The sequence below is a fragment of the Acinetobacter sp. YH12086 genome, from assembly GCF_013419345.1.
In the GTDB taxonomy this organism is placed as follows: Bacteria; Pseudomonadota; Gammaproteobacteria; order Pseudomonadales; family Moraxellaceae; genus Acinetobacter; species Acinetobacter amyesii.
This window is the reverse complement of record NZ_VPAF01000002.1, coordinates 1-57,671: the sequence shown is the minus strand read 5'-3', so window position 1 is coordinate 57,671 and position 57,671 is coordinate 1. Positions and strand designations below refer to the sequence as shown.

Below are 57,671 nucleotides of genomic sequence, written 5' to 3'. Positions count from 1 at the left end.
TTAGGTCAACAAGCCTGCGCACCCGAATCACCTGAAGAAGCAAATGAAGTATTTACAGGCATTCGAAATGGCATTGTTTTTTCGACATCAGAACCTAAGTTTATGAAAATGACGCCTCAACAAAATTCACAATAAAAAACGGCGCTTTAAGCGCCGTTTTCACTGCTAAAGGATTAACCTTTACGTTTTAATTCATCACGAATTTCACGAAGTAATTCGATATCTTCTGGAGTCGCCTCTGGAGCTGGCTCTTCAACTTTTTGACGGCGCAATTTGTTCATCAATTTCACTAACCAGAATACGACCCATGCCAAAAGCAAGAAGTTGATTAAGATGGTTAGGAAGTTACCGTAAGCCAAAACATTAAGGCCTGCATCCTGTGCTGCTTTTAGCGTGGTTAAATTGTTTGGGTTATCGCCCAATACTAAGAACCAATTTGAATAATCAACGTCACCACCAAGGATCCAAGAAATAAAAGGCATGATAATGTCTTTTACCATGGAATCGATGATTTTACCGAAAGCACCACCAATGATGACACCTACAGCCAAGTCCATCACGTTGCCTTTTACGGCAAATTCTCTAAATTCTTGAATAATACTCATGTGATCTCCAGAAATTTTTTTCAGCTTTAATTTTGTGACGAAGTATACATTATATCTATATAACTATTTCCACCTAATTTACTTGGTTTATATTAGATTCTAAATACCATGTATAAAAATTCACACAAAACATTTTTGATTTTGGTAATACATTCTATTAAAAAGGATTTATCAAAATTATGCATGTCGAATTAAATGAATAAAGTCATTCAATTTTTGCATTTTTATTCAAAACACCCATGCATAAAAAAACCGCTAACCTAAGTCAGCGGTTTTTTTGAAACTGTAAAATTAAACGTTACGGTTACGTTTACGTTCGTTTTCAGTCAACCAGCGTTTACGGATACGGATTGACTTAGGCGTTACTTCAACTAATTCGTCGTCTTCAATAAATTCAAGCGCTTGTTCAAGCGTAAATTCAATGTGCGGAACGAGAGTCAACGCATCATCAGTACCAGAAGCACGTACGTTAGTTAACTGTTTCGCTTTAGTTGGGTTAACAGTCATGTCGTCTGAACGTGAGTTAATACCAACGATCATACCTTCATAAACTTCTAACTGAGGTTTAGCAAATAGACGGCCACGGTCTTGTAAGCTGAACAATGCATAGCCCAAGCAAGTACCTTGAACCATAGAAATCAACACACCGTTTTGACGTTTCGCAACAGTACCTTGTTTCATTGGACCGTAGTGCGAGAAGCTTGAAGTCATGATACCTGTACCTGAAGTCATTGTTAAGAATTCAGAACGGAAACCAATCAAACCACGTGAAGGAACAGTTGCTTCAATACGGATACGACCTTTACCGTCAACTTCCATATTGGTCATTTCACCTTTACGGTGACCCATTTGTTCCATTACAGCGCCTTGGTGCTGCTCTTCAACGTCAAACGTTACGTTTTCGTATGGCTCTTGTTTTTCACCATCAATTTCTTTAATGATTACTTGTGGACGTGATACGCCCATTTCGAAGCCTTCACGACGCATGTTTTCAATAAGAACTGAAAGGTGAAGCTCACCACGACCAGATACTTTGAAACGGTCAGGACTGTCAGTATCTTCAACACGTAATGCTACGTTGTGAATCAATTCGCGATCTAGACGTTCACGGATATTACGTGAAGTTACGAATTTACCTTCTTTACCAGCAAACGGTGAGTTGTTTACTTGGAAAGTCATCGATACTGTAGGTTCGTCTACAGAAAGTGCAGGTAAAGCTTCAACTGCTTTTGGATCACAGATTGTGTCAGAGATATGAAGTTCATCAATACCCGTTACACAAACGATGTCACCAGCAGAAGCTGATTCAACATCGATACGCTCTAAACCATGGTAACCCATGATTTTTAAGATACGACCGTTACGTGTTTTACCGTCTTTGTCGATTACAGTTACAGGAGTGTTTAATTTCACTGAACCACGTTGAATACGACCAACACCGATAACACCTACGAAGCTGTTATAGTCAAGTGAAGACACTTGCATTTGGAATGGACCGTCAACGTCAACCGCTGGTGGTTCAACGATGTCTACAATTGTTTCGAACAATGGAGTCATGTCTTCAGCAAGTTCTTCTGGAGATGGACCAGCCACACCACGAAGGCCTGAAGCATATACAACTGGGAAGTCTAACTGTTCGTCAGAACCACCAAGGTTGTCGAACAAATCGAATACTTGGTCAATTACCCAGTCTGGACGAGCGTTTGGCTTGTCGACTTTGTTAATAATTACGATTGGTTTCAAACCACGTGCGAACGCTTTTTGCGTTACGAAACGAGTTTGTGGCATTGGGCCTTCTTGAGAGTCAACAAGAAGAAGTACGCAGTCAACCATTGACATTACACGTTCTACTTCACCACCGAAGTCGGCGTGTCCCGGGGTATCCACGATATTGATACGGTATTCAGTGTTAGTACGCTTGTCTAACCATTTGATTGCAGTGTTTTTTGCAAGAATGGTAATACCACGTTCACTTTCAATAGCGCCAGAATCCATTACACGTTCGATCTCGCCTGCGCGATCGCCAAGAGCACCTGATTGCTGTAAAAGTTTGTCTACAAGAGTAGTTTTACCATGGTCGACGTGCGCGATGATGGCAATGTTACGGAGAGTTTTAATATCTGACATGTGAATTCGATACGCCTAAAGTTTGAGGGCAAATTATACAGAAAAAATATAGATTTTAGTAGTGACAGTTTATTGACAATCGCATTTTTTTTGACGACTGGTACGCTTTTGGTTTTGTAAAGCTGTGTAAACAGATTAGAATAGCGCCACCTAGCCTTAATTTTCAGTGCCGCATGTCTGATTTAAACCAATCTCCCGAAGCAAAAGATCAACTCGATTTAGTCTATGGATTGAATGATCGACCAAAACCTTTTATTGCTTTTCTCGCTGCGTTCCAACATTTATTGGCCATTATTGTCCCAATTGTGACGCCGGGTCTGCTGATCTGTTTGGCACTTGGTGTGTCAAAAGAAGACACCAATATGATTCTGTCGATGTCATTGGTGATCTCTGGTATCGCAACCTTTTTACAATGTAAAAAAGTCGGTCCATTTGGTGCAGGTCTCCTGATTGTACAAGGAACCAGCTTTAACTTTATTGGTCCTATTATCGGTATTGGTTCTGCAATGGTTGCGGCAGGTACACCTGTAGAAGCAGTTATGGCATCTATCTTTGGTGTGGTGATCGCGGGTTCATTCATTGAAATGGGTGTGTCACGAATCTTACCTTGGGTGAAAAAACTGATTACCCCATTGGTAACAGGTATTGTGGTGCTATTGATTGGTCTGACTTTAATTAAAGAAGGCCTGATCAGCATGGGTGGTGGTTATCAAGCCATGGGCGATAAAACATTTGCCAATGCAGACAACCTCATCATGTCATGTACCGTTTTGGCACTGATCATTTTATTGAACCGTGTGCGTATTACATGGGTAAAAAGTTCTGCCATCCTAATTGCCTTAGTCGTGGGTTACATCCTTGCAGGCTTTATGGGTCATTTAAACTTTGATGGTTTAAAAGATGCGCCACTGGTTCAAATTCCAACACCGATGCACTTTGGCTTAAGCTTCTCTTGGAGCTTGTTTATTCCAATGGCATTTATCTACCTTGTGACATCTTTGGAAGCGATTGGCGATATTACCGCGACTTCTAAGCTTTCAAATCAAGCTGTAGATGGCCCTGAATGGATGAAGCGTATTAAAGGTGGTGTATTGGTGAATGGTGCAAACTCATTCCTTGCCGGTATCTTTAACACGTTCCCAAGTTCTGTATTTGCGCAAAACAACGGTGTTATTCAGTTAACAGGTGTTGCAAGCCGCTATGTAGGCATTTGGATTGCTGCCTTATTGGTTATTTTAGGCTTACTTCCTGCTGTTGCAGGTGTCATTCAGGCGGTTCCACAAGCCGTGCTTGGTGGTGCTGTGATGGTGATGTTCGGTGCTGTGGCTGCCTCGGGTATTAATATCTTGTCAGGCATTCATTTAGACCGCCGCGCACTATTAATTATTGCGATTTCATTGGCATTGGGTCTAGGTGTTGCACAAGTACCACAAATCCTTGAACATCTTCCTGAATTGTTCCGTAATATCTTCAGTTCAGGCGTTGCCACTGGTGGTATCGCTGCCCTTATTTTGAATATTGTTCTTCCTGAAGTGAAGAAGTAAGTTCATTTGTCAAAGAACACTGCCTAGGTTCCGCCCTAGGCAGTGTTTTTTATGATGGAGAAATCTATGGATCTCACAAGTGAAGTCGTTATACGACAGATCGATTTATTACAAGATCGCGTGCTTTTCGTAAATGCACCGACAGATGACTTACTCAGTCAATTGAATGACAATATTAAGCCATCAATTTGGTGCTGGAATTTTAATGATTTTCAGTACTTTCAAAATCAACAGTCAAACGTCCATTTTGGTGTCGATTTTCCTGAAGGTCAGTTTGATCAAGCAGTTATTTTTGTTCCAAAATCAAAAGAACTGCTAAATTATTTATTACACAATGTCGCAAGTCATCTTGCTCAAGGTGCTTCTATTTTCCTCGTGGGTGAGAAAAAAGGCGGTGTTGAACGCGCTGCAAAACAATTACAGCCCTTTGGTAAAACCCTAAAAATTGATAGTGCGCGTCACTGTCAAATGTGGCAAACCCTATTGGAAAAAACTGTCACACTGAAGACACTGCAAGATTGGGTGCAAAAATATCCAGTAGAGACCCCAAATGGTGAGCTTACGATTTGCGCACTGCCGGGTGTATTTAGCCAGAACCGTTTAGATGTGGGTACGGCTACCTTATTGCCTTATTTATCACAAGTCACTTCGGGCAAAATTGCAGATTTTGGCTGTGGTGCGGGTGTTATCAGTGCTTATTTAGCCAAACTGAATCCTAAAAATCGTATCTTTGCCATGGATGTAGATGCCTTTGCACTAGCGTCTACACAAATGACATTTGAACAAAATTTGCTTGAACCTGAACAACTTGAGATTAAAGCGGTCACAGGAATCGAGGATGCTCCCTTATTTTTACATGCCATAGTCAGCAATCCACCCTTCCATCAAGGGATTCAAACCGACTACAATGCCAGTGAAAATCTATGCAAAACTTCGCGCAGACATTTGAAGTCTGGGGGTGAGCTTTGGATTGTTGCCAACCGATTCCTCAATTATCCGACTTTAATTGAGCAACATTATGGTCAATGTACAATCAAAGCCGACCAACAAGGATTTAAAGTCTTGTTTGCGAGCACGCAAAAAAATCTTAAGGAACAATGATGAGCGAAACTCAAAAACCAGCTCAGCTTCAGCGTAAGTTGGGTGCTCGCCATCTCAACATGATTGCAATTGGTGGTTCAATTGGTACAGGTTTATTCCTTGCCTCAGGTGCAACCATTGCCAATGCAGGCCCGGGTGGCGCCCTGCTTGCATACTGCTTAATTGGTATCATGATTTACTTCTTGATGACCAGCTTAGGTGAGCTTGCAACACATAACCCAACTTCGGGTGCATTCTTTACCTACGGCACCAAATATGTCGAGGGTGGTTTCGGCTTCGCTTTGGGTTGGAACTATTGGTATAACTGGGCGATTACCGTGGCATTTGAATTGGTTGCAGTCCAATTCATTATGAAATTCTGGTTTCCAGATATTCCGGGCTTTTACTGGAGTGCGATTTTCCTCGCAATCGTCTTTGCCATTAATGCGCTGACCGTAAAAGGCTTCGGTGAATCCGAATTCTTCTTCTCGCTTGTTAAAGTGCTCGCAATTGTTGCCTTTATCATTATCGGCCTGTTTATGATTGGCAAAATCATGCTGACACCGGGCGTAGAAACATTTGCCAACTGGACCAAGGGTGAAGCCCCATTTGTTGGCGGTTTATCTGCCTTGATTGGTGTGGCCATGATTGCCGGTTTCTCTTTCCAAGGGACTGAAATGGTTGGTGTGGCTGCAGGTGAATCGAAAGATCCTGAAAAGACCATTCCTATTGCCATCAAGCAAATTTTCTGGCGTATCTTGTTGTTTTATATCGTGTGTATTTTCATTATCGGCACTCTCATTGCCTATGATGACCCACGTTTATTACAAGCAGCATCTACTGAAAATATTGCACTATCACCATTTACCTTACTGTATGAAAAAGCAGGTTTTGCCTTTGCTGCATCAGTAATGAATGCGGTGATCTTGACTGCGATTTTATCAGCGGGTAACTCTGGTATGTACTCCTCTACTCGTATGCTCTTTGATATGGCACGTAAAGGCAGTGCGCCGAAAGTCTTTGGTCGCTTAGATGCACGTGGTGTACCAATGAATGCACTTTATGCAACAACAGCGATTGCGGCACTGTGCTTCTTAACCACCTTTATCGGTGAACAAGCGGTCTTTAACTGGTTACTGAACATGTCAGGTATGTGTGGCTTTATTGTGTGGCTCGGTATTGCAGTTTCACATTATCGCTTCCGTAAAGGCTACTTGGCTCAAGGCAATAAATTAGAAGATCTTGCTTACCGTGCAAAATTCTTCCCATTTGCACCGTGGTTTGCCTTTATTTTGTGTGCCATCGTGGTCCTTGGTCAGAACTATCAAGCCGTTTTAGATGGTGAATGGTTGGCCGTTGTTTCTACCTATATTGGTATTTTCTTATTCCTTGCCATTTGGTTCGGTTATAAGTGGAAACACAAAACTAAGTTGGTTTCATATCAAGAAATGGATGTAAAACCAATGAAAGTTGATCAAGAATAATGTGATCACTGAATAAAAATAAGCAGCTTCAGGGCTGCTTTTTTATGGCTAAAATTGTATCTCAATACATTCACGCTTTAACAAAATGCTTAGTGTCTATTTAAAGTACGCTGTCTCACCTATAACCGCCAATTTATCTACTCATTCGATCATTTTTAAGCGCTCAAATAAAAACGCCCAATGCAATGCATCAGGCGTTTGTTCAAAAGTAACTACGTTTTCAGGTTTGATTTTCAATACTTAAGAAGCATTATGCTGTTGTACAAAGGCAATAAACTCGTCTTCGCTCATCACAGGTACACCCAGCTTTTCAGCCTTTTCTAATTTAGAACCTGCCTTTTCACCTGCAACTACACATTTGGTTTTACCCGAAACACTACCACTGACACGTGCGCCTAAGGCTTGAAGCATTTGCGTCGCTTCATCACGACCCATGGTACTCAATGTCCCAGTAATCACCCAACTCTCGCCATTCAGCGGCTGACGACTTGGTGCAACGGGTGCATCCCAATGAATCCCAGCTGCCAACAAACGATCAACCACTTCGAGGTTATGCGGCGCTTGGAAAAAATCGACAATCCATTCAGCGGTAATATCACCAACGTCTGGTGTTTTTTTCAAGGATTCGAGATCTGCATGACGAATCGCATCAAAGGTTTGGAAGGTATTGGCGAGCATGCGTGCCGTGGTTTCACCCACGCCTCGAATGCCGAGTGCATAAATAAATGCACCTAGTGTCGTTTTCTTACTGTTTTCAATAGAATCGATGAGGTTTTGAACCGACTTTTCACCCATTTTTTCAATGGTCAGTAATTTTTCACGATGCTCAGGCAAGCTATAAATATCAGCAACATCTTTGAGCAGATCCAGATGTAAAAGAGATTCCGCCCAACGGTCGCCTAAGCCCTCAATGTCCATAGCTTTACGCGATACAAAGTGACGAATCGCCTCAATACGCTGTGCAGCACAGTACAAACCACCTGAACAACGTGCCAAGGCTTCACCTTCGGGCATCACCACAGGTGAAGAACAGACAGGACAACATTCGGGCAATTGAACTTCAACTGTTTCTACAGGTCGAAATTCAGGCCAAACTTTTTCCACTTTGGGAATCACATCACCACTACGGTAAACACTCACGGTATCGCCTACACGGACATCTAAACGGTGAATTTCACCAATATTATGTAGAGTGACATTGGAAACCGTTACGCCACCGACTGCAACAGGATTTAAACGTGCGACTGGAGTTAAAGTCCCTGTACGCCCCACTTGCCAATCAATATTTTCAACCGTCGTGAGCGCTGCAACTGCAGGGAATTTATATGCCGTTGCCCAGCGCGGTTCACGACTTAAAAAGCCCAGTGTTTGCTGTTGCTTCAGGCTGTTTACCTTAATCACCATGCCATCAATTTCAACGCTCAGGCTTGGACGATCAATGATCATTTGCTCATATGCAGCTTGTACGTCCTGAATGCTGTCACATATAAAGTGACGTTCACCGACAGCAAAACCAAACTGTGTCAGCCACTCAAGACTTGCAGACATGGTGGTTTGCCCATGATGTGGTTCACACTGTGCAATGCCATAGGCATAAAAAGCCAAAGGACGCGAAGCCGCAATTGCAGGATCGAGTTGACGTAAGCTTCCTGCTGCTGCATTTCGTGGATTGGCAAAGGTTTTTTCACCTTTGGCTTCATTTTCAGCATTAAGCTTTTCAAAGCCTGACTTTGGCATCAGGACTTCACCACGGACTTCAAGCAGACTTGGAATTTCAGTCTGTGTAGAAGTCAGTACTTTAGGTAAATTACGAATGGTTTTTACATTTTGGGTAATGTCTTCCCCAGTTTCACCATCACCCCGTGTCACACCACGGACTAAAATGCCATTTTCATACCAGAGAGAAATGGCCAGTCCATCAAATTTTAATTCGACATCATATTCAATTTTTTGATTCGGTAAGCGCTCTTCCGCACGACGTGCAAAGGCAAATAAATCTTCTGCATTAAACACATTACCTAATGACAACATGGGTACTGCATGGGTTACAGATTCAAACTTAGACAAGGCCTTTCCACCCACTTTTGTAGTTGGTGTATCAGGTTGTACTAAATCAGGGTATTGCTCTTCTAAAGCTTTTAATTGGTGAAAAAGTTGATCATATTCACTGTCCTCAATTTCTGGCGTATCCATGACATAGTAGGCATGGTTATGCTTCGCCAAGAGTTGAATCAGTTGTCGCATCTGTGCAACGACAGTGGATTGTTGTGTCATACATTCACCATAAAAAAGGGCGGTTCATGCTCCGCCCTCAAATTTCATTATCTGTTGCTATTATAGAAACCCACTCGGTGAGTTTCAATCAAAGACGCTTAGACTTCGATAGCTTGACCTTGACGATAATCAATCGCTTGATGACGCCAATGTTCACGCATCTGTGGTGTAAATTCTTGGTTATTTTGATCATACACAGTACCGTCAATTTCACGGGCAATTAGACGTGAAATGCTATCCATGGTATCAAAGGCATTTTGTACATCGCTGTGTGGCAGCGCCAAGAAGAAAGCTAAACCTTTTACTTCTTCAGTCGATAAAGTTTCAAGATCAAAACCTTGCGCAGCGCCATCATTATTCATTTGCAATACAGAGAATAATAACTTTGTCCCTTCTTCATCATAGCGATGGAAACAGGCCATTTCGCCAAAACGCAGGCCGTATTTGAGTAACACTTTTAATGCTTTTTCACCCGACAAGGCACGGCTATCCGGGAACACATTTAAGGCGATATAAGTTTCCGCAGTCGCTAAAGCACTTTCTTCATCAACAATTTTTTGTTCATGTAAATGAGCATCCAAAATACTGCTTTCTTCATCAAAATCGCTGATTTCAGCTTTTTCAATTGCGCTATTTACACTAAACTCTGGCGCTTTTTCCGCAGGAACAGCGTCAGCCTGAACGTGTGTCGCAGCAGTCGCTGCGTCATTGGCATCGGCGGCTACAGATGCAACAGTTGTAGATTCAGTTGCTTCTGTAAACAATGTACTGTCTTCTGTTGCAGTTTGAACGTTTTCAACTGAAACAGGATCCGTCGTTGTCGTCTCAGTCTTTGCCGTAGCCTCAACGCTCTGCTCTGCTTGTTCCGTTGCCGTTGCTTCTGGCGTTACATTTGCTTGAACAGCTTCAGTCGTTTCAACCGCTGTGACTTTTTCCTCAGCCAAAGTCGGCTCTACACGTTGCGTGGTTTCAGGTGTATTTAACTGATTGCGTACATGGCGCGGAATAACAGGTTGCTGACTATCAGGATCAATATGTAATTCGGTGTCAAGTGATGGCGCTGCATCTGCAGGTTTACGAAACATCATTCGAATGCCCACAACCATGATAATTACAGCGATTACAATCCCAGCTATAGTGGTGATTTCCATGTTATGCCTCCGCAGCTAAACCGTATTCTTTGGCTTGCTCTATATTCACAGTCACTAATTTTGAAGTTCCTGGTTCTGGCATGGTCACACCAAGTAAGTCAGTTGCCATTGTCATAGCCAGTTTATTGTGTGTAATGTAGATAAATTGCACTTGTTCTGAAAGCTCTTTTACAAGATTACAAAATCTTCCTACATTTGCATCGTCTAAAGGTGCATCGACTTCGTCTAAAACGCAAAATGGTGCAGGATTTAGGCGGAAAATCGCAAAAACCAAAGCCAATGCGGTCAGTGCCTTTTCACCACCTGACAATAATGCCAAAGAGCTATTTCGTTTACCCGGTGGTCGTGCCATCAGTTTTACACCCGATTGCCAACCATCTTCAAGACTTAAACTTGCTTCACCACCATTAAATACTTTCGGAAATAACGCTTGAAGTTCTGTATTAACCTTATCAAAAGTGGTCATAAACAGCTTTCGCGTTTCCTGATCAATGCTTTTCATCGCAGCTTGCAGTTGTTCAACGGTCTTTTGCAAGTCATCAATTTGGTGGCTTAAATCATCAAAGCGTTTAGAAACTTCAGTATATTCTTCTGCCGCAGCCAAGTTGACTGCACCCAATTTATCAAACTGCTGCTGTGCTTTTTCTAGTTTTTGCTGATGGGATACCACATCAATGCTTAAACCTGTCAGCATTTCGCTGTTCATTTCTTTCAGCTGTTCAGAATAATGCTGTAAATCAGACTGCGCGGATTGCCAAGCCAGACGCTTTTCTTCCAATTGCGTACGCAATTTTTCATCTTGCTGTTGATGTGAATGGCGTTGTTCCGTCAATGTCTGTTGTTTGCTCTGTACGTTATTCAGTTCAAGCTGCCAGTCATTCCAGGTTTTTTGTAAACGTTCAGTGACTTGAGCCTGCTCTGAATACTGTGACTCAAGCGCAGGCAATTCTAACTGTACCGGATCGACAAATTTCTTTGCCTGCTCCATCTGTCCAATAATTTGCTGAGTTTGCGCTTTCAAAAAGACCGTGTCTTTTTCTAATAATTCAATCTGTTGTTTTGTCTGTACAGACTGACGACGCACAATTTCCAATTCTTGCTGACTGTGTAATGCCACTTGCTGAGCACTTTCCAGTGCTAGACTCAATTCTTCAACTTGGAATTGCAAGGTTTTATAATTGGGCAAAGCTTGCTCAAGCTTCATCGTCAGCGCATGCAAATCAATTTCCAAATCGTCTTTTTGCATGGCATCTTCTTCAAGCTGTGCTTCAAGTTGCTGTAATTGATCTTCTAACTGCTGCTTTTGTAATGCAAAAGCCTGATTGGAACTTTGTACCTTCGCAATGGCAACATCAGCATTTTGAATGTCTTTTTGCCAATTTTTTAATTGGCTATGTTGCTGTTGCAGATTTTGCTGTAAAGCTTGTACGGCATTTTGCAACTCAGGCAATTGGCCTTCTAGTTGCGTTAGCTTTGGCTGCTGCTCTGCAAGTAATTCAGTCAATTCATCTAAGCGAATACGGTGGCTCAATGCACCTTGCCCTGCTTGGCTGTCCTCATCATAATCTAGACCAATCACCCAATCTGCACCGACATGATAACCATCGAGCGTGAGTATTGACTGACCTGCGGCCAGTTTAGCCTGATGGCTCAATGCCACTGTCAATGTTTCGGCAATTGCGACTTGCTGCCAGATTGAAAGCTGTGGTGCTTCAATCCACGTCGCCAAAGCATCTAATCCAACGATTTGTGCTGCGGTGTGGTGACTGCCTTTGACCTGACGTGCAACACTGTCTTGAAAATTATCACTGTGTCCCAAGACTTGGGCACTCAGCCATTTAGACAAAAATTTCTCGACCAGTTGTGCATGCTGTTTACCTTGTGTGCTCAACTGCAACTGCTGCATTAAATGTTGACGCTGGCTTTGCTGCTTTGGACTAGCTTTAATCATTAATTGATTTAGGTTTTTCTGCTCTGACGACAGCACCTGTATTTCTGACTTTAGCTGCAGCACCATATTTTTATGCTGTGCCTGCTGTTCTTGTGCAGCTGCAAGCAGTGTTTGCGTTTCGGCAATCAGCAGCTCTTGTTGCACAATTTGCTGTTCGAGCTGTTGCTTATCTTGCTGATACTGCTCCAACTCATCTTGCTGCGCCTGATGCTGAATTTGACCTCTTTGCTGTTGTAGGGTCTCGCGCTGTTGCTCAATTCGACCAATATTTTTGGTCAATTGTTCACTCTGCGCCAACATCTGTAGCTTTTGCTGTTGCTGCTTTTCGACTTGCCCACGGCATTGTTCAAATTGTTGAACCGCTTGTTGATGCTGAGCTTTCAAATCGGCCAATTGTTGAGTCTGATCTTGACTACTGCTTTCTTGGCGCTGTAATTGCTCAACAAATCCATCTTGCTGTTCTTGCAGCGTTTCCAGTTGTAACTCCAATAACTGTAAACGTTCTTTGGTTTGAGCTTTTTGCTTTTCAAGCTCCACCAAACTTGCCGAATTTTGTGCAAATAAACCCTGCTTTTGCTCCAGCGTCATTTTCAACTCAGACAGTTTCTTTTCCGCCTGTTGCCATTCACTTTGTAAAGGAGTGGACTGTTGAATAAGCCGTTGAAATAAAGCACTGGTGGAAGATAAGTCATGTTCTAAGGTGTTCAGCTCAGAACGCACCAGTTTGAAGGTTTCCCCGAGCTCATTCATCTGAAGCGTGTATTCTTGCTGTAAACGCGTGCTTTGTTCACATTGGAAAGACAGCACTTCGATCTTAATAGTACGAATTTGGGTTTCTAATTCTTTATATTGCACCGCCGTTTCAGACTGACGCTTTAAGGTTTTCAACTGAGACTTCAGTTCTGATGCAATGTCTTCGAGACGTTCTAAATTTTGAGTGGTGTGTTCTAGATGCTGTAAAGTTTCACGACGACGAGCTTGATAGCGAGAAACCCCAGCTGCTTCTTCAATATACACACGCATTTCTTCAGGTTTGGCATCGACCAAACGGTTGATCATGCCCTGTTCAATAATCGCATACGAACGTGGACCTAAACCGGTACCTAAGAAAATATCGGTAATATCACGACGGCGGCATTTGGTGCCGTTGAGGAAATATTCGGATTTACCATCACGATTGACCTGACGACGAACTGCTAGTTCAGTATAGGCATTATAAGCGCCACCTAGCTTGCCATAGGTATTATCAAAACGCAGTTCAACACTCGCCATCCCGACTGGTTTACGCTTTGCCGTTCCGGTAAAAATAACATCTTGCATGGTGCCACCACGCAATTGACGGGCACTGGACTCCCCCATAACCCAACGAATGGCATCAATCACATTGGATTTACCACAGCCGTTCGGTCCAACAACCGCACTACGGTTGCCTTCAAATTTTAGAGTTGTGCTATCGGCAAAAGATTTGAAGCCGGAAAGTTTTAAACTGCTTAAACGCATAATGTCCTGATCAGCGGCGTGAACGTCTCGCCCACGCTAATTCGATTTGTTTCATCCGTGTTAGTGATTCCAACACAAGGTTGCGTAAGTGTCGACAAAAATCTTCCATAAATAAAGTGGCTTGATGTGATTTTCTGATTAAAACTGCATCAGTCACTAATTTAAACAAATCAAAAGATTCTTGTATTTCACGTCGTGAAATATTCAGTGTCAGGAAATAACTACGTCTGAGTGATGGCAACAATTCTTGGTAATATCGCATCAGGTAAGTATTTCCCACCATTTCATGCTGACGAGCCATGCCCTGAAAAATCAGATCATAAAACTTTTCGGTATTGCCTTGGCGAGTTTCCACGTCTAATTGTTCAAGTAATAACTGAATACGCTCAGCTTCATGGCTGCGCCACGTTTCCGCCATACGATGCACAATTTGACCCAACAATAATGCTGCAATATCAAATAATGAGCGCACTTGTAAAGCCGACATTTCAGAGACTAAGGCGCCACGTCGCGGGTAGATTTCAATGAGCTGGGTCCGTTCTAAAATCAATAAAGCTTCACGAACAGAGCCACGGCTCACATCCAATTCGGCCGCAATTCTAAGTTCCTGAATACGCTCGCCTTCGACCAACTCACCGCGAATGATTTGTTCACCGATGTGTTTGGCAATTTGTTCTGACAAACTGTCCGCTTCTTGTTGTTGCATACTGTTCCTATCTTTTTTTTATAAGATGCAATGTTCAGATTTACACTCAATCTATTTGCATTAGAAACGATAAGCAACCTAATTGAACATGACATTGTCTGACAATCTTGTGTCAACAAAGCCAATTTTGTCAGTCAAAACGGACAATCAAGCGCCAAAGGCTTGCACACCTTGATAAATAAAATAGCAACCAACTGTTGTTAATAAACATGCAAAACAACGCTTTAGCATAAATGGCGACAACATATGAGCCACTTTCGCACCCAATTTCGCAGTGATGAAGCTCATTACACTAATCCCGATAAATGCATAAATATGGATATAACCAATGGTATTGGGAACCACGATATCGGCTTGATGACCAAACCACATAAAGCCGAGTGCCCCAGCAATCGCAATCGGTAAACCACATGCAGCAGAGGTTGCGACCGCTTTTTGCATAATGACGCCGTTTTTATTCAAATACGGGACGGTTAAGCTGCCACCACCGATTCCGAAGATCGCAGAGGCAATCCCAATGCCGCCGCCTGCTGCCATTTGCATGGCTTGTGAGGGTAAATGTTTATTCGGATCGACAGGTGTCGCTGCACCGCGAAACATTTTAAAGGCCACCCAGACCGCAAAAAAGCCAATCAACAGTTGCAAACCCTGCCCTGATAAATAATCTGCAATGCCTGCACCGAGAAATGAACCGATCACCAAACCCGGTGCCAAATTCCGAAAGACATTCCACAGCACAGCACCTTTTTTATGATGCGCCGAAACCGAGCTGAGTGAAGTCACAATAATCGTGGCCAAAGAGGTGCCCACCGCCATGTGCATAATCACACTGGGGTCATACTGAAGTTGGGTAAAAACGATGAATAAAATCGGCACAATAATCAGGCCACCGCCCACACCAAATAGCCCCGCAGCAAAACCAGCGATTGCACCAATCAGTAAATATATGATTAACTCCATCAATATTATTCCACAACTCTCAGATTCAAATGGATTTAGAGACCAGACACTTACAGCAATTGCTGAGCACAGTACCTCAGCCGCCTGAAGTTTTATTACTGAAGCCCATTACCACATCGACCAATGACGATGTCCGTGAGATTGCCAAAAAAGGCATTCAACATGTTTTGGTATGCAGTGAAGAGCAAACTCAGGGGCGTGGGCAACGCGATCATCAATGGGTCTCACCCGTTGGTAATATATATTTAAGCACATTGCTGAATTTACAGACAGCTATAGATGGGCGGCTTGCACTCGAAATAGCCTTAAATATCTTGCAAATGCCAAGTTTGCAAAATCTCGCATTACAAGTGAAATGGCCCAACGACCTATATAGTCCACAAGGAAAATGGGGCGGGATTTTGATTGAACCAATTTCGCCACATCAAGCGATTGTCGGCGTGGGCATGAACTTATTTCCGATTCAATCCGCAGGAATTGAGCAACGCGCAACGTCGTTATATGAACTCGGACTTCACTCGCCAAACCGTTTACAGTTAATCGCTGAACTCTATGCAGCGATTCAACTTGCAGGTGAATGGTTCGATCATAACTGCTATAACCTCGCTGCAAGATTCAACCATTATGCTGCATTTATGCAACAGCCTGTTGAGCTTGAACACCTACAAGGCAAAAGCCAAGGTCTCTTTCTCGGTATTGAAAATGATGGTTCGATCAACATCCAAACTTCGCAGCGCTTAGAAAATCATTTCCAAGGTCGCTTACGTTTAGCAGATCAATCATAAAACAGGATTGCAAAGGCCTACTGATGAAAAAATTATGGCTCGATGTCGGTAATACTCGGCTGAAATACTGGATTACTGAACACGATCAAATCATAGAACATGCTGCGGAACTGCATTTACAGTCGCCTGCCGAACTCCTACTCGGTTTAATCCAGCACTTTAAAAGTTTGGACTTAGATCAGGTCGGGATTTCCTCGGTACTCGACAAGAAAAATAATGATCGGATTCAAAAAATTCTTAAATTTTTAGCTGTTCCTGTCACCATTGCGAAAGTTCATGCCGAATATGCGGGCTTACGCTGTGCTTATGAAGACACCAGTAAATTCGGGATCGACCGTTGGCTGCAAATGCTCGCTGTAGTTACAGACCCTACACAAAAATACTGTGTGATTAGCTGTGGAACAGCACTCACCATTGACTTAACGGATGGATTACAACATTTAGGTGGCTATATTTTGCCAAATTTATATTTGCAACGTGATTCGCTCATCCAAAACACCAAAGGCATTAAAATACCAGATGCCCTCTTTGACGAGCTGTCTCCTGGTAAAAATACCATCGACGCTGTTCATCATGGCATATTGCTCAGTTTGGTCAGCACCATTGAAAAGGTGCTTGATAAATATCCCAGTCGCTTAATTTTAACTGGTGGAGATGCTGCGCTATTTGCCAAATACCTGCAGCGCTTTACGCCTGAAGTCCATAATGATCTGCTTTTAAAAGGCCTGCAAAGCTATATTGGCCAACAACCGTAGATTAAGCCCGGATCAAATACGGCTCCACAGCATCCCAGACTTCGGGCAATTCGGTACAGCCTTCAGAGTCAATAAAATGCCCCTGATGACGCGCTTCAATCGCCTGTGCATCTAGGCTTTTTGCCTGAGCCAAGCTGAATTCGGGTTGCACTCGCTCATCGCCTTTTGAATAGATCACTACCCGATGCTCAACCTGCTGTTTTAGCAAGTCAAAATCTATTTTAGCTGCATCAATAAAAGGATTCACCTGCTCTAGACGTCCCAAGCGGCCATTAAAACCGGCCGCAAGCACAAGAGCTTTTATGTTCTGATGCTGCAGTTTTTGCGACAGATAATGCAGTGCAGCGATACACCCCAAACTATGGGCAATTAATATAGAGTTTTCATTTAATGCGTCAATCTGCGCATCCATTTGCTTCATCCACACATTTAAGACGGGTGTTTCGGATGGATCAAGCCGAAGCACCTTGAGGCTGACGCCCGCTTTTTTTGCCTTTTGCGCGATCCACGGAAACCAATTCTCTTCAGGGCTCGCGGTATAGCCATGCACCACAATTACTTGCGCCATTTCATACTCCATTCCTCTTTTTGAATTCAGTCTGAAATAAAAATTAGAGATTGAGGGTAAACAATTGTGAATTTTTGCAAAACTTGACTATTTGCTAGAACACTTTCATGAGCTGATTCAAAATATCCAGCAATTCTAGAAACATTATGAAGCCATAAAAGTCCTGTATTTTCCCTTCAGTGTTCTACCTTTGGATCACTATTGATAACTTCAGCGTGAACGGTGGCGGAACAAAAGGGTCATTGCTGGACAGCATGCGCACGGCCAATAGCAAATGCTGATGCAGCATATGACGGTTCAATTTGCATTTTAAAATAAAGCTGCCTAATTCAGAAAAAAAATTAAAGGAATACACAAATCCAGAAATAAAAATGCCCGCTTAAATCTTGCCTTACCGCTGGCTGAAATATGCTGTCAAATAATGCAGCACTGTCAGACAGCCTAAACTGTGCGCAATAACAATTTTATTTTCATCGAGCTTAGGCATTTGCAGGAAAATAAATTTCTAACAATCGTCAAAATCTGGTTGTACTGCATTTGCCATATCAATGCGCCAAGAATAATGTCCTACCCCTTGCTGCTTTTGTCTCAATAAGGAAACTAATACTCATTAGGGGAAGCCTGATGAGCATGAATCAGATAGATGTTTTGGCTCTCTGGCGTATGAGGTGTATTTATTATTTGATGCTTATTTTGGGTAAAGCTTTCAATTTGCAGTTCAGCAAACTTTCACCTCTGTTTTAGACCTGTCATCTACACGGTCTCAATGTCAATTTCGCATGTTCTTGTAATGATTTAGCTCAATTGGTATTTATCAGTTCGTATACAAATTCCTTCATCCAGTGCTTACTTATAATTCTCGTAGCAATTTTTTGAATGCGGTCTTATCAAATTACAGCCATAAAAAAAGGCGCTGAATGCGCCTTTTTTTTAAGTCCAAATTACTTCGGATCTTTGCTGCCGAACAATGGTCCCATGCCACCGCCACCAAATTGCTTTTGCATATTGCCCAATGATTTCATCATTTTTGCCATACCCGTTGGGTTGGCAAATTTCTTCATCATTTTCGCCATTTGCGCATGTTGTTTGATGAGTTTGTTCACTTCTGCAACATCCATACCACAGCCTGCTGCAATACGTTTTTTACGGCTTGGATTCATCAAGTCTGGGTTACGACGTTCTTTAATGGTCATCGATTGAATAATCGCTTCCATTTTCTTCACTTGCTTTTCAGGATTTGCTTGTGCAATTGCATCTTGAATCCCTGAGTTGCTCATGCCTGGAAGTTTATCCAAGAAGCCCATCATGCCGCCCATTTTGTTCATTTGTTCAAACTGCATCAGCATATCTTCAAAGTTGAAGCTACCACCTTTTTGCAATTTTTTCGCCATTTTTTCGGCTTTTTCTTTGTCGATTTTACGTTCAACTTCTTCGACCAAAGAAAGTACGTCACCCATACCCAAAATACGCTGTGCGATACGTTCAGGATGGAATGGCTCTAGGGCATCGAGTTTTTCACCCATACCCAAGAATTTAATTGGCTTGCCAGTAATGGCACGAACAGAAAGTGCCGCACCACCACGTGCATCGCCATCTGTTTTTGTGAGGATCACACCCGTCAAAGGCAAGGCATCATTAAAGGCTTTTGCAGTATTCGCCGCATCCTGACCAGTCATGGCATCAACCACGAACAATGTTTCAGTTGGCTTAATTGCTGCATGTAGCTCTTTAATTTCATCCATCATTTCGTCGTCTACATGTAAACGACCTGCTGTATCGACAATCAAGACATCAGCAAATTGAATTTTTGCTTGCTCAATCGCACGATTTGCGATGGTAATCGGTTTTTCGTCTGCGCTTGATTCAAAGAAAATAGCGCCAACTTCACCTGCAACTGTTTGTAGCTGTTTAATCGCTGCTGGACGATAAACGTCGGCAGACACCATTGCTACTTTTTTCTTTTGACGTTCTTGTAAGAAACGTGCAAGTTTTGCCGCAGTAGTAGTTTTACCCGCACCTTGCAAACCTGCAAGAAGCACAACAACTGGTGGTTTTGCCGCTAGGTCTAGGCTTTCATTCGCCTCACCCATCATTTTGGTCAATTCGTCATGAACGATTTTGACGAAAGCCTGCCCCGGTGATAACTGAGTCATCACTTCTTGGCCCAATGCTTCTTCCTTAACTTTCGCGATGAATTCACGAGTTACAGGTAACGCAACATCGGCTTCAAGAAGTGCCATACGTACTTCGCGTAACGTATCTTTAATATTGTCTTCGGTTAGCTGCCCTGAGCCAGTAACATTTCTTAAACTCTGCGTGAGTCGTTCTGTTAAGGTATCAAACATTGCAAAATCCGCTTAAAATAGCCATGAGCAAAAAATTGTTTCTTAAAATAGAAAATTTATGCATAGAATGCTATAGGATACTTTAGTTCTTGCAGAATTTATATAAATGAATATTCAACATCCTGAAAAAGGTTTGACATGATCAGTCTCCCCTTGGTTTACACGATCCTAGCATTAATCGCTTATACCACGTCTTTTTGGTATTTATTCAGCCATTTAATGTCTAAACGTGCGCCGAACCATTGGTTTATTGGTGTTGTACTTGGTTTAGGCATGTTATTGCATGCAGGTGTTTTATATAACGACATGTTGACGCCTATGGGTGTGAACTATGACGTGTTCAACCTGATGTCATTTACTTCAGGTCTCATGCTATTGCTCAGTGTGTTATTTAGTACCTATCGACCTGTGCTTGCGATGAACCTGCTGGGCATTCCTGTGGCAGCGACAGGATTGATTTTGGGCTTTGCATTTAGTCGACAAAATCAATTTATAGAACAACATTCACTGGGTTTAGACATCCATATTATTTTGTCACTTTCCGCATATGCCGTCCTGCTGATGGCAACAATTCAAGCGGTTATTTTGCGTTTACAAGACCGTGAACTGAAAAACAAGCAGAAAAAGCGTGTATGGGTGAGCCTGCTTCCATCCTTCCAAGCCATGGAATCTTTGCTATTTGATTTATTGATTGCTGGATTTGCACTACTGACCGTGGCGCTTGGGTTTGGTTTCTTCACCATCGATAACTTCTTTGCACAGCATTTGGCGCATAAAACTGCCTTTAGCATCATTTCATGGTTCGTCTATGGTGCCTTGCTTATTGGACACTATCGATTTGGCTGGCGTGGTCAAAAAGCTATTCGCTTTACCATTATTGGTTTTTGTCTTTTGGCAGTCGGCTTTATTGGATCTAAGTTTATTTTAGAAATGGTTTTGGGCCGCTAAGTCGACGATGAAACAATCTTAAGTTTTATTAAGAAGGGAGCTACAGCTCTCTTTTTTTATAACTTGATTATTCACATAAAAACAACAGGCATAAAAAAAGCGCTATACAGCGCTTTTTTTTCATTACGTCTAAATTATAGAGCAACGATGTTTACAGCATTCGGGCCTTTTTGACCTTGAGCGATGCTGAAAGAAACTTTTTGGCCTTCTTGCAAAGTTTTGAAGCCAGAACCAGTGATTTCGCTGAAGTGAGCAAAAACGTCAGGACCGTTGTCTTGTGCAATAAAACCGAAACCTTTAGTTTCGTTGAACCATTTAACTGTACCAGTAACTGTATTAGACATAATAATACCTATTAATTTGTTGATTTAGCCATTGGATGATGACTGACTATAACTTGGAAAATAATAAAGAATTGAACTTCATTTCTGTAAAAAACGAAGGATTATGACTAACACTGCGATACTTAAAGAAAATTTACGAAACAATACTTTTTTTCTAGTTGCAGCCATCATACATGAAATCTTAAAAGATTCAAGCACAGTATATGTTGTTGATTCCATTAAAAAACAACAGTACAAGCCATCTTCTTATTATTACTATCCATATGTATTTACTCATTTTATTGTTAAAGTTTTATGTCAGTCAATACTTTACGACTTTGGTCCTAATTTCACCAAATAGTTACATAAAATCTTGTCATTTCGTATTCCGCGTCACCATAAGCACAAAACCTAGACATCCCTTTCAAAACCACGTATAACTCCGTTTTTCAATTTTTGGCTGTGTGACCGTGAAACTTGTTCTTGCGCCGATGGAAGGCTTAACCGACCCAATTATGCGAGATGTGTTGACGCATGTGGGGAGTTTTGACTGGTGTGTAACCGAGTTTATCCGTGTCACGGACTCTGTCCTGCCCGATCATATTTATCATAGCTATTGTCCTGAACTAAACAATGAAGGCAAAACTGCAGCAGGAACACCGGTTCATGTACAGTTCTTAGGTAACAATCCCATTATGCTCGCGGCAAATGCTGTACGCGCGGTAGAACTTGGTGCCCCTGCGATTGATATGAACTTTGGTTGCCCTGCAAAAACCGTCAACCGCCACCGTGGTGGTTCAGTTCTGCTAGATGAGCCTGAAGTGGTGTATGAGTTAGTCAAAGCTGTGCGTGATGCTGTTCCGAGTCATATTCCTGTATCGGCAAAAATGCGTTTAGGTTATATGGACCGTAACTTCACCATGGAAAATGCGCATGCCATCGAAGATGCAGGAGCTGCATGGGTTACAGTCCATGCGCGGACCAAAGCCGATGGTTATACCCCGCCTGCCTTTTGGGATCAATTGCAACCCATTCGTAAAGCATTGAAAATCAATGTGATTGCTAACGGTGAAATTTGGAATAATGCCGATGCCAAACAGTGCCAACTCGAATCCGGTTGTGAAGACCTAATGATTGGTCGTGCTGCGGTGACCACTCCTGACATTACACAGTGTATCCGTCGTAATACCGATGAACCGCTGATTACATGGCATGAACTACTTGGATTACAAATTCGTTTCTTAAACGGCTCGTATAAAAAAGAAATGAATATGGTCGGTCGTTATAAACAATGGCTCGGCATGATGTCGAAGCACTATCCAGAAGCCAAAGTCCTTTGGGATGAAGTAAAACGTGTCAAACCACTTGATGAAATCGTGCAAAAACTCAAAGCCGGTATGTAAGTTTTAAAGCACATCGCCCAATATGAAAACGAAAAAGTGTGAAAACACCTATCTAAGCGTAGCCGCAGAGCCTTTGATTATACCTACAGTGTTCAAAGGCTTTGTTGTTTGGCAAACTCTAAAATTGCGTCGATCTCATCTGCCAAGAACTCTTTAGGATGTTCCGAAGTCGGGTTCATCACCAAGCTTGCGCCTTTGGTAATCGCAAATAATTTTTCAGCACTGATCATGACAAACTCTGCATCTGCACCAACATCCTGTTGAAGCATCGCAAGACTCAGAAAAAATGGAATGGCTTGCTCGCCTTGCTCCGTTTCCATCAATTGAAAATGTAAATGCTGCTCTGTATCACGCTCACCCAAACAATATACTTGGCTGGCTAAAAGTTGCTGATAAAAGTCTTGGTATTGCTCAGGATGATCTAAAGTCGATTCATAAAGATGTTGAAGCGTGTCGTTCATTGTTATTGTCCGTCTATTTTTATCAGTCAGATACTGTTCACAATCCACAGCATACAGGAAGTTTATGAATTATGCCGTTGATTTAAATCTTCAACGTGCTGTCGATTTGTTTTCCACGATTTTTCTAAAATTTCTTTTTCTAAACGCAACTGTATTCGTTTAAGTTTCATTTCAGAGACCACGGGTTGCTGAAAGGTTTGAACATAGTCCACCCAAGCTGTACCCCGAAATACATTCGACGGCATCTCTGTTTTAAACACTGCTTCAGGCATAAAAACAATCACAGAATGCATATTGTCTTTATCCACAATATCGCTCAACACCTGTTCTAACACTTTCATATGTTTATAATTTTGGTGAATTGGATTTTGAAATTTAAAACTTTTTTTATAAATCTTTTGCGTCCATTGTTTTTGTCTCTCGCTCCCAAAAATCCAGCCCTTATAGTTTTTAGTTTCAATCACAAACACACCAAATGGGCTTAACAGAAGATGATCAATTTGAGTTGTAGCTCCTTCGCCATCTGGTAAGGTCAAATCATTTAACAATATATAATGGTCTTTCAAATAAAGTTTGACATGAACGGCGACAGCAAACTCCCCCATTTTCCCCTTTAAATAAGGTTTAAATGCTTTGATTGCCCCCACAATCAGTAACAATGGAATTAGCCACCACAACGTCGAAATGAGGGGTGCAAAAATTTGAGAAATATTCATTGATTTGATTCATTATTTTAAATAAGTATATTTTCTATTTTATTGTAATTTCTCAATTTTTAACAATACTTCTTTATTTTCTAGACCACCCGCAAAACCCACTAATTTTCCATTTGCGCCCACGACACGATGACAGGGTGCAATAATTGAAATTGGATTTTTACCATTGGCTGCACCGACAGCACGTACGGCTTTGACATTGCCGATCTGCTCTGCAATTTGTTTATAGCTGCGAGTTTCTCCAAAAGGAATCGTCAATAAAGCTTGCCAAACTTGTTGCTGAAATGCGGTACCTTCAAAGTCTAGCGGCAAGTCAAATTGCTGTCTTTTACCCGCAAAATATTCATTTAATTGCTGTGCGGTTTTGAGCAAAATCGGGTGTTGCAGATCTTCAACCAAAGCCGCCAATCGCACACGATTAGGGTTTTCATTTTCCCAAAGAACAGCCACCAATGCGGTTTCATGTGCAACAAGTTTTAATTGTCCAACGGGCGAATTTAAAAACTGATAAGAAAGTTGCATGAGATACTCCAAGCTCAAAATCGCAGCACTTCATTATTCAGGAGGACGATAATTTCATCAAGACTAGTCCTGAAATAATCAGTACCGCAGCTAGCATGCGCATGGTATTTGCGGGCTCACCCAATACAACGATGCCGAGGATAAATGATCCCACTGCACCAATGCCGGTCCACACCGTATACGCTGTACCCAGCGGTAAGGATTTCATTGCATAAGACAACAAAGCGAAACTTGCGATCATGAAAACAATGGTCAAAATACTTGGTGTCAGTTTGCTAAAGCCTTCAGAGACTTTCATACAATACGCCCAAACCACCTCAAGCAATCCCGCTACAATTAATAAAACCCAAGCCATATTTTTACCCATAAAAAAAAGCACAAAAGGCTTTTACCTCTGTGCTTTAGAACATATTAACTTGAAGATAATTTCATCAAGATTAGACCCGAAATGATCAGTACTGCAGCTAACATCCGCATGCCAGTTGCAGACTCACCGAGTATAAAAATCCCCACGAGAAATGAGCCAATCGCGCCGATTCCTGTCCAAATGGTATAAGCTGTTCCCAGAGGCAACGTTTTCATGGCATAGGCCAATAAACCAAAGCTCAGGATCATAAAAAATAAAGTGACTAAACTTGGGCCAAGTTTTGTAAAGCCTTCTGAGAGCTTCATCGAATAGGCCCAAACGATTTCAAAAATACCAGCGAATACCAGAACAACCCAGGCCATGATGCCTTCCTCCATATTAGTAGAGTCAGGTCGTCCTGACGATTTTTCTTACTGGCTTTGAACAAAGATGTAAGGGAGGTCGTTCCTCCGAATATTTTCTCAGTATAGCAAATATGCTGAATTTTAGTGCAGTCTTTACATTTTTTGACCAAATTCAGGGCGTTATTCAGTTGAGTAAAACTCTAGTGCAGATGATTTGCGCCAAAACATAGCATGTCTGTTCAAAGGACAGATTCATAAATAAAAAAGGCATCACCAAAACCTGTTGATGATGCCCTCTTTATTTGGTCTATTTTTCTATTAGAACTTCAGACGAAGGCCTGCGCCATACCACCAGTGTTTTTCACTTCCAGTTTCAGCTTGCCATGCCGTATGCTGATTTCCTTTTTGGTAGCTGTAAGCAACATCGATAAATGGCATTAACTTTTTATTGATTTCATAGCGTGTTTCTAGCCCTAGCCATACAGAACTGAGTCCTGTTTTTTGTGCATAAGCAGAGTCATCACTCAGCACCACATCTAGGTTCAAATATGGTTTTAAAATCAATTTTTGCGTCAGCAGCAAATCACGTTCGGTTTCTAAAGAAAAACTGACCTGTTTATCTGCACCAAGATATAAATAAGCATCGGTTTCAAAGAAATACGGTGCCAGACCATGCAGACCCACCGCAGCATCTAACTGTTCTTTGTCCGTCACTTGGTGTTCATCGACACGATAACGTGCGCCAATTTGCGCATCCCAAAAGTCTGAGATCATACGGCTATACATCACTTGAGCCGCATAATCAGCGTCTTGAGATTCTGCTTTATCCGCATGTAATTTGATGAAGAGCTTATTTTCATCGGTCCCGATTCGACTCTCAATTTCGGTCTTTAAACGTCCTCGGCCATCGGCATTATTGAGCCATCGATTGTCTATCTTGGTCGCTTGATAAATCTGTCCACCATGTTCACGCTTATGATCAATGGGATGCTGCGCAGAAGCAGCACGTGACGCAATAGATGATGCATTTGCATGTTCTGCATGTTCTGCATGTTCTGCATGTTCTGCATGTTCTGCATGTTCTGCATGTTCTGCATGTTCTGCATGTTCTGCATGTTCTGCAGTATGCTCTATCTGGCTCGATTCAATCCCTGTTTGCATCTCTTGATGCGACGAATCATGTGAGGAATGCGACTCATGTTGAGCTGACATCGGCATGCTGTGATGTGCATCTTGCGCCATGGTCATTTGAGTGACCGATGCCAAAGCTAAACTTAGAACCGTATATGTGCATGGTTTAATGATGCGCATGAGACACCTCCTTTTGCTGTACAGATGCCGTTTTCGTATTCTCTGCGACATTTGCGACCACAAGTTTATTCATCATCCCTGCGGACATGTGATACAGCAAGTGACAATGAATCGCCCATTCACCTAATTCATTGGCCGTTAACAGAGCCGTCACTGTTTTCCCCGGCGGCACAATCACCGTATGTTTATTTGGCATTTCAGAAGACACTTGCCCATTTTCCAATTGCATGAACATGCCATGTAAATGCATCGGATGCGCCATCATGCTGTCATTGACAAATTTCAGTCGAATTCGCTCACCATATTTCACCTTTAGTGGTTCAGCTTCACTGAATTTTTTGCCATTCATGGTCCACATATAGCGTTCCATAGTTCCACCCAAATGAATGACCAAGTCTTGCGTCGGTTCACGTGTATCAGGCTGCGGGGTTAACGCTTTTAAATCACTATATTGCAGTGCCTTATCACCGACAGGTGTTGAAGCATTGGCCCAACCCATAACCGTTGCTGAATTTTCAACTGCCCGCATCTCTCCTTTAGACTGTGCATGCTCCATCGCTGCATGCGTATCATGTTTCATGGATGAGTTTATTGAGGAGTGGTTCATAGATGAATGATCCATCACACTATGATCCATATTGGCATGCGCTGAATCAGACATATTCTGTTTATGCATCTCTGGATGCTGCATAGTAGTATGCGCAGGCATTGGGGAATGGTCCATGTCATGCCCCATTGCAGCATGATCATGTGCTTGATTCGGCTGAATATTTGATGGATTGACAGTATGCGCGCTGTGCTCATGAGCATTCGCTTGCTGGCTTGCTGAAGTTTGGGTTGAACCTGTAGCCATATGTCCCATATTGCTATGGTCCATACCTGACATTGAACCATGCCCCATATCTTCCATGGTCAGCAAAGCGCGTGGCCGTGCTTTTGGTATATGAATACCTGAGTGCTGAGGCTGCGTTTCATCATGTAAAGTGCCAATCGCAAATCCAGTCCGATCAATCGACTCAGCTTCAATCTGATAATGCGCAGATTTAGGCTCTACGATCACATCATAGGTTTCTGCAGCACCAATGCGAAATTCATCCACAGCGACCGGCTTGACCGCTTGACCGTCTGCACTGACCACCGTCATTTTGAGCTGAGGAATACGCACATCAAAAAACGACATGGCCGCAGCATTTACAAAACGAAGTCTGACTTTTTCATTGGGCTTAAACATCCCTGTCCAGTTCTGCTGTGGTGTTTTGCCATTCACTAAAAACGTATAACCCGTTACATCAGACAAATCCGTTTTCAGCATACGCATCTGATTCCACATTGAACGATCTTGCCAAGTGTTTTTTAAACCTGTTCGTTGAATTTGCATCCATACATCTGAAAACGTTTCACGCTGATTTTGATAGTATTCGGCAGACTTTTTCAGATTTGCCATAATCTGAGCGCTAGATGATTCATGAAAATCCGACAGCATGACCACATAATCACGTTGTGTCTGTTCATGTGCGGCAAGTGCTTGTTTACCTTTCGGATAAATTACCAAAGCGCCATACAATCCGTCTTGTTCTTGGCCTTTGGAATGCGCGTGATACCAATAGGTTCCGCTTTGACGGACTTTAAATTTGTAAGTAAAGCTACCATCAGGCTGTATTTCATTGAAACCATTAAAGCCGGGTACACCATCCATTAAGCCGGGCAGCAATAGACCATGCCAATGCACTGAGGTATTTTGTTTTTTGAGCTGATTATGCACATGGATGACCGCATCATCGCCTTCTTCAAACTCCAGTAATGGTGCTGGAAACTGACCATTGACGCTGATTTTCTTGACCGCTTTACCAGTCAAATTGATGGTCTTTTCATCAATATTCAGATGATATTCTTTAATGGCTGCAAACGCCCACGTTGGAGACAGCAGACACACCCCGAGCACGAGGCATGATTTAGATAAATTAGACATGACTTAACCTTTATAAAATAACGAAAAAACGTATTTAATACTCAGGTTAAGCTTGCGGAGGTCTTAGAATTTCTTGCCAAAAGCCTTTTAAATGCTGTCCAGCAAAAATGAAACGAGGGGGTTCTGCATAGTGATGCACATGGAAGGTCTGCAATGCGACCAAGGCGCTATCGACATAAGAGATACTGATTTGGCAATGTACGAGTGTACAGTCCTGACAGTCTGCACTTTGTGTCGTTGAATGATGCGCCTGACCATCTTGCAGTGCAGATGTCGCATCTGAAGATTGATGACAATCCATCATTGAAAAGACTTCTAGTGTCGTCTGCTTACCATGATGTGCTGCATGTTCAGGAACAGCTTGCCGCTGATTTTGATGGCAATTTGTCATATTTAAATGCGAAGGATCAGCATGTGCTGCATGAACTGATGCCTGATGGGCATTTGCGTTCATCATTTGTTGATGTTGAAAATTTTGCTGAGCACTGACCACACTGCTCCACCCCATGACAAACGCCATGAGCCAAGCAAAGCCAAGATGCTTACGCAAAAAATTGAACAATTTAGTATCCTAATTCAACCCAATGATGCACTGTGACAATATATCCCTATTAACACATCATATCCCTATTAACACATCTTTAGAAACATCACGCGATCGGCTCAGCCGAAATCCGCATGAAACACCATGATGATATTATTTACGATTCAAATGCAATCACATGATATTCGTATCAACATGACATGCAGCTCGACCAATTTATCCATCATGAACGATACATTCAGAAATATCTAAAAGCACTATCTAGTGCGATCGATGATGTGTTTTGCCAGTCGCAGCGTATCTCAATAGTTGCTAACAGCATAATTAATTGTGCAGTTATTCACAACAGTTTTAAATTTATTGCGCTGTCATAAAAATCAGCGCATATCTTCCAGTTAAAACATAAAAGTTATTTTTTAAACTGATTAATTATTTACCATAGATTAATAAACATACAGCATTTCAAACACTTTACCCCCATAAAAAAAGGACTCAATTGAGTCCTTTTTATACTTAATACGTCTAATTATTAAACCATTGATGCACAATCGTTTATAATTCACCCAAGTTATCCATATAGTTATCTACACAGATATCCATACAGTTATCCATATAGTTATCCACAAGTGAGAAATAACTTATACCCAAAGGCTTAAGCCTCTTGAGCATGAACTTTTGCCAACTCTGAACGCATGTCATCAATCACAGCTTTATAATCAGGCTTACCAAAAATCGCTGAACCTGCAACAAACATGTCTGCACCGGCTTCAGCAATGCCACGAATATTGGCTGGAGTAACACCACCATCCACTTCTAAGCGAATATCACGACCTGAAGCATCAATAATTTTTCGTGCTTGACGCAGCTTTTCCAAGGTCATTGGAATGAACTTTTGACCACCAAAACCTGGGTTCACACTCATCAACAAGACTTGGTCAACTTTATCTAAAACGTAGTCTAAATAATGCAGAGGTGTCGCAGGGTTAAACACCAAGCCTGCTTGCGCACCGCCAGATTTGATTAACTGTAAAGAGCGGTCAATGTGGTCAGTCGCTTCTGGGTGGAAAGTGATGATATCTGCGCCAGCTTCCAAGAAATCACCAATCATACGGTCTACTGGTGAAACCATTAGATGCACATCAATTGGCGCCTTAATGCCGTATTTTTTCAATGCCTTACAAACGCCCGCACCAAAAGTTAAGTTCGGTACATAATGATTATCCATGACATCGAAATGAACAACATCTGCACCGGCTTCTAGAACGTTTTCAACTTCTTCACCTAAGCGCGCAAAGTCTGCTGACAAAATTGAAGGTGCGATTAAGAATGGCTTGGACATGAAAAACCTAGCTTTGAAAAGGGAGTGATTGACGCATTATAGCAAATTGTCCCCCTATTCGCTGCCCACGCCCTCAGTCGTTTTTTCGATACTGATGATTGATATCTCTATAATAAAAAAACCTAGGATGAACTGATGTTACGCAGTAATATCAGAAGCGAAATTTGATTCAAATAAAAAAACGATACGCGGTAACGTCATCTGCAATTGTTTGAGATAGCACTACTTCTCATCAATTTTTTTTTCAATACTTTAAATATATAGACGCTAGAGAGCGAGTTTTGCGGTGAGGAGCATTGCTCCGCAAGATGGTTTCCTTGTGAAGCTTCGCTTCTCATTTTGCCTAATGAGAAACATCGTTTCGTAAGAGTACCTCCAGCCGAAGGCTAATCCCTTTATTTAAGCCCTAGATGTAAGACTCCGTCGAATTGACTTAAATATCATTTTAAAAATGCAAAATTATTTTTTGCGTGCATAACATCAGTGATTAATATGGATAAAGATCTCAGGGATAGAAACACAGCGTTGCATATTTAGACTTAACGAGCATCTATGTACTTTGCTAAGTTAAAGGACTGACGGCTAAATAATAAAATTGCATTTATGAAAAGTTCAACACAAATCACCACCGCCCAAGCAGCACGTGTTGCTAAACGCTTAGTCAATCATTGGAAACATAAATTTGAAGTCAATGAACAGATCATTGGAGAAAATACTGCATTCAAGATTCAACTGCCCTCTGCAGAGGTCAGTCTTTTACCACAAGCTGCGTTTTTAGACGTGGTGATTTCAGCCCAAGATCCAAGTACAAATCTAGATCAATTGGAACATGTGGTATTAGATCATTTGATCCGCATGGGACAAGAAGAACTCAGTGCAACATGGCAACGCGAACCGTAGTCTACGTCGCCATATTGTCAAAGCCTTTCACTCAATGCTGATGTGATTGATAATTTCTAACTGCATCAATACGGGCTTTCGTCGCTGGATGTGACTCAAAGAAGTCTGTCCAAGATCTCTGATCTTTGGCAGTTTCATCCTCTGCACCTTTCTCTTTTGCTGTTTCACCATCAGCTTCATCTTCCATACGTTGTAAGAAGTTTGCAAAATGTGCCGTTGGAATTTGATGTTTTGAAAGTTGTTTTAGAGCATATAAATCTGCTTCAGATTCAAAGTCTCGTGAGTAACTCGCACCCACCGCAGCTACCGGTAAACTGGTGAGAATATCTGAACCATCTCCTGTTATCATCAACAAAATAATACTGATGCCTAAACCTGACAAACTTTGCTGCAAACTATGGCGTTGAACTAAATGCCCCTGCTCATGTGCAAGTACACCAATTAACTCATAATCATTTTTCGCTAATTTAACCAACTCATCTGTTACGATAATGGTGTTATTGGGTATCGCCAATGCATTTGCACCGATGCTGCCACCACCGCGGAATAACAACTTCGCAGGACGATTTTCAGCCACCAATTGTTGATATTCTTGCTTCAACTTGTCTTGACGTGCTTGTGGCAATTTTGTGGGTTCAGTCATATCGATAATATATTTTTCCGCCTGATCCCCCCAACTCTTTAACGCTGTCTCAGGAAGTTGATTAGCCACCACATGTGACGCTGCTGGTATGCCCCATTTAATTAATACAAAAGCAAAAGCCACCACGAAAATCACACTAAAAATGATTAGAGAAGGTGAACGCTCTAACTTCCAAATCGAATGCCAACGCGACTTTACGTCGAGATTGAACCACTCTGGCAAAGGTTGATGAAACTCTAAACGAGCATCGTCCTTTAACTCAATCACTGGCTGGATATCACCCAAAGCACCGATCAGCGTCATATCTTGATAGGTGTAATGCTGTGTTTGTTCTAGGTCTTGACCATAACGCACAATCACAGCATGTTCCCCATCTGCGCTGATTTGAGCAACAAAGGGTTTTGACACTTTCCCATCATAATAGGTTGCATTCACTACTGATGTTTTCATGTAATTCACCTGCGTTATAAGGAAATATCTAGGTCAAAAATATCGGATAATTCTTCAGCAATCGCATTGTGATCTTGCTGCATTTGATTTTGTAATTGGTCTGGATCATCGACCAACATTAAGTGTAAGGATTCCGTCTGATATTTATATAGTCGCACAACTGCCCATGGTGTCAGTAAACCGAGGCTAACCATTTTAGCCAACCAATTACTCAAGACAATCCATGCATAGCGCCATTGATTACAGTCCGTATGAAACTGACTGCGGCTCAACGTGGTGTTATTCCAAGTGGTAATAAAAATACGTGCAGCTGTGAGTGGCCAAATAAACATATAGCCAATCAAATACATACCAAAAATAATGAAGACATAAGATGCGTCATTTAAACCATCTGAACTACCAAACAATATCGCAAAGATCACTGCCAGCAATGCACCAAAGCCCATAAACAGAAATAAAGGCACATACATGGCACGCATATAATCGCCCCAAGTATTATTCAGATTAAATTTTAACTGACCCAGATACAAATGATTCAGACATTCACGTTTATATAGCCAGACCGCAACTGGTGTAAACAAACCAAGGGTAAAGACAACCACCGCAAGACATTTGACAAAACACCAATACGCGCTTTTATTCGTCCCAGAAAAAAAGAATCGGCTATTACTAAATTTACTGTTGCGAGCACGGAAACGAATCGTAGATCGAATAAGCCAAGGAACCGCAAAGAAGATCAGGACAAAGCCCGCTAAGAAAGCTTCCCAAGAATACTTTATAGCAAAAGAGAAACCACCATAGACCACTAATGCAATGATTCGTCCAACTAAAATTTTTGTAGGCAAACCGGTAAAGTCAAAACGACGCTGAAACACCCAAGTATTACCGTAAAAATAACGTAAACGGCGGACCTTTGCCCAAGGCGCATAAAGTCCAAGCGTGACAATCGTCAGTAAGATATTCACGATCCAAATACCGAAATATTCAGACGCATTACCTTTAAACCTAAAATGATAATTTCTTCCCAAAATATCAGCCTGTTCTGTCTCACCAAATAGACTCGGTGGATTCATTACGGGCAGCTCTGGCGGAAGCGGCGTTTCCATTTGTGAATTTTGCATAAGTACCCTAAATTATTTTTTTTGGTATGTCGAATTTATTCATTTGCATGGCAATGCTCATCACCATGCTTTATTTATACGTATATCAAAGCAAGCTATGCCTCAATATTTTTAACCACTGGCTTTAGAATTAATGAACCGCTGTTTGCAACTGGACAGCGTGAAATTGCAAATGATCGTCCATAAAACTTTGAATAAAATAATAACCATGATCATAGCCTGCATGTTCACGCAGTTCGAGTGGCTGCCCAACTTGCTCACACGCTTGCTTAAACAACATCGGATTTAACTGGCTATAAAATTGATCATCAATGCCTTGGTCAATCAAAATGGCTTTAAACAAAGCCCCTTTAGATTTCACTAAAGCTGTAGCATCGTGCTGAAGCCACTGCTGTCGGTCTGAACCTAGATATTGATTAAAGGCTTTTTCGCCCCATGGACACTGACTCGGCGCACAAATCGGTGCAAAAGCAGAAACCGATTTAAACAGGTCAGGATGCTTCAACGCTAAAGTTAATGCACCATGACCGCCCATACTATGTCCGAATATGCCAATCGCACCTTTTTGTACCGGAAATTCAGCCTGTACCAGCGAATACAATTCTTCAGTAAGAAAACGTTCCATTTGATAATGCTCGGCCCACGGTTGTTCCGTTGCATTAATATAAAAGCCTGCGCCTTGCCCAATATCCCAATGATCGCCTTGCGCTACCTGTTCCCCACGTGGAGAAGTATCAGGACTGATTAAAATCAGGCCGAGCTGCGCAGCTAAACGCTGTGCATGCGCTTTAATAGCAAAGGTTTCTTCGGTACAGGTTAATCCCGCCAAATAAAACAATGCAGGACACGCTTGGCCTTGCAAGGCTGCTTGCGGCAGAAAAATACCAAACTTTGTCGTGGTTTTTAAACTTGAAGAATCCAATTGATAAATACGCTGCTCACCCGCAAAACAGGTATTTCGTTGTACTAATTCCATGATCTTTATCCTAAACTTTTTAATCTTTTAAGGCGTAACCGTCGTAGCCGGTGCAGTAGTCGTCGGCGGGAACAATCGTTGTTCTAATTGAGGCAACATTAATGCCATGTTTTTCCCCATCGACCACTGCGGTTCAGAAGGTTCGAAACCCTGCGCTGCTTCCCATTTCGCAACAGTCGCTTTGGTTTCATTAAATGCCGCTTGAATACTGGTCTGTTCACGCATCGCCTGATCAAAGAACGCACGGCCAAAATAAGTGTATTCAGCTTCATTCGAACAGCCAAAAGACTGTCGATCAGCTGCCGATGCAGTAATAATTAAAGTATTATCATTTTGCAGTGCTGGAATAAAACTGCCTGAATAACATGAAGAAATCACAATCACACGCCAACGAATTCCGGAGGCATCCAAGGCTTCTTTTAACCATTTAGGATCGACTTGCGCCAAATCCAAAGGTGCATTTTCCATTTCAAAGACATTAGGTAAACCGTGTGAGGTCATATATAAAAATAAGACATCACTTTCTCGGTTCATCTGTTGACCAATACGACGCAGCGCCAACTCCATACTGGTTTTAGATGCCAGCGGAATTTCAGTGCGCGTTGCAGGGTTATTGATAAGCTCAACCGAACGTCCATAGGTGCCAAAACGTGTATCAAACTGTTCTTTAATCCGTTCAATTTCCAGTTTAAAGACATCTTGATAACTCGCACCCGCCACCCCTAAGAAGTACCAATGGGATTGGGCAAATTCACCATATTCCACTGCGTCTAAGGATTTATTAAGCAAACGGCTTTGAGCATAGAAGGCATCTTCAGCAAAGCTTGGTGGAACTTCTTCCACTTTCCAAATCGGCTGATCTTTGACTGAGACTTGCCACACGACCAAAGTAAATAGCGTCGCACCCATAATCAGTGCTCGCTCCCACCATGGCCATTTCAGCTCACGTGAAAACACCCAAACGACAGCCAAACTTTGCCAAACAAATAGAATAATGAATAACGTTGGAATGTAGTCATACAGAAAGTATGGAAGAAAATCGAGATCTCCCAAATATTGAATCAAACATTGAAACAACATGATGTGCGTATCAAGCACCAACCAAAGCAATGCAGGGACCAACATTAACCTTGGATTATTTACACGTTGTGATAGGAAAATCCCCACAATTAAAGCAATAAATGGCCACAATGCATAACTTATAAGACCTTGAGCGTTAAATTCACCAATACGCCCCGTGCTCAGCCAACTAAATAAACTGTTAGCACAACCACCTAAAATCCCCCAAAACACCAATTGTAAAATCGATGGACGAACGATTTGTAAAGAACGACGAGACCCAAAAAATAACCACATCCCCGCAGTTTGGTTGCTTTTAAAATCATGCCAAAAATTGATGGAGGGTTTGAAATCAATCATAGAGTTCTAATGGTGGCCTTGGCTCGCTTAATTGCACAAATAATTTTATGCCTGATGTCGTTTTTAGCAATGCTATTTTTTAACTATATAACAAATCTTTGAACAATATTGAAGCAAATATCATTTTAAGTCACAAGATCATGTTGGAAATACGCATCAAAGCGACAAGCATCGCCTTGCCACTGATGTTGCGGCTCTTGATTCGCTAAAAAAACTGCCAATCGTGGACGTTTAACCACGACACGTTTAGCAATTTTTTGTGCTAAATCCAGTAAATTATCACCTAAATCCATCTCACCATCTTCAGGTAACAGCAAATGCAATAATTGCATTTGTTTTTTGACCTGAGCTTGCTTTTTGACGGCTTGCTGGTTTTGATCTCGCTGTGGAAACATCGGATCGAGATAAACCACATCAAAGATTTGATTGGTCGTCGACAAATGTTTCAAAAAGTCTGCCGAATCTGAAAAGATTAATTCAATTCGAGCTACAACCGAACTTAAAAATGCATCTTGCTGCGCGCGTTGATGTGAGTCTTCCAATAGGGTAAATAAAATTGGATGACGTTCCACAAGGGTCACATGCGCACCCAGATGTGCCATCAATAAACTATCGTGCCCTAGCCCTGCGGTTGCATCCACAAGCTGTGGCTTTTCAGCCAAATTACACGCACGTGCAATCATCTCAGACTTTAAAGATGCTCGCTTTAAACGCCCCACTTCTGCTTTCCAATCGGGTTGCATCTTCATGCCATTGGCCGCTAACCACAAACCATCTGCATCGACACACAAACTGAGTTCAGGGTTTAAACGTAAAAAACGCGCGTTTAATTTTTCAATTAATTCAATATTTACAGATACGCCACGTGAAGAAAGCACAGCAGAATACTGCTGTGCTTTCTCATGAAACTCTTGTTCTGTGTATAAGCGGATTTCGCTTACCATAATTTCCAGCCTGTAAATGCGAACAATAAAATCAATAAACCTGAAACAATTCGATACCACGCAAAAATCATGAAATCACGTTTTGCCACATAAGCGACAAGCGCACGAATTAAAATCAATGCAGAGACAAATGAAACGATTAAACCAACGGCGATCACAGTCCAATCTTGAGTGCCTTGAAATACATCATAGCTTTGATATAAATCCAGTAAACCTGCACCGACAATAACCGGAATACCCAAAAAGAATGAAAACTCAGTGGCTGCTTTACGGGAAACCCCTAAGAACATGGCACCAATAATGGTTGCACCTGAACGTGAAGTCCCTGGAATTAAAGATAAAACTTGAATTAAACCAATCCAAATCGCATCTTTAATGGTTAAATCTTCTACTTCTTTGGCACGCACCTGCGGTGGATTTTTTTCGATCCAAATAATGATCAAACCACCGATAATCAACCCCATAGCAATCGCAATGTTATTGAACAGCAGCTCTTTCACCGTCTGACCAAACGTCAAACCAATCAACACGATTGGAATCGAAGCGAGAATTAAGCCAAAACCTAAACGGCGACCTTTTTCTTCACCAGTCACCATACCGGTTGCTGCGCCCCACAGGCGGCCCCAGTATTCATAAATCACCGCCGCAATCGCACCCATTTGAATTGCGATCACGAAAACATCACTTTTTTCTTTGGTCCAAAAGTTCATTAATTCTGAAGCCAGAATTAAATGCCCTGTACTTGAAATCGGTAAAAATTCGGTAATACCTTCAACAATACCCATGATTGCCGCTTTGAGCAGCAGTAGAAGATCCATATATAACCCTAATTATGGCTTGCCTTGTTCTGAAATTTTCTTCCAGGCGTTATCTCGTAAATATACGGGCAATGCAAGTTCAGCACTCACCCATGCTTTTCTTTGCGCCGCTTCGCGGGCAATAGTAGCAATATCTTGTGCTGTTGCACTTAAGTCTTTGTATTGTGTTTGTTCTGATTGAATGAGCTCACTACCAGAACCCACGACGGTAAATTTGATCTGCGGTGTGGCATCGGCGTAGCTTAATAGTTGTTCTTCATCTACAGCCTGCATAATGCCATTGGCATCGAGTTGATAGCTAGCGATGTACACTTCTTGCATGCGTGCATCAAGGACTGCCGTTACTTGGGTCAAACCATATAAACGATGTGCCGCTTGAGCCAAAGCTTGCAAAGTCGATACTGGAACAACAGGTACGTCATTGGCCCATGCCAAGGCTTGTGTTACCGCTGCATTAATACGAACACCACTAAATGAGCCAGGCCCACGACTAAAGGCAATCGCAGTTAAATCGGCTAACTCAATAGCAGTTTGATTAAGCCCTTGCTCAATCATTGGGAGAATGGTTTGCGTCTGCGCTTTTGCCCGTAAATCGAGTTGAAAATAAAGCTCTTGAGTTTCATCTACAATCGAGACGGAACACTGCTCATTGGCAGTTTCCAATGCCAGTAATTTCATGCGCAACCTTAATTAAATTTAATCTTAAAAAACGTTGAATATGATACTCCACTCCATCGCAGTTCGCGAGATTTTCCACCACAGACTCAGCGCTTTCTATATTTAATCTATAAAAAAGCCTGGAAAAACGTCGAGGCTTTTTTGCTTACCATGTATAACTTTTTAAAGTTCAGCGACTTCGAGTTGAGTAAAATGTTTAAAATGAGCGGCATAGTGCATGGCACTCATTTTTAGACGTGCTTCGGCTTGTTCATCTAAAGTCTTGACGACTTTACCCGGTGAACCCATCACAACAGAATTATCCGGAATCACCTTCCCTTCTGGAATTAAAGCATTCGCACCAATGATGCAATTTTTACCAATCACAGCATGATTTAGAACCACGGCATTGATTCCAATCAGACTATTATCTCCTACGGTACATCCATGTAGCATGGCTTGATGCCCAATCGTGACATAATCGCCAATGGTCATTTCAATGCCCGCATCGGTATGCAGCACCGCATTTTCTTGTACATTGGTAAAATCACCCAGTTTGATACGACTGTTGTCCCCTCGAATGACGGCTCCGAACCAGACACTCACTTCTCGGCCTAATTCAACTTGCCCAATGACCGTTGCATTTTCTGCAACCCAACCATCCCAAGGTTGATGCGTGGCTTTCGGGCTATATCCTTGAAATTTGTACAACATGATCAAACATCCTATTTTGACTTTCTAAAAATGATTTATGGCTCACGGCCCAAATGAAATGAAGGAGAATTTAATAAAAAAGGCCATTCTTTTTGATAATTCAGACCATATTGAAATAAGGAAATCAGCATCCGTGCAGTCAAGCCCCATACGATTTCGTTTTCGATTCTTAAACTGGGAAAATAAAGCGATTGGTGGGCAAAACGAACTTCATATGGCGTTGGCGGTGTTTCTAAAAGCTGTCTTAATGATGCAAAAAAAATACGGTCAATTTCAGTTGGTTGAGGTATTAAATTTACGTCAGGCGGGATCAATCCCACGATCGGTTTAACCAACATCCCATTCCGTGCTTTTTGCATTGGTAAATCACCCAAAAGTTGCACATCAAATGGATTTAGAGCGGTTTCTTCTTGAGCTTCTCTTAAAGCCACCACGATATTACTGGTGTCTTGGGCATCACGTTTGCCACCGGGAAAGGACACCTCACCGGCATGATTATTCATATAGAGTGAGCGGCGGGTCAATAAAATGCGTGGATTATCTTCTTGGGTAATCGCAATCAATACAGCAGCATGCGCAGGTTGAATACGCTTAGAAAAACGTAAACGTTGCTGCAATCGCTGAGTCAATAAACCCTCATCCATCCACATTACATCCTTATAATTATCTTGTTGTCATCATAGCTGAATTTCGGCCAAGCTGGTTAGAAATGATGCCAAAGTTTTATTTTTAAGTTATTCTGACGGTTCACACAATCCATGACGATGAATATGAACTTTTGCTCAAACTGCGGACAAAAAACAAAAGAAGCGATCCCGCTTGGAGATCATCAGATACGCCGTATTTGTACCGCATGTGGGTTTATTCATTATGTGAATCCTAAAGTCATTTGTGGTGCTTTAGCCGTTTGGGACAGTCAAGTTTTACTTTGCCGTCGAGCGATTGAGCCACGCTATGGGCTGTGGACATTACCCGCTGGCTATATGGAACTCTATGAGACAATGGAGCAAGGCGCAGCACGTGAGACTCGCGAAGAAGCCGAAGCAGAAGTCAACATTGAGCAACTGTATTGCATGTATAACATTCCCCGTATTGGGCAAATTTATGCCTTGTTCAAATCTGAATTAATCAATGGAGAATTTGGTGCGGGTGATGAAACCATTGAATCACGATTATTTAGTGAAGAAGATATTCCTTGGGATGATTTAGCCTTTCCTAGTGTGGAAAGAACGCTGCGGCATTATTTTGCTGACCGCAAAACAGGTCAGTTTGAAATGCATCTCGAAACCCTTGGTACGCGACTCGATCACACAGGTTAATTTGCTGCTCTCAATATTAAAAAAGCCCATCACGGATGGGCTTTTTTATTTTACTCATATTTGACGATTATTTTGCCTTGATGGTGTAACAAGGGGCCAATTCTAAAGAAATATCACCACCGCTTAACTTTGCCATTTGAGCAGCAGCAGTATCATTTGGATTTTTTAAGCTATAAATATAACTAAAGCTGGCCAAACTATTCCCCCACTTCACCACTTTATTATCCGAATCTGTCAAAGCAACGCCAGAGGGACGTGTGCCTGCATTGGCATTAATCATATTGTGTAACTGCACTAAAGCACCGCCTACAACCATTGATGTATCCGCTGAAGTTTTCACACTTGAGTTCATTCCAATCAGCGCGCCATCAAGCGTATGGAAATATGGGTCAGCTAAAATCATACGAATCGAAATGGTATTTGGATTGATATTTCCTTCAGGCGTAAAGGTACGGGTTGTCGTTCCGATACGGTATTGCTGTACACCTTTTTCATCTTTCATTAGCAGTGGATCGAGCACATCTTTTCCGCTACAGCCTTCCGTCGCGTGTGTAGACAAATCGACAATTTGGCTATCTTGACGAGTAAATACATCGTCTGGCACGCCAGATTTTATATTTGTGCGAATATCACCATTACGGTCAATCACCACACCCAATTTCACTGTTTTAATCGAAGTATCGGTAAATTTAAAGGTTAAATCTGCATACAAGGGGAAGATATAATTTTGTCCAGCAGCAACATTTTCAACAGACTTAAAGACTTTTTTGTCTAAATACGACAGCGGATAAAGCTTGTATAAATCCATCGTGCCTTTAAATTGCACTTGGTTAATGTTTTGCTCCCACAGGCCTAATTTTTTCTTATCATCGGCCGTCAGAACATAATCATCTTTTTTAGCCATTAACGTTTTATATAAACTTCCACCTGTACCGACCACCATTTTGTCGGCAAGTAGCGTTCCTTGTTTAATAATCAAAGGGCCAGAGTTGGCTTCTTCTGCATCAAAACGGAAACCCAGTATGCCAGGTTTATCAATTTGCTTGGTAAGCGGATCAATCCAATTATCCTGTGGCGTTGCTGTTAAACGTGTTGGTCGAACCTGCGTCAAGAGCAAGACATTCACACCACCAATGGTACTCAACTGTTGATCGACTTTGCCCTTCCACTGTAAACCACTACCAAAGGTCATACCTTGGCGGTCCGTCATTAACATGAAATGACCAAATAAATTGACTTTTGAACTATCGGTCGGCAAACATTCATTTTTGTCACAGCCGACCAGTCCATTTGAACCACTGGCATTGGTAATCACACCATCAGTTGAAAACAACGCAAACTCTGGCTGGTAAACCGCAGCCGTTGAGATATTCATGAGTTTTGAAACTAAGGTAAATGCATTTTCATTGCTGACTTCGGACAGGTCTAGCCAAGGTGTAAACAGGTCATTGAATTCCGTATCTGAACTGATACTGAAATCTGCTGTCGCGACATTTCGAGTGATTTGATCAATCAATACTTTATCTGCATTGTTGATATAAACCGCTTGGATATCTGTAGCTGTAACTGCGCTGTTATTTTTCAAAGCCAAGGCTTGAATAATTTTAGCCAAACGCATGGCCACTTTAACCGTTGCGTCGGTATTTGCAATCGTTGCAGCAGGTTTACCCGCGATGCCAGCTGCCAAATCCAATAAGGTCAAGCGTGGAGGTGTCGTACCACTGGCTACATTGGAAATTTGCTTCAAATCTACTTTACCCAAATCAATTCGACGTGATTTTTCACCTTGGACAAAGAAAGTTACCGTATCGCCAATCTTACAAGCACCTGTCGAAACACCTTCTTTTAGATCAAATAAAGTAGTGTAGGTATTTTTAACGTCGCTCGAACAATTAAAATTCAGACCTTCAATTGGATAATCTAAAACGAACTCAACACAGCCTTCGGTATTACTTTTACAAGTACCATTGGTCGTACTGGTATCATAAATTTCAGGATTCACATTTGCACTTTCACCGCCACAGCCACTGAGCGCTGCAACCAATGCCGTTAAAGCAAACGGTAATAAAATTTTATTTTTCATCCTAATTCTCTTTCTTATGTCCTTAACGGATTGCTGTTAATTTAAGTTGGCCTTGATTGGTTAATACGCGGCCATCGATGTCTATTGCAGTTGCTAAAGGCGTTAAGAATAAATACTGGCTACCTTTAGGCACTTGAATCACGCCTTCAATTTTTTCATGGTAAAGATGATCCGCTTCACCTTGGTTATTTTTGAATCCACCTGCGCCTTCCATGACACATCCATTTTTGTCTAAAAATACCGCAAATGGCCAATAAAATGTAGGATTTTGTACTTTGGATGCAAATGAATGTATACGAATATTTTGTAATGGTGATTTTAGTTTTACGACTTCATAGTCAAATTCGTCAGACAATGGTGCTCGAGGCCATAAGTTAATATCTTGAGCTAAGTCGAGCTCTTTGGCTTTCTTCATTTTTTTATTCGAAAAACATTGCTGACCTAAACCTTGAATGGTGTCAGCTTGTGACACCCGATAATATGATGTGGCCAAAGTGATTGGGCCTGTATCTTCGGGTTGATTACGTTTAAATAAATTATCAATGACGGAGCGACTGACACCTTTTTCACGTTCAATGGTTTGCATCCGCGTTTGCCCCATCTTGCTATCAATAACGCCTTCGGGCATGGTGTAAAAGCGCTTTTTGCCTTCTAAGTTAAACTCTTTATCTTCAAGATATTCATTATTGACATACTTTTCACCAGCCATGGTCGAAAAGCCTTGCTCTTGTTTGGCCTTAGTTAATTGTTTTGACAGATTATTTTCTATGTTTGCATCTAAAGATTGTACGGATTGATCAGTACTGACTACTTTCTCAGCAAGGATCTTTTTCTCGACGACAGGTTTATCTTTTTCAGCTAGAACTATGGACTGATACGCTTCACGAGGTTGGGTTAGCTCTGATTGCTGTAACTTTTCTGTCCATGCGGTTGAAGGTACCACTTTTGCTGAAATATCTGAAGCTTGTGCTGACTTTTCAGATTTGCGAACTTTATCCCCTGAGACGTCTTTAATTTTATCTACTGTGACAGCTTTAATTTCATCCCGTTTTTCCGGCTCGCGTATACTTAAATGTTGAGAATTCACCGGTCCAACAGCCTGTGCTGTTGGACTCGTTTGACGTGTCATCGGTATCTTGGTTTGAGACGGACTAATGCTTACGGATGGTTGAATAATTTGTTGTACAGGTTGAGAGTCTATCGTTTTAGCAGTTGGACTTTCTTTAGGTTTCTTTGCTGGTTTTTCTTGCACTTGTACCACTATTGGGCGCCCATCTGGTCCAATAATGGTATGAAACGCCCCAGCGTTGGCATACGACACTTGCACCACAGACAGTGCAAGTAACGTTTTTATGAATAAAATCCTTTTCATTCTGTCTGCTTATCCTACCAACGAGTTCTGTAATTTAATCCTAGGATGGTGATTTTCGTATCGGTTTTTACATTCAGTCCAGCATATGGGTTTAAAAGTAAGTTATTCACACCGGTTAAGTTTGCAAGACTACTAGTATTCGCTGGAATGTTATCTTTACTGCGTAAAAAGCCGATTGATAAATCTAAATCCGTATCTGCATCAAAACGATATCCAATCCCCATACCAAAGAGCTGCGCACCATTAATTGGGACCATGGTATTTCGCTTACCATCTGGAATAGAGGTACTCCTTGGTTCATAGCCTGCACGTAATTTCAAACGATCTGTTGCAGAATATTCAATACCAATACCCCAGTTCCAAGGCGATGTAAATTTCAAAGGTAAGGCCAAAGAATTATCGGTCACATTTTCAGATAATAATTTTGCAATTTTCAGCGCTGAAATTTGACGGTCGAATTCAAAACGGAATTTGTCCCAAGCACGATAATCGGTCCAGCCCACATCAAAATTGATTTGTAAATCAGGCATGACCTTATATTTGATCCCGGCCTGTACGTGCTGTGGATATTCAAAATCCATCGAAACCAAACCCGACTCAGAGTTTGGTACGGCATTTGGGAAACCTAAAATGGCAGCTAAAATTTGACCTGTTGGTGATGACATTAATCCCTTAATCATCTCCTGAGGCGCTTTTGCATTATGAATGCGATAACGGCCTTTCATGCGCATTTTCGCCGCGCTTTGGTACACCATACCAAAACTAAAATCTTCGCGTGGCTCCCACAAAACCCCTAAGTTATAACTTGGGCTCAGTGACTGCTCTAAAGCCAATTCCATCTGACCAAATTTGCCAAATGGATTCATTCCTTCTTCGGTATTACACATCCCCAATAGCAAGATGTCGGTAATAATGTCCGAATTTTCCTTGAATGGCGTACAGACGACTTCATCAATCATCCTTAACATGCCGATCAACTCATTGGGAAATCGTAGATCTGATTTCAATCCAATGGCTTGATAGGACATCCCTACACCACCACCAATCGATAACTCATCACTAACTTGATAACCCACCGTTGGCGATAGATAAGTAATACGCTCTAGAGCAACTTGTTGCCCCATGAAATTACCTGGGTTGCCATTTTCAGCACCAAAACCCGCAATCAAAGGCGCATAAACGGCTGATGCAAATGTTGCTTTAGAACCCGGTGGATTATAGGCAATTCCCATCGTTGGCGCGGCAATGGGTTGTCCGGCACCAAAATCCACCATCTTTTTTAAGACAGGTACATATAGGGATGCATATTCAACATCACCAGAAACCTTATCTTTAAAGTCCGTACAGATATCTGCCGTTACTTCAGGGCCATCATTACAGACCATTGGGTCATCAGAATAACCAAAGACGTTATAACCCGCAGGAACGGTAAATTCACGTTGAATATCAAAGTTTGCAATGATCCCCTGCATATCGGTTTGCAAACCTTCAATTTTAGTTAATGCTGCAGGGTTAAAATGCACGGCACTAATCCCCGGAGGATCAGCAGTTACTGCATTCCCTAATGCAAGTGACCGTACATCAACTGAAAGGTTGGTACCCAATTGTGCAAAAGCAGCACTAGAACAGCCCGTTAAAACGATCGCACTAAAAAGTGGGCTGAGTCGAATTTTACGCATACGACAGCCCTCTTAACGAAGTTTTTTTCCAAAACCTAGAATATCTAACGGGAAAGAAAGTCCTAAAGACACATCTGGTGCATCTTCAGTTAAACCTAGCCCCACCGTACCATTCACAATCGTATCTGGAGATACACGTACACCTAAAGAAATTGCTAGAGTTGAACTGGTTTGGTCTGCAGGTGAATAGGATTCGCCACTGCTATACGTAAATTCTGCGCCAGTGTTGAAACTTTGTTGATATGACATGGTGAGGGAAACATCGTAGTTAAACGAGTATGCAAAACCGAATGCAAAACCACCACTAATTCCCGGTTCAAACTCTTCAATGACACGCGTACCACGACGTTGGTTTAAACCCGTTTCTTTGAAACCATAGTTAGCTGAGACAGATGCAAACAACACAACGGGGTCAATATATTTACGCGTACTCGCACCGATACCTGCCGAATAGTAACCTTTACCTGTTGCTAGATCATTTACCGCGTTGACTTCATATGGACTATCACCTGTTTTCGTAGACAAGTTACCAAATAAAATCAGTGGTAAACGACCTTGCTTCAATGGGAAGGGTTCCCAACGTGCGCCTAAAGAAATATCCCCTAATCCAGCAGTTGAAGTATCTTTTAATAAATCAGTTTTCGCCACTAAAGGCACAGATGCAGAGAATGTCAAATTGTCCATTACACCGTATTGCACGGTAAATGTATTGGTCATTGAGTGTGTTGCATTTTCTTGTACACGGAGTTGATAAAGTTGGCCTTGTGCCATTTCCATATCAAGTTGAGTATCACGGTAATAAGTATAATCGATATCGTAAAAAGATGATATTTCACCTTTTTTAATCAATGAATACTGACGTTCGTTCGAGCTAAATACTTCCTGTAAGTTAGCTTCTTGACTCGCATCACCCTCTTGCTGTTGAAGTGCTGTCGATGCCTTTTCAGTGGCAGTAGCACTTTCGACTTGTGGTGCCTCAGATTGTACTGGCTCTTCAACAGATTCATACTGTCCAATTTCAGGCTCGGCAGCAGCTTCTTGTGCAGTATCAGCTTGTTTTACAGTAGCAGGAGATACAGACTCTTCTACGACTGTCTCTTGTTCAACCGGATCATATTCTCCAAGGCTTGGCTCTTCAGCTGCATAGGCAACCCCCATCACCACCTGAATACTCATGGCTAGTAGTGTTTTGTTCATCCATTTACGATTCATGTTCCTTCCCACCGTTGTTATTTTTTTAATCCTGACACTTTGTTATACGCATTCATCTAATTATTTACTCTTGTAGTAAAGCCTTAGAAAGTTGTAATTCGATTTACCATATGACTCCGACTCTTCATTCATATTTTTATCAAGTCGTATCGTAGATGCCTTGTCTGCAATTTTTTCCATGTAAAACTGCGGATATTGAATATCAACCAATGCATAACGGTTCACGGTTGCATCTTCAACATGTCGCAAGTCTGAATCTTGCAAAGCCAATAAATTTTTACGTTGCTCAGGCGCAACATTGATTAAGAATAATGTGTCGTTTTCCCATATTTCTTGGAATCGAACTTCATCGAAACTGATATTGCCCAGTGCTGGATCTGCAACATAAACACGCCCATCTTTATAGGCTTTAAAAACCACAAAATGTTTAAAACCAGCATATGAAATGGGAACAATCGCAGGCTGACCTTGCTTAACTAGATCTGAAAACTCACCTTTGTAGCCCCCACTGTCTAGCCCCACAGCAGCGACAAAACGTTTCATGTCTAATAAGGAGAAACTTCGACGTTCGATGATTTTTTCAGTTTCACCAAATTTCAGCAAACCATTCATGGTCTGTTGCTCAGTTAACTGTGTCCCGACATAACCATTTAATAAAGTCGTTAAGGCCGCTGAACCACAACTGTAGTCGTATGCTTGCCGAACGATGCCTCGAAATTGATCTTCTATGGCAGGTTTAATTTTTACAGATTCACGGTGCATCCGAGTAAAGGAATCATTTCGTGAATCCAATGTTTCGGTATAGTGAACTGTTCCGACTGGCTTTTCTTTTAAATCGAAGGACTCTTTGGCAAAGTAATACATCAATGCCGAGCCTACAGCTATCTCTAACATATCTTCTAACTTTTAGTTATCGGCAATGATGTGCCTTTTTTCATTATTTTTTAGAGCTATTGCTCTACATCCATGTATTATGCAAGATACCTTTTTTTTTATAAAAAAACAGCATTTTTTTATGCTTTATTGGGTCATTCCGCACTTTTTTGTAAAAAAAAGCGCGTGATCAACACGCGCCTTATTTTTATTCTAAATTACTTACTAGAAATTGTAATTACAGAACCTTGGTTATATACACCCATAGCTGGGCTGTAGAATGTTTGTAAGCCTTGAACTTCGATATCACCAATTGAACCAGCGTCTTTACTTCCTAAATGAATACCTTTCACATAGTTATCAATTGGACCAGAGTTGCTTACCATTTGAATATAACCATTGTTTGTGCCTTCTTTACCATAAACACGAACATCTTGGTTAATCGTTAAGTCAGTTTTATTAGCATCAGCAACTTTGATGCTTTCAATGAAGATTTCACCTGCTTCGCGTGTAGCCGTTTTAGTTGATGCATCAAGGATACCTAGATCTTTAATTTCTAAGCCACCAACCATAGTTGTACTCAGTTTAATCATAGCCCCTTGTGGAGCAGCACCCAACTGAACATTTGCAGTCATTGGACCCGTTTTTAGAGAAAGTCCAGATAAAATTGCATTGTAGTTGTTATCATCACCGCCACGACGAATACCCGTAGTACCCGCTGTACCAGATGCAGTTACACCAATTTCACCAATTTTGATATCTAAACCAGACACATCCGCTGCGATGTTAATGAATGCACCATTTGCACCAGTACCCGCATCAGTATCGATACGTAAATCAGCTAAATTACGAGAAGCTAGAAGATAAGCACCACCGTTATCATAGTTTGCACCAATGATGATACCTTTGTTTTCTAATGCATCACCAGCAATTCCGTTACCTTGAATAACGATCGCACCAGCAGTGCTTGTACCGCCCGAACCAGCATTAACACCTGCTGTGCCTTTTGCAGCTAAACCATCGTTATCGTGAATGAAAAGCTTTTCAATTTCAATTTTAGAAATACCAATCCCGATGTTAATACCATCTTGACCAGTGGTTGAACTAAGTGCAGCATCGTCCATTGCTTGCATAGCCATAGCATTCGCACTAAATGCGATTGAAGAAACTAGAGCTAATTTAGTGAAATTTTTCATACGGTACTCTCCCAAGAGTATTTATTTTTTTTGATTTTCAACCACTCGATTTATTCAGCTGTAATATTATTTTGTGACAACTGTTAAATCTTTCCTTGAGTTGTTTGCTCGCTCGATTAAATTATATCCAAGCTGAAATTTGTTCAACTGTCGTTGGTCGCAATCTAATTCTTACCGATAAACGGTATTTGCAAACCAAATGAATTAGGAATGGTATAAAATCCATTTTAGTCTTTAAATTTAATTTCTCTGTTGATGCAAAAACCGATTTCTTTTAAAAAATTTATTCTCAAACAAAATGTTAGTGCTCAAAATATTTTGCAAGCGCTTGCACCCTTGTCACATGTGATTTTTTTAGAAGATCAAAACCAACCTGTTATTTGCTTTTTGGCAAATCAATATCAACAATTGAAGAATGATGAACTTAAAGCTTATGTCCGTACCAATTTAGATCAATATGAGGAATCTGATACTCAGCCCTTGCAAAATATTGCCTTCCAAGATTTATGTTCAAACTTAGGCAGCGGGTTTTCTGGGGGCTGGGCTGGTTTTATTAGCTATGATTATGCAGCGCAGCAACAGATTTACCTGCATGCCAAAGCGCAACCTCGCTTGTTTTTAGGACAATTTTCTAGTTTCTTAAGACTAGAAAATGATGGTTGGTATTTTTATAGTTCTGATCATTCTGCAGCTAAGATTTACGACTACATTGATCACCTAATTCAAACCGAAATCGCTCAAGATCGATTTAAATTAACGCAAAAATGTACTGCAAGATGGTCCAAGTCAGACTACACAAAAGCCTTTGATCAAGTTCAGGAATATATTAAAGCGGGCGATTGCTATCAAATTAATTTAACACAAGAATTCACAGCTCAAGCAAACGGTTCACTCTTAGATACCGCTCAAGAATTTTGGTCACTGACTGATGCACCATATTCAGGCTACTTACGTATTAATGATTTTGAAATTTTAAGTTGTTCGCCTGAACTTTTTATAGATTTTAAGCCTAAACGCAAGATTATTACTAAACCAATCAAAGGCACGATGCCTCGCTATGAAGATCCAGTTTTAGATGCGCACTCAAAACAACGATTAAAATCATCTGAAAAAGATATGGCTGAGAATGTCATGATTGTCGATTTACTGCGTAATGATTTGAGTGTTTATGCTGAAACAGGCTCTGTAAAAACACCAAAACTTTTTGATATTGAAAGCTTTAATCAGGTGCATCACATGGTCAGTGAAGTTGAGGCCGTGCTGAAAACCGATGTAAACCCTTTTGAGGTTCTGATGTCAGCACTGCCAGGCGGTTCGATTACCGGCGCGCCTAAAATTCGCGCGATGCAAATCATTGATGAACTTGAAGGTGCTCCTCGCGGCGCCTATTGCGGCTCGATGGGTTATTTTAATCACGATGGCACGGGCTCTTGGAATATTTTAATCCGCTCTATTCAAAAATACCAAGATCAGGTTTCGCTGTGGGCAGGTGGCGGAATCACCATCGCGTCTGATTGCGATGCTGAATATCAAGAATGCTTTGATAAAGTCGAAGCGATGCTGGATTTGTTAAACACGTGGTATACGGAAGATTAAACAAAAAAAGCGATTCAATTGAATCGCTTTTTTATAACCCTCCCCTTGCGAAGCAGTGCTTCTCACCTTTTCGAAAGGAAGATTAGGGTAGATTTAAATTTATAGTAACTTGCAGCAATCAAGCCAAAATATCGTTTTTCAAAGTATCTACAAGGCGCTGATTTTGTTCATCTGTGCCAATGGTGATCCGCAGGAATTGATTAATCCGCGGCTTATTGAAGTAACGCACAATAATCCCGCGTTCACGCAATTCAGCAGCCAACTCACCTGCATCTTTATTTGGCAATGAGGCAAAAATAAAGTTTGCCGCAGACGGCAATACCTTAAAGCCCAGCTCAGACAGCTGACCTACAAGTTTTTCACGGCTCGCAATCACCTTGGCATTTTGCGCTTCAAAATAGGCTTGATCCTCAAATGACGCCACGGCTGCTGCAATCGCAAAACGGTCCATCGGATAAGAGTTAAAGCTATTTTTTACCGCCTCAAGCGCTGCGATTAAATGCGGCTGTGCAATCGCGAAACCGACACGCAAACCAGCAAGTGAACGCGACTTAGACGTGGTTTGACAAACTACAAGGTTTTCATATTTCGCAACCAAAGCCACAGCAGATTCCGCACCGAAATCGACATACGCTTCATCAATCACAACCACTGAATTTGGATTGGCTTGCAACACTTCCTCAATTGCAGACAAACCTAAAGCAATGCTGGTTGGTGCATTCGGATTGGTAATGATGATGCCGCCATTCGGCTGTTTATAGTCATCCACCACAATTTCAAAGGCATCATTGAGCGGTATAATTTTAGTATTGGCCGCAATGCCAAAAAATTGGCTATAAACCGGATAAAAACTGTAGGTAATATCTGGATACAAAACCGGCAGCTCTTGCACAAAAAAGGCTTTAAAAATGTGCGCCAGCACTTCGTCCGAGCCATTGCCGACAAAGACCTGCTCAACAGGTACATGCTGCTGTTTTGCAATCGCTTGCTTTAACTCAGACGCATCTGGATCTGGATATAAACGTAAAACATCAGCAGAATTTGCCAATACTTTTTGTACTGCATCCACCACTTTTGGCGATGGCGGATATGGGTTTTCATTGGTATTGAGTTTTAAAATATTTTGGATTTTAGGCTGTTCACCCGGTGTGTACGGTTCTAATTCACGTACATCAGGGCTCCAAAAACGCATTTGTTCAGAGGTAATATTTGGCATTTTATTTTGCTCTTTTTCACCCTCTCCTAACCTCTCTTGCACTTCGCTTTAAAGGAATCCTTAAAGCTCGTTCAGGGAGAGGAATATTCATTTTATGAGATTTCCCCTCTCCTTTCAGGAGAGGGTTAGGGAGAGGTTTATATTTTTGGAAAACTAAGTTTTTCACCTAGTCTATATTTTCTTACTGATAACGATAGCGTGCTGAACGCGCATGCGCATCTAAGTTTTCCTGCTGCGCTAATGTATCAGCCGTTTTCGCTAAAGTTTTCACACCATCTTCAGAGCACATGATTAAGCTTGAGCGCTTTTGGAAATCATAAACACCGAGCGGTGATGAGAAACGCGCTGTGCCTGAGGTTGGCAACACGTGGTTTGGACCTGCACAGTAATCACCAATCGCTTCCGGTGTATATCGACCCATGAAAATCGCGCCGGCATGGCGGATATCTTCAGCCATTTCCTGCGCTTCATCTAAGCACAGCATCAAATGTTCAGGCGCAACTTGGTTAATCAATTCGGCGCCTTCAGCGCGGTCTTTGACTAAAACCAATGCGCCGCGGTTTTCGATTGAAGTACGCGCGATATCCGCTTTTGGTAACGCTTCTAAATGCTTTTCAATCCATTGTTCCACTTGATCTAAAAGATCCGCATCTGGCGTAATGAACACCGCTTGAGCCACAGTGTCATGTTCCGCTTGCGACAACAAATCCATAGCCAGCCATTCAGCATTGTTTTGACCTTCTGCATAGACCAAAATTTCGGATGGCCCTGCAATCATATCAATGCCAACTTGACCAAATACCGCACGTTTTGCTGCAGCAACAAAACGGTTGCCCGGGCCTGTGATTTTATCTACAGATGGGATGGTTTCTGTACCGTAAGCCAATGCTGCAACCGCTTGCGCGCCGCCAATGGTAAATACACGGTGTACGCCGGCTAAGTAAGCTGCTGCCAAAACCAATGGATTTAAATCGCCATTCGGCGCAGGCACCACCATAATAATTTCAGGCACGCCAGCGACATGCGCAGGCACAGCATTCATCAATACAGAAGACGGATAAGAAGCCAAACCGCCCGGAACATAAATCCCCACGCGGTCCAGCGGTGTGACTTTTTGACCAAGCGTATTGCCTAAAGCATCGACATAAGTCCAGCCGTCTTGCTTTTGTGCTTGGTGGAATTCACGAACACGGTTCGCAGCAAGTTCTAAGGCTTCACGCACTTCTGAACTTAAACCCTCAAATGCTGCTTTCAGCTGTTCTTGTGTCAGCTCTAATTCTGAGAATTGATGCGCTGGATGTCGATCGAACTGCTGTGTCAATTTAAGAACATGAGCATCACCATACTGACGAACATCAGCAATGATTTGGTCAACGGTTTTTAAAAGTTCTGGATCATTCACAGTTTCAAAAGCCAACAAGTCAGCAAAAGCTTGCTTGAAGTTTTGATCTTGAGTCGATAAACGTCGCATCAATTTACCCACAAGGTAATCTATTGGAAAAGATTAGTTTACCTGTTTTACAGCAGCTTGTGGACATCTATCGTATGTGTTCATGTGGAGTTTTATTGAAAATAACTTTCGTTAAAATTGGTGAAAATACAGTTTTAACATTATTTTTCAGTTTTCATAAAAAAACCGCCCAAATTTGAGCGGTTTGATCAGCATAGCTAGAAACTTAACAACTTATGCTTTTTTTGCTTGCTCGCGTTCTTCCACGGCTTTTTCTAGCTGTGCAAGAATTGGATTCAACAAAGTTTGTTTACGTTTAAAGCTTGCTTTGTTCACGATTAAACGTGAAGACACTTTACAGATTTCTTCCAAAGGCTCTAAACCATTGGCACGTAAAGTGTTCCCTGTATCCACAACATCGACGATGTAATCACCTAAACCAACCAAAGGTGCAAGTTCCATAGAACCATACAGTTTGATCACATCAACTTGCTCGCCTAAGCTTGCATAATATTGACGGGTTAAATTGACGTACTTGGTTGCAATCTTTAAACGACCTTTCGGACGAACCATGCCGACTTTACCAGCCGTCATTAACTTACAGTTGGCAATTTTTAAGTCCAATGGTTCATACACATTTTGTGCACCATGTTCCATCAGCACATCTTTACCTGCCACCCCAATATCTGCAGCACCATTTTCAACATATGTTGGTACATCAGAAGCACGTAAAATTAAAATACGTACGTGCTTATGGGTCGTTGGAAAAATTAACTTACGAGATTTATCCGGATCTTCCAATAAGTTAATGCCAGCTGTCTCCAACAATGGCAAAGTTTCTTTTAAGATACGTCCCTTACTTAATGCTAAAGTTAAACCATGATCAAAATTGCCCATTACGTCAAAATTGGGATCATCGTTTCTCATATCGCTCATTAACTTACTCGCTTAATTTGGGCACCTAAACCTTGTAACTTCGCTTCAACATCTTCATAACCACGGTCAATATGATAGATACGGTCAATCAACGTTTCCCCATCAGCGGCAAGTGCTGCTAAAACCAATGAGAAAGAAGCTCGTAAATCAGTTGCCATCACCGGTGCAGCAGATAATTTCTCTACACCTGTAACAACAGCATCATTACCTTCAACCTGAATATTGGCACCCATACGTGCTAATTCAGGTACATGCATGAAACGGTTTTCAAAAATCGTTTCTGAAATTGTGGCAAAACCACGACCAATTGCATTCACCGCCATCAGCTGTGCTTGCATATCGGTAGGAAATTCTGGGTGTGGTAAAGTCTGGAAACTTACTGCTTTTGGGCGTTTACCCATCATATCCAGTTCAATCCAATCTTCACCGCGCGTAACTTCCGCGCCCATTTCTTCAAATTTATCTAGCACAGACTCCAACAAATTAGGATCTGTATGTGTAGTTTTGATTTTACCACCTGTGATCGCTGCAGCAGCTAGATAAGAACCTGTCTCGATACGATCTGCAACAACGGCATATTCACAGCCATGTAAGCTTTCAACACCTGTAACAACTAAAGTATCAGTGTCCAAACCTTCGATTTTTGCACCCATCTTGATCAACATATTAGCAAGATCAGTAATCTCAGGTTCACGAGCCGCGTTACGAATGGTCGTTACACCGTCTGCAAGAACCGCAGCAGTTAGAATATTTTCAGTACCACCAACTGTGACCATATCAAAGACAACTTCGCCACCTTTTAGACGACCATCCACTTTGGCATGCACATAACCTGCTTCAACTTCGATCTCAGCACCAAGTGCTTCTAAAGCTTTTAAATGTTGATCTACAGGGCGTGAACCAATTGCACATCCCCCCGGCAAAGACACTTTTGCACTACCATAGCGCGCCAATAACGGGCCAAGCACCAAAATAGATGCACGCATGGTTTTCACGAGTTCATATGGTGCAAATTGATTATCTAAGCTAGAAGTATCTGCCTTAACCGTATCACCTTCATAACTGATTTGAACACCTAAACCTGCGATCAATTTCACTAAGGTGTTCACATCTTTTAGATTTGGAACATTGGTTAATGTAATAGGTGTATCCGCAAGGATAGTTGCAGCGAGTAATGGCAATGCAGCATTTTTCGCACCAGAAATACGAACTTCACCTTCGAGCTTAGTACCGCCCTGAATCAGAAATTTATCCATTAATTATTAAGCTCCGAATAAGCTTGCTTTGCGCCATTCTTCTTTGGTCATTGCACGAATTGTTACTGCATGTACTTCACCGCTGGCAATGTAGGAGTTCAAAGGTGCATAAACAGATTGTTGACGAGCAACAGGACGTTTCCCTTCAAATTGATCATCGACGATGCGTAGATCAAATTTGCCGCCTTGCCCACTAACTGCAACCTCAGCTTCTGGAAAAGCAGCTTTTAAAATTTCAGTGAGCTGTTCACTATTCATCACAAGACCCCATATAGGACTAACGGTGTAAAACCCGTCATTTTACTATAAATCTAAAAAATAATTCATTAGTCACATACATTATATATATAAAAAAAGAGGTTATAAAAAACCTCTTTTTGTACAATGTACAATCTAAACCGTTAAAGGCATATAAATGAGCTGCATTTTTCGATGTTTATGCAATTGTTTTTTTAATTTTTCAGACAATTTTTTGATCGAGGTATACATATCATCAGCGCAAGCTTGCGCAAAAAGTTCTGTCCCAGGTAATCGTATAATCGCTTCCGCAATATGGTTATCACTACCTTTTTTTGAACGTTTATCAACCTGATGATCTTTAGTCAGTTTGACTTGCATACTATTGACCTGATCTAAATGTTTGGTCATTTCCGCAAATTTAAGACGAATATTTTCTTCTATTGCTGGCGTAATTGTTAAATGGTGGCCACGAATTGTAATCTGCATAATTCTATCCCTCACCTTCTTTCAGGACTGGAAAAGTTCAAGCCGAATTATCCAACTCAATATGCGAAGCATACATTTACACGATCAGATCATTTCGGCTATTCCTTATATAAAAAAGAGATTCATTATTTCGTCATAATGAACCTCTAGAATAGTCAGATTTTCAAATTTAGATCAACACTTTTCGCTCTGAAGATGATGGAATATGTAACGATTCACGATACTTCGCAACCGTACGACGAGCAACATCAATACCTTCCGCATTAAGCAAAACTGCAATTGCATTATCAGACAAAGGCTTACGTGTATTTTCTTCTGCAATCAGCTTTTTAATTTTTGCACGAATTGCAGTCGAAGACGCTTCCCCACCCGATGACGTTCCAACATGACTTGAGAAGAAATATTTCAACTCAAATAATCCACGTGGTGTGAGCATATATTTATTTGTGGTTACACGGGAAACTGTGGATTCATGGAGTTCGACTTCTTCGGCAATGTCTCGTAGTACCAAAGGCTTCATTGCCTCAGGTCCTTGTTCAAAGAACGCTCGTTGATGCTCAACAATACAGGTTGCTACTTTTAATAAAGTTTTATGTCGTTCATCAATACTTTTAATGAAATTCTTTGCTTCAAGCATTTGATTTCGTAAATATTGATTATCGTCACTTTGATCTGCACGCTTGATCATATTGGCATAAAAAGAATTTACCCGTAGTTTTGGCATTACATCAGGATTTAATTGAACCAACCAATGTTCATTCTTTTTTAAGACCACAATATCTGGTATTTGATAGTCTGAATCTTTATCTTCAAACTCTTGCCCTGGATGCGCTTTTAATGTTTTTAACAAAGAAATGGCTAGTTTGAGCTGTTCTGTATTTAATCCCGTTTGCTTAATCAACTTGGGTAATTCATTGGTAATCAGCAACTCATAATTTTTCAATAATAAAATAGCTTCATATCGATATTCAACATGTTCAGGAAGATTTTCAACTTGCACCATTAAACATTCGGCAAGATTGCGTGAGCCTACCCCTACAGGATCTAGACGCTGAATATGCTTTAAAACTACTAAAACTTCGTCATCTTCGACTTCTTCTTCATAATCCATAGAGTCTAAAAGATGCTGAACCGATTGGGTAATTTCATTTAAGTCACAATCTAAAAAACCTTTGTTATCTAAAGCATCGATAATACAGTGTGCAATTAGTTTATCGATCATAGAAAAGTGTAAAAGATTAACTTGCTCAAGCATATGCGCTTGTAAACTTTGATGCCCCTGCCGATTATCTTCGCGCTCTTCAAATTCAGCAGCACCTAAACTTGTGGGTTGATGGGTATATACATCATCCCATTCTGTATCCACTGGTAACTCATCAGGTAAATGATCGGCATTTAATTCATTGGTTAAGTCTTTATTTTCCCTTTCTTGTTCTTGTAAGCTATTTAAACTTTCAACGGTATTTTGTTCTTCAACTTTCTCTAATAGAGGATTACTGTCGAGTTGGATTTGAATTTCTTGTTCCAATTCCAAACTTGAAAGCTGTAATAAACGAATGGCTTGTTGTAATTGAGGTGTTAATGATAAGGAATTGGCAACCTTTAACCCCATCGCTAATTTCATTAATAACTCCCCCTATAATTAACCGCACTTTATAAGCAATTTTTATGCCGTTTTATTTTTTATAGCATAATTTCGAAGAGAACGCCCGATTTTTTGTCTTTTTTAGACTCATTATTCAGCTAATTCATTCTTCTATTAGGAACAATTCGCCTTATAAATGAATTATATAATTAGATTTCTTATTCATTTTACTCCGGCTGTCACTGTATTTTTTGTTTTTCATTGTTCTTATTATTTTTCCCGGTATAAAAAAACACCCCCTGACTAGTCAGGGGGTGTTTCGAATAATGAGCTGGCGATGACTTACTCTCACATGGGTAACCCCACACTACCATCAGCGCTAAGAGGTTTCACTTCTGAGTTCGGGAAGGGATCAGGTGGTTCACTCTTGCTATTGTCGCCAGCACAA

Annotated in this window: 53 protein-coding genes and 1 rRNA gene (1 of these 54 running past the window's edge); 11 read left to right on the top strand and 43 right to left on the bottom strand. The window is 41.4% G+C overall.

Annotated features, from left to right (window positions below; genetic code table 11):
• Positions 1 to 135: the final stretch of a hypothetical protein gene (locus FTU29_RS03500; RefSeq protein WP_005007840.1), read on the top strand. It extends 240 nt beyond the left edge of the window; the window shows 135 of its 375 coding nt (coding positions 241–375); its start codon lies beyond the left edge, outside the window; it ends in the stop codon at positions 133 to 135.
• Between the two features lie 38 nt (positions 136 to 173).
• Here the strand turns inward: FTU29_RS03500 and mscL are convergent, their stop codons facing one another.
• Both mscL and typA read right to left on the bottom strand, forming a co-directional pair.
• Entirely contained in the window at positions 174 to 605 is a 432-nt protein-coding gene (gene mscL / locus FTU29_RS03495; protein WP_078192339.1) for a large conductance mechanosensitive channel protein MscL, read from the bottom strand.
• Positions 606 to 896: 291 nt separating this feature from the next.
• Positions 897 to 2,732 (bottom strand): translational GTPase TypA, encoded by a 1,836-nt coding sequence (gene typA / locus FTU29_RS03490; protein ID WP_078192340.1) that lies wholly within the window; start codon positions 2,730 to 2,732, stop codon positions 897 to 899.
• Between the two features lie 173 nt (positions 2,733 to 2,905).
• Between typA and FTU29_RS03485 the strand changes: the two genes are divergently transcribed.
• The 3 genes from FTU29_RS03485 (at position 2,906) to FTU29_RS03475 (ending at position 6,840) form a co-directional block, all read left to right on the top strand.
• A complete protein-coding gene (locus tag FTU29_RS03485; RefSeq protein WP_078191151.1) occupies positions 2,906 to 4,276 on the top strand; it encodes a uracil-xanthine permease family protein in 1,371 nt (456 codons plus the stop codon).
• Between the two features lie 66 nt (positions 4,277 to 4,342).
• Positions 4,343 to 5,377, top strand: a complete 1,035-nt coding sequence (locus tag FTU29_RS03480; RefSeq protein ID WP_180120456.1) for a methyltransferase — start codon at positions 4,343 to 4,345, stop codon at positions 5,375 to 5,377.
• Positions 5,377 to 6,840, top strand: a complete 1,464-nt coding sequence (locus FTU29_RS03475) for an amino acid permease (protein ID WP_180021403.1) — start codon at positions 5,377 to 5,379, stop codon at positions 6,838 to 6,840. The genes FTU29_RS03480 and FTU29_RS03475 overlap by 1 nt, the downstream gene beginning before the upstream one ends.
• Positions 6,841 to 7,080: 240 nt before the next feature.
• Here FTU29_RS03475 and ligA read toward each other — a convergent pair whose 3' ends face one another.
• The 5 genes from ligA to FTU29_RS03450 form a co-directional block, all read right to left on the bottom strand.
• On the bottom strand, positions 7,081 to 9,114 hold the full coding sequence (gene ligA / locus FTU29_RS03470; RefSeq protein ID WP_180120454.1) for an NAD-dependent DNA ligase LigA: 2,034 nt from the start codon (positions 9,112 to 9,114) through the stop codon (positions 7,081 to 7,083).
• A gap of 98 nt (positions 9,115 to 9,212) precedes the next feature.
• The gene (locus FTU29_RS03465) at positions 9,213 to 10,265 is read right to left on the bottom strand and encodes a cell division protein ZipA C-terminal FtsZ-binding domain-containing protein (protein WP_180120452.1); all 1,053 of its coding nucleotides are present in this window, start codon (positions 10,263 to 10,265) and stop codon (positions 9,213 to 9,215) included.
• Between the two features lies 1 nt (position 10,266).
• Positions 10,267 to 13,716 carry a chromosome segregation protein SMC gene (smc, locus tag FTU29_RS03460; protein ID WP_180120450.1) on the bottom strand — a complete coding sequence of 1,150 codons (3,450 nt, stop codon included), beginning with the start codon at positions 13,714 to 13,716 and terminating at the stop codon, positions 10,267 to 10,269.
• Between the two features lie 10 nt (positions 13,717 to 13,726).
• A complete protein-coding gene (locus FTU29_RS03455; protein WP_180021411.1) occupies positions 13,727 to 14,422 on the bottom strand; it encodes a GntR family transcriptional regulator in 696 nt (231 codons plus the stop codon).
• Positions 14,423 to 14,569: 147 nt separating this feature from the next.
• Positions 14,570 to 15,382, bottom strand: a complete 813-nt coding sequence (locus FTU29_RS03450; protein WP_180008514.1) for a sulfite exporter TauE/SafE family protein — start codon at positions 15,380 to 15,382, stop codon at positions 14,570 to 14,572.
• A 29-nt stretch (positions 15,383 to 15,411) separates the two neighbouring features.
• Between FTU29_RS03450 and FTU29_RS03445 the strand changes: the two genes are divergently transcribed.
• Together FTU29_RS03445 and FTU29_RS03440 are read left to right on the top strand one after the other, a co-directional pair.
• Positions 15,412 to 16,167 carry a biotin--[acetyl-CoA-carboxylase] ligase gene (locus FTU29_RS03445; protein WP_180120448.1) on the top strand — a complete coding sequence of 252 codons (756 nt, stop codon included), beginning with the start codon at positions 15,412 to 15,414 and terminating at the stop codon, positions 16,165 to 16,167.
• Between the two features lie 23 nt (positions 16,168 to 16,190).
• On the top strand, positions 16,191 to 16,922 hold the full coding sequence (locus tag FTU29_RS03440) for a type III pantothenate kinase (protein WP_180120446.1): 732 nt from the start codon (positions 16,191 to 16,193) through the stop codon (positions 16,920 to 16,922).
• Between the two features lies 1 nt (position 16,923).
• Here FTU29_RS03440 and FTU29_RS03435 read toward each other — a convergent pair whose 3' ends face one another.
• The 3 genes from FTU29_RS03435 to ffh form a co-directional block, all read right to left on the bottom strand.
• Complete coding sequence (locus tag FTU29_RS03435; RefSeq protein ID WP_180120444.1) at positions 16,924 to 17,490, bottom strand: alpha/beta hydrolase; 567 nt, start codon at positions 17,488 to 17,490, stop codon at positions 16,924 to 16,926.
• Positions 17,491 to 17,881: 391 nt separating this feature from the next.
• On the bottom strand, positions 17,882 to 17,977 hold the full coding sequence (locus FTU29_RS17630; RefSeq protein ID WP_180120442.1) for an alpha/beta hydrolase: 96 nt from the start codon (positions 17,975 to 17,977) through the stop codon (positions 17,882 to 17,884).
• Positions 17,978 to 18,431: 454 nt separating this feature from the next.
• Entirely contained in the window at positions 18,432 to 19,835 is a 1,404-nt protein-coding gene (ffh, locus tag FTU29_RS03425) for a signal recognition particle protein (RefSeq protein ID WP_078191163.1), read from the bottom strand.
• A gap of 138 nt (positions 19,836 to 19,973) precedes the next feature.
• Here ffh and FTU29_RS03420 point away from each other — a divergent pair, with 138 nt between their 5' ends.
• A complete protein-coding gene (locus tag FTU29_RS03420) occupies positions 19,974 to 20,783 on the top strand; it encodes an inner membrane protein YpjD (protein WP_078191164.1) in 810 nt (269 codons plus the stop codon).
• A 134-nt stretch (positions 20,784 to 20,917) separates the two neighbouring features.
• On the opposite strand, the gene FTU29_RS03415 is transcribed toward FTU29_RS03420, so the two are convergent.
• Entirely contained in the window at positions 20,918 to 21,127 is a 210-nt protein-coding gene (locus tag FTU29_RS03415; RefSeq protein ID WP_067761877.1) for a cold-shock protein, read from the bottom strand.
• 449 nt (positions 21,128 to 21,576) lie between these two features.
• Between FTU29_RS03415 and FTU29_RS03410 the strand changes: the two genes are divergently transcribed.
• On the top strand, positions 21,577 to 22,509 hold the full coding sequence (locus tag FTU29_RS03410) for a tRNA-dihydrouridine synthase (protein ID WP_180120435.1): 933 nt from the start codon (positions 21,577 to 21,579) through the stop codon (positions 22,507 to 22,509).
• Positions 22,510 to 22,601: 92 nt separating this feature from the next.
• On the opposite strand, the gene FTU29_RS03405 is transcribed toward FTU29_RS03410, so the two are convergent.
• The 9 genes from FTU29_RS03405 to rpe form a co-directional block, all read right to left on the bottom strand.
• The gene (locus tag FTU29_RS03405; RefSeq protein WP_180023108.1) at positions 22,602 to 22,970 is read right to left on the bottom strand and encodes an SseB family protein; all 369 of its coding nucleotides are present in this window, start codon (positions 22,968 to 22,970) and stop codon (positions 22,602 to 22,604) included.
• Between the two features lie 62 nt (positions 22,971 to 23,032).
• A complete protein-coding gene (locus FTU29_RS03400) occupies positions 23,033 to 23,686 on the bottom strand; it encodes a nuclease-related domain-containing protein (RefSeq protein ID WP_180034572.1) in 654 nt (217 codons plus the stop codon).
• 39 nt (positions 23,687 to 23,725) lie between these two features.
• A complete protein-coding gene (locus FTU29_RS03395; RefSeq protein WP_180120433.1) occupies positions 23,726 to 24,208 on the bottom strand; it encodes a methylated-DNA--[protein]-cysteine S-methyltransferase in 483 nt (160 codons plus the stop codon).
• Between the two features lie 37 nt (positions 24,209 to 24,245).
• The gene (gene sugE, locus FTU29_RS03390; protein ID WP_180120431.1) at positions 24,246 to 24,563 is read right to left on the bottom strand and encodes a quaternary ammonium compound efflux SMR transporter SugE; all 318 of its coding nucleotides are present in this window, start codon (positions 24,561 to 24,563) and stop codon (positions 24,246 to 24,248) included.
• Between the two features lie 56 nt (positions 24,564 to 24,619).
• A complete protein-coding gene (locus FTU29_RS03385; protein WP_180110722.1) occupies positions 24,620 to 24,937 on the bottom strand; it encodes a multidrug efflux SMR transporter in 318 nt (105 codons plus the stop codon).
• 300 nt (positions 24,938 to 25,237) lie between these two features.
• Positions 25,238 to 26,230: a copper resistance protein B gene (locus FTU29_RS03380; protein WP_180120429.1), complete on the bottom strand. Its 993-nt coding sequence runs from the start codon at positions 26,228 to 26,230 to the stop codon at positions 25,238 to 25,240.
• Positions 26,217 to 28,199 (bottom strand): multicopper oxidase domain-containing protein, encoded by a 1,983-nt coding sequence (locus FTU29_RS03375; protein WP_180120427.1) that lies wholly within the window; start codon positions 28,197 to 28,199, stop codon positions 26,217 to 26,219. Before FTU29_RS03375 ends, FTU29_RS03380 begins: the two co-directional genes overlap by 14 nt.
• A gap of 46 nt (positions 28,200 to 28,245) precedes the next feature.
• Complete coding sequence (locus FTU29_RS03370; protein WP_180120420.1) at positions 28,246 to 28,761, bottom strand: hypothetical protein; 516 nt, start codon at positions 28,759 to 28,761, stop codon at positions 28,246 to 28,248.
• A gap of 634 nt (positions 28,762 to 29,395) precedes the next feature.
• On the bottom strand, positions 29,396 to 30,082 hold the full coding sequence (rpe, locus tag FTU29_RS03365; RefSeq protein WP_180120418.1) for a ribulose-phosphate 3-epimerase: 687 nt from the start codon (positions 30,080 to 30,082) through the stop codon (positions 29,396 to 29,398).
• 603 nt (positions 30,083 to 30,685) lie between these two features.
• Between rpe and FTU29_RS03360 the strand changes: the two genes are divergently transcribed.
• A complete protein-coding gene (locus FTU29_RS03360; RefSeq protein ID WP_078192357.1) occupies positions 30,686 to 30,982 on the top strand; it encodes a DUF2218 domain-containing protein in 297 nt (98 codons plus the stop codon).
• 31 nt (positions 30,983 to 31,013) lie between these two features.
• Here FTU29_RS03360 and FTU29_RS03355 read toward each other — a convergent pair whose 3' ends face one another.
• From FTU29_RS03355 to FTU29_RS03315, 9 genes are all read right to left on the bottom strand, one after another.
• Positions 31,014 to 32,075 (bottom strand): M48 family metallopeptidase, encoded by a 1,062-nt coding sequence (locus FTU29_RS03355; RefSeq protein WP_180063941.1) that lies wholly within the window; start codon positions 32,073 to 32,075, stop codon positions 31,014 to 31,016.
• Between the two features lie 14 nt (positions 32,076 to 32,089).
• On the bottom strand, positions 32,090 to 33,196 hold the full coding sequence (locus FTU29_RS03350) for a YjgN family protein (RefSeq protein ID WP_078192359.1): 1,107 nt from the start codon (positions 33,194 to 33,196) through the stop codon (positions 32,090 to 32,092).
• A gap of 130 nt (positions 33,197 to 33,326) precedes the next feature.
• Entirely contained in the window at positions 33,327 to 34,172 is an 846-nt protein-coding gene (gene fghA / locus FTU29_RS03345) for an S-formylglutathione hydrolase (RefSeq protein WP_180094428.1), read from the bottom strand.
• Positions 34,173 to 34,199: 27 nt separating this feature from the next.
• A complete protein-coding gene (locus FTU29_RS03340; protein ID WP_180021433.1) occupies positions 34,200 to 35,591 on the bottom strand; it encodes a C13 family peptidase in 1,392 nt (463 codons plus the stop codon).
• 125 nt (positions 35,592 to 35,716) lie between these two features.
• Positions 35,717 to 36,535 (bottom strand): class I SAM-dependent methyltransferase, encoded by an 819-nt coding sequence (locus FTU29_RS03335; RefSeq protein ID WP_218954851.1) that lies wholly within the window; start codon positions 36,533 to 36,535, stop codon positions 35,717 to 35,719.
• Complete coding sequence (locus FTU29_RS03330) at positions 36,529 to 37,353, bottom strand: undecaprenyl-diphosphate phosphatase (RefSeq protein ID WP_078191179.1); 825 nt, start codon at positions 37,351 to 37,353, stop codon at positions 36,529 to 36,531. The genes FTU29_RS03335 and FTU29_RS03330 overlap by 7 nt, the downstream gene beginning before the upstream one ends.
• Positions 37,354 to 37,365: 12 nt before the next feature.
• Positions 37,366 to 38,031, bottom strand: coding sequence for a tRNA (adenosine(37)-N6)-threonylcarbamoyltransferase complex dimerization subunit type 1 TsaB (tsaB, locus tag FTU29_RS03325; RefSeq protein ID WP_180120416.1), 666 nt, complete (start codon positions 38,029 to 38,031; stop codon positions 37,366 to 37,368).
• 162 nt (positions 38,032 to 38,193) lie between these two features.
• A complete protein-coding gene (locus FTU29_RS03320; RefSeq protein ID WP_078191181.1) occupies positions 38,194 to 38,724 on the bottom strand; it encodes a gamma carbonic anhydrase family protein in 531 nt (176 codons plus the stop codon).
• Positions 38,725 to 38,759: 35 nt separating this feature from the next.
• Positions 38,760 to 39,368 carry a CoA pyrophosphatase gene (locus FTU29_RS03315; protein WP_180120414.1) on the bottom strand — a complete coding sequence of 203 codons (609 nt, stop codon included), beginning with the start codon at positions 39,366 to 39,368 and terminating at the stop codon, positions 38,760 to 38,762.
• A 126-nt stretch (positions 39,369 to 39,494) separates the two neighbouring features.
• Between FTU29_RS03315 and FTU29_RS03310 the strand changes: the two genes are divergently transcribed.
• Positions 39,495 to 40,043, top strand: coding sequence for an NUDIX hydrolase (locus FTU29_RS03310; RefSeq protein ID WP_180120412.1), 549 nt, complete (start codon positions 39,495 to 39,497; stop codon positions 40,041 to 40,043).
• A gap of 67 nt (positions 40,044 to 40,110) precedes the next feature.
• Here the strand turns inward: FTU29_RS03310 and FTU29_RS03305 are convergent, their stop codons facing one another.
• The 6 genes from FTU29_RS03305 to FTU29_RS03280 all read right to left on the bottom strand — a co-directional run bounded on the left by FTU29_RS03305 (position 40,111) and on the right by FTU29_RS03280 (position 48,458).
• Positions 40,111 to 42,126 (bottom strand): hypothetical protein, encoded by a 2,016-nt coding sequence (locus tag FTU29_RS03305; RefSeq protein WP_180120410.1) that lies wholly within the window; start codon positions 42,124 to 42,126, stop codon positions 40,111 to 40,113.
• A gap of 22 nt (positions 42,127 to 42,148) precedes the next feature.
• Positions 42,149 to 43,498 (bottom strand): putative pilus assembly protein FilE, encoded by a 1,350-nt coding sequence (gene filE, locus FTU29_RS03300; RefSeq protein WP_180120408.1) that lies wholly within the window; start codon positions 43,496 to 43,498, stop codon positions 42,149 to 42,151.
• Between the two features lie 14 nt (positions 43,499 to 43,512).
• Positions 43,513 to 45,177: an OmpP1/FadL family transporter gene (locus tag FTU29_RS03295; protein WP_111884775.1), complete on the bottom strand. Its 1,665-nt coding sequence runs from the start codon at positions 45,175 to 45,177 to the stop codon at positions 43,513 to 43,515.
• Between the two features lie 12 nt (positions 45,178 to 45,189).
• Positions 45,190 to 46,389: a hypothetical protein gene (locus FTU29_RS03290; RefSeq protein WP_180120406.1), complete on the bottom strand. Its 1,200-nt coding sequence runs from the start codon at positions 46,387 to 46,389 to the stop codon at positions 45,190 to 45,192.
• A 60-nt stretch (positions 46,390 to 46,449) separates the two neighbouring features.
• Positions 46,450 to 47,283 (bottom strand): C39 family peptidase, encoded by an 834-nt coding sequence (locus FTU29_RS03285; protein WP_180120404.1) that lies wholly within the window; start codon positions 47,281 to 47,283, stop codon positions 46,450 to 46,452.
• 197 nt (positions 47,284 to 47,480) lie between these two features.
• Positions 47,481 to 48,458 (bottom strand): DUF6160 family protein, encoded by a 978-nt coding sequence (locus tag FTU29_RS03280; RefSeq protein WP_180120402.1) that lies wholly within the window; start codon positions 48,456 to 48,458, stop codon positions 47,481 to 47,483.
• A 255-nt stretch (positions 48,459 to 48,713) separates the two neighbouring features.
• Here FTU29_RS03280 and pabB point away from each other — a divergent pair, with 255 nt between their 5' ends.
• On the top strand, positions 48,714 to 50,054 hold the full coding sequence (pabB, locus tag FTU29_RS03275) for an aminodeoxychorismate synthase component I (protein ID WP_180120400.1): 1,341 nt from the start codon (positions 48,714 to 48,716) through the stop codon (positions 50,052 to 50,054).
• A 118-nt stretch (positions 50,055 to 50,172) separates the two neighbouring features.
• Here the strand turns inward: pabB and hisC are convergent, their stop codons facing one another.
• The 8 genes from hisC to rrf form a co-directional block, all read right to left on the bottom strand.
• Complete coding sequence (gene hisC, locus FTU29_RS03270; RefSeq protein ID WP_180120398.1) at positions 50,173 to 51,270, bottom strand: histidinol-phosphate transaminase; 1,098 nt, start codon at positions 51,268 to 51,270, stop codon at positions 50,173 to 50,175.
• 181 nt (positions 51,271 to 51,451) lie between these two features.
• On the bottom strand, positions 51,452 to 52,753 hold the full coding sequence (hisD, locus tag FTU29_RS03265) for a histidinol dehydrogenase (RefSeq protein ID WP_180120397.1): 1,302 nt from the start codon (positions 52,751 to 52,753) through the stop codon (positions 51,452 to 51,454).
• 201 nt (positions 52,754 to 52,954) lie between these two features.
• Positions 52,955 to 53,656 (bottom strand): ATP phosphoribosyltransferase, encoded by a 702-nt coding sequence (hisG, locus tag FTU29_RS03260; protein WP_180021457.1) that lies wholly within the window; start codon positions 53,654 to 53,656, stop codon positions 52,955 to 52,957.
• On the bottom strand, positions 53,656 to 54,912 hold the full coding sequence (gene murA, locus FTU29_RS03255; RefSeq protein WP_078191193.1) for a UDP-N-acetylglucosamine 1-carboxyvinyltransferase: 1,257 nt from the start codon (positions 54,910 to 54,912) through the stop codon (positions 53,656 to 53,658). The genes hisG and murA overlap by 1 nt, the downstream gene beginning before the upstream one ends.
• A gap of 6 nt (positions 54,913 to 54,918) precedes the next feature.
• On the bottom strand, positions 54,919 to 55,170 hold the full coding sequence (gene ibaG, locus FTU29_RS03250; RefSeq protein ID WP_078191194.1) for a BolA family iron metabolism protein IbaG: 252 nt from the start codon (positions 55,168 to 55,170) through the stop codon (positions 54,919 to 54,921).
• Positions 55,171 to 55,305: 135 nt separating this feature from the next.
• Positions 55,306 to 55,638, bottom strand: coding sequence for a ribosome hibernation-promoting factor, HPF/YfiA family (hpf, locus tag FTU29_RS03245; RefSeq protein ID WP_078191195.1), 333 nt, complete (start codon positions 55,636 to 55,638; stop codon positions 55,306 to 55,308).
• A gap of 169 nt (positions 55,639 to 55,807) precedes the next feature.
• A complete protein-coding gene (locus tag FTU29_RS03240) occupies positions 55,808 to 57,262 on the bottom strand; it encodes an RNA polymerase factor sigma-54 (RefSeq protein ID WP_180120395.1) in 1,455 nt (484 codons plus the stop codon).
• A 290-nt stretch (positions 57,263 to 57,552) separates the two neighbouring features.
• Positions 57,553 to 57,667, bottom strand: a 5S ribosomal RNA gene (gene rrf / locus FTU29_RS03235).
• Positions 57,668 to 57,671 lie beyond the last annotated feature (4 nt).

What these genes read in the sequence shown, in the direction of transcription:
- mscL (WP_078192339.1), bottom strand. Translation starts at nt 605, where the DNA reads ATGAGTATTATTCAAGAATTTAGAGAATTTGCCGTAAAAGGCAACGTG.
- typA (WP_078192340.1), bottom strand. Translation starts at nt 2,732, where the DNA reads ATGTCAGATATTAAAACTCTCCGTAACATTGCCATCATCGCGCACGTC.
- FTU29_RS03485 (WP_078191151.1), top strand. Translation starts at nt 2,906, where the DNA reads ATGTCTGATTTAAACCAATCTCCCGAAGCAAAAGATCAACTCGATTTA.
- FTU29_RS03480 (WP_180120456.1), top strand. Translation starts at nt 4,343, where the DNA reads ATGGATCTCACAAGTGAAGTCGTTATACGACAGATCGATTTATTACAA.
- FTU29_RS03475 (WP_180021403.1), top strand. Translation starts at nt 5,377, where the DNA reads ATGAGCGAAACTCAAAAACCAGCTCAGCTTCAGCGTAAGTTGGGTGCT.
- ligA (WP_180120454.1), bottom strand. Translation starts at nt 9,114, where the DNA reads ATGACACAACAATCCACTGTCGTTGCACAGATGCGACAACTGATTCAA.
- FTU29_RS03465 (WP_180120452.1), bottom strand. Translation starts at nt 10,265, where the DNA reads ATGGAAATCACCACTATAGCTGGGATTGTAATCGCTGTAATTATCATG.
- smc (WP_180120450.1), bottom strand. Translation starts at nt 13,716, where the DNA reads ATGCGTTTAAGCAGTTTAAAACTTTCCGGCTTCAAATCTTTTGCCGAT.
- FTU29_RS03455 (WP_180021411.1), bottom strand. Translation starts at nt 14,422, where the DNA reads ATGCAACAACAAGAAGCGGACAGTTTGTCAGAACAAATTGCCAAACAC.
- FTU29_RS03450 (WP_180008514.1), bottom strand. Translation starts at nt 15,382, where the DNA reads ATGGAGTTAATCATATATTTACTGATTGGTGCAATCGCTGGTTTTGCT.
- FTU29_RS03445 (WP_180120448.1), top strand. Translation starts at nt 15,412, where the DNA reads ATGGATTTAGAGACCAGACACTTACAGCAATTGCTGAGCACAGTACCT.
- FTU29_RS03440 (WP_180120446.1), top strand. Translation starts at nt 16,191, where the DNA reads ATGAAAAAATTATGGCTCGATGTCGGTAATACTCGGCTGAAATACTGG.
- FTU29_RS03435 (WP_180120444.1), bottom strand. Translation starts at nt 17,490, where the DNA reads ATGGCGCAAGTAATTGTGGTGCATGGCTATACCGCGAGCCCTGAAGAG.
- FTU29_RS17630 (WP_180120442.1), bottom strand. Translation starts at nt 17,977, where the DNA reads ATGCCTAAGCTCGATGAAAATAAAATTGTTATTGCGCACAGTTTAGGC.
- ffh (WP_078191163.1), bottom strand. Translation starts at nt 19,835, where the DNA reads ATGTTTGATACCTTAACAGAACGACTCACGCAGAGTTTAAGAAATGTT.
- FTU29_RS03420 (WP_078191164.1), top strand. Translation starts at nt 19,974, where the DNA reads ATGATCAGTCTCCCCTTGGTTTACACGATCCTAGCATTAATCGCTTAT.
- FTU29_RS03415 (WP_067761877.1), bottom strand. Translation starts at nt 21,127, where the DNA reads ATGTCTAATACAGTTACTGGTACAGTTAAATGGTTCAACGAAACTAAA.
- FTU29_RS03405 (WP_180023108.1), bottom strand. Translation starts at nt 22,970, where the DNA reads ATGAACGACACGCTTCAACATCTTTATGAATCGACTTTAGATCATCCT.
- FTU29_RS03400 (WP_180034572.1), bottom strand. Translation starts at nt 23,686, where the DNA reads ATGAATATTTCTCAAATTTTTGCACCCCTCATTTCGACGTTGTGGTGG.
- FTU29_RS03395 (WP_180120433.1), bottom strand. Translation starts at nt 24,208, where the DNA reads ATGCAACTTTCTTATCAGTTTTTAAATTCGCCCGTTGGACAATTAAAA.
- sugE (WP_180120431.1), bottom strand. Translation starts at nt 24,563, where the DNA reads ATGGCTTGGGTTTTATTAATTGTAGCGGGATTGCTTGAGGTGGTTTGG.
- FTU29_RS03385 (WP_180110722.1), bottom strand. Translation starts at nt 24,937, where the DNA reads ATGGCCTGGGTTGTTCTGGTATTCGCTGGTATTTTTGAAATCGTTTGG.
- FTU29_RS03380 (WP_180120429.1), bottom strand. Translation starts at nt 26,230, where the DNA reads ATGCGCATCATTAAACCATGCACATATACGGTTCTAAGTTTAGCTTTG.
- FTU29_RS03375 (WP_180120427.1), bottom strand. Translation starts at nt 28,199, where the DNA reads ATGTCTAATTTATCTAAATCATGCCTCGTGCTCGGGGTGTGTCTGCTG.
- rpe (WP_180120418.1), bottom strand. Translation starts at nt 30,082, where the DNA reads ATGTCCAAGCCATTCTTAATCGCACCTTCAATTTTGTCAGCAGACTTT.
- FTU29_RS03360 (WP_078192357.1), top strand. Translation starts at nt 30,686, where the DNA reads ATGAAAAGTTCAACACAAATCACCACCGCCCAAGCAGCACGTGTTGCT.
- FTU29_RS03355 (WP_180063941.1), bottom strand. Translation starts at nt 32,075, where the DNA reads ATGAAAACATCAGTAGTGAATGCAACCTATTATGATGGGAAAGTGTCA.
- FTU29_RS03350 (WP_078192359.1), bottom strand. Translation starts at nt 33,196, where the DNA reads ATGCAAAATTCACAAATGGAAACGCCGCTTCCGCCAGAGCTGCCCGTA.
- fghA (WP_180094428.1), bottom strand. Translation starts at nt 34,172, where the DNA reads ATGGAATTAGTACAACGAAATACCTGTTTTGCGGGTGAGCAGCGTATT.
- FTU29_RS03340 (WP_180021433.1), bottom strand. Translation starts at nt 35,591, where the DNA reads ATGATTGATTTCAAACCCTCCATCAATTTTTGGCATGATTTTAAAAGC.
- FTU29_RS03335 (WP_218954851.1), bottom strand. Translation starts at nt 36,535, where the DNA reads ATGGTAAGCGAAATCCGCTTATACACAGAACAAGAGTTTCATGAGAAA.
- FTU29_RS03330 (WP_078191179.1), bottom strand. Translation starts at nt 37,353, where the DNA reads ATGGATCTTCTACTGCTGCTCAAAGCGGCAATCATGGGTATTGTTGAA.
- tsaB (WP_180120416.1), bottom strand. Translation starts at nt 38,031, where the DNA reads ATGAAATTACTGGCATTGGAAACTGCCAATGAGCAGTGTTCCGTCTCG.
- FTU29_RS03320 (WP_078191181.1), bottom strand. Translation starts at nt 38,724, where the DNA reads ATGTTGTACAAATTTCAAGGATATAGCCCGAAAGCCACGCATCAACCT.
- FTU29_RS03315 (WP_180120414.1), bottom strand. Translation starts at nt 39,368, where the DNA reads ATGGATGAGGGTTTATTGACTCAGCGATTGCAGCAACGTTTACGTTTT.
- FTU29_RS03310 (WP_180120412.1), top strand. Translation starts at nt 39,495, where the DNA reads ATGAACTTTTGCTCAAACTGCGGACAAAAAACAAAAGAAGCGATCCCG.
- FTU29_RS03305 (WP_180120410.1), bottom strand. Translation starts at nt 42,126, where the DNA reads ATGAAAAATAAAATTTTATTACCGTTTGCTTTAACGGCATTGGTTGCA.
- filE (WP_180120408.1), bottom strand. Translation starts at nt 43,498, where the DNA reads ATGAAAAGGATTTTATTCATAAAAACGTTACTTGCACTGTCTGTGGTG.
- FTU29_RS03295 (WP_111884775.1), bottom strand. Translation starts at nt 45,177, where the DNA reads ATGCGTAAAATTCGACTCAGCCCACTTTTTAGTGCGATCGTTTTAACG.
- FTU29_RS03290 (WP_180120406.1), bottom strand. Translation starts at nt 46,389, where the DNA reads ATGAATCGTAAATGGATGAACAAAACACTACTAGCCATGAGTATTCAG.
- FTU29_RS03285 (WP_180120404.1), bottom strand. Translation starts at nt 47,283, where the DNA reads ATGTTAGAGATAGCTGTAGGCTCGGCATTGATGTATTACTTTGCCAAA.
- FTU29_RS03280 (WP_180120402.1), bottom strand. Translation starts at nt 48,458, where the DNA reads ATGAAAAATTTCACTAAATTAGCTCTAGTTTCTTCAATCGCATTTAGT.
- pabB (WP_180120400.1), top strand. Translation starts at nt 48,714, where the DNA reads ATGCAAAAACCGATTTCTTTTAAAAAATTTATTCTCAAACAAAATGTT.
- hisC (WP_180120398.1), bottom strand. Translation starts at nt 51,270, where the DNA reads ATGCCAAATATTACCTCTGAACAAATGCGTTTTTGGAGCCCTGATGTA.
- hisG (WP_180021457.1), bottom strand. Translation starts at nt 53,656, where the DNA reads ATGAGCGATATGAGAAACGATGATCCCAATTTTGACGTAATGGGCAAT.
- murA (WP_078191193.1), bottom strand. Translation starts at nt 54,912, where the DNA reads ATGGATAAATTTCTGATTCAGGGCGGTACTAAGCTCGAAGGTGAAGTT.
- ibaG (WP_078191194.1), bottom strand. Translation starts at nt 55,170, where the DNA reads ATGAATAGTGAACAGCTCACTGAAATTTTAAAAGCTGCTTTTCCAGAA.
- hpf (WP_078191195.1), bottom strand. Translation starts at nt 55,638, where the DNA reads ATGCAGATTACAATTCGTGGCCACCATTTAACAATTACGCCAGCAATA.
- FTU29_RS03240 (WP_180120395.1), bottom strand. Translation starts at nt 57,262, where the DNA reads ATGAAATTAGCGATGGGGTTAAAGGTTGCCAATTCCTTATCATTAACA.